Origin of the sequence: Streptomyces sp. NPDC057271, from assembly GCF_042668715.1 — a bacterium.
In the GTDB taxonomy this organism is placed as follows: domain Bacteria; phylum Actinomycetota; class Actinomycetes; order Streptomycetales; family Streptomycetaceae; genus Streptomyces.
Map to the genome: position 1 here is coordinate 1 of NZ_JBHUYJ010000002.1, position 53,481 is coordinate 53,481.

The 53,481-nt window shown below is 71.1% G+C and carries 64 protein-coding genes, 2 pseudogenes and 1 riboswitch; of the genes and pseudogenes, 19 read left to right on the plus strand and 47 right to left on the minus strand.

Features of this window, described 5'->3' with window-relative positions:
* The 19 genes from ACFUJR_RS00910 to ACFUJR_RS01000 form a co-directional block, all read right to left on the minus strand.
* Positions 1 to 180, minus strand: a 180-nt coding sequence (locus ACFUJR_RS00910) for a hypothetical protein (protein ID WP_383167319.1), incomplete at its 3' end; no start/stop codon positions are given.
* Between the two features lie 14 nt (positions 181 to 194).
* On the minus strand, positions 195 to 389 hold the full coding sequence (locus ACFUJR_RS00915; RefSeq protein ID WP_383167322.1) for a hypothetical protein: 195 nt from the start codon (positions 387 to 389) through the stop codon (positions 195 to 197).
* A complete protein-coding gene (locus ACFUJR_RS00920; RefSeq protein ID WP_383167325.1) occupies positions 386 to 577 on the minus strand; it encodes a hypothetical protein in 192 nt (63 codons plus the stop codon). Before ACFUJR_RS00920 ends, ACFUJR_RS00915 begins: the two co-directional genes overlap by 4 nt.
* Complete coding sequence (locus ACFUJR_RS00925) at positions 574 to 759, minus strand: hypothetical protein (protein ID WP_383167328.1); 186 nt, start codon at positions 757 to 759, stop codon at positions 574 to 576. Before ACFUJR_RS00925 ends, ACFUJR_RS00920 begins: the two co-directional genes overlap by 4 nt.
* On the minus strand, positions 756 to 1,556 hold the full coding sequence (locus ACFUJR_RS00930; RefSeq protein ID WP_383167331.1) for a hypothetical protein: 801 nt from the start codon (positions 1,554 to 1,556) through the stop codon (positions 756 to 758). The genes ACFUJR_RS00925 and ACFUJR_RS00930 overlap by 4 nt, the downstream gene beginning before the upstream one ends.
* A 35-nt stretch (positions 1,557 to 1,591) precedes the next feature.
* Complete coding sequence (locus ACFUJR_RS00935) at positions 1,592 to 1,795, minus strand: hypothetical protein (protein WP_383167333.1); 204 nt, start codon at positions 1,793 to 1,795, stop codon at positions 1,592 to 1,594.
* Positions 1,792 to 2,403 carry a WhiB family transcriptional regulator gene (locus tag ACFUJR_RS00940; RefSeq protein ID WP_383167336.1) on the minus strand — a complete coding sequence of 204 codons (612 nt, stop codon included), beginning with the start codon at positions 2,401 to 2,403 and terminating at the stop codon, positions 1,792 to 1,794. The genes ACFUJR_RS00935 and ACFUJR_RS00940 overlap by 4 nt, the downstream gene beginning before the upstream one ends.
* Positions 2,400 to 3,026: a hypothetical protein gene (locus tag ACFUJR_RS00945; RefSeq protein WP_383167339.1), complete on the minus strand. Its 627-nt coding sequence runs from the start codon at positions 3,024 to 3,026 to the stop codon at positions 2,400 to 2,402. The genes ACFUJR_RS00940 and ACFUJR_RS00945 overlap by 4 nt, the downstream gene beginning before the upstream one ends.
* A complete protein-coding gene (locus tag ACFUJR_RS00950) occupies positions 3,023 to 3,841 on the minus strand; it encodes a hypothetical protein (RefSeq protein ID WP_383167343.1) in 819 nt (272 codons plus the stop codon). Before ACFUJR_RS00950 ends, ACFUJR_RS00945 begins: the two co-directional genes overlap by 4 nt.
* Positions 3,838 to 4,704, minus strand: a complete 867-nt coding sequence (locus tag ACFUJR_RS00955; protein WP_383167346.1) for a PD-(D/E)XK nuclease-like domain-containing protein — start codon at positions 4,702 to 4,704, stop codon at positions 3,838 to 3,840. The genes ACFUJR_RS00950 and ACFUJR_RS00955 overlap by 4 nt, the downstream gene beginning before the upstream one ends.
* Positions 4,701 to 5,228, minus strand: a complete 528-nt coding sequence (locus ACFUJR_RS00960) for a hypothetical protein (RefSeq protein WP_383167349.1) — start codon at positions 5,226 to 5,228, stop codon at positions 4,701 to 4,703. The genes ACFUJR_RS00955 and ACFUJR_RS00960 overlap by 4 nt, the downstream gene beginning before the upstream one ends.
* A complete protein-coding gene (locus ACFUJR_RS00965) occupies positions 5,225 to 5,686 on the minus strand; it encodes a hypothetical protein (RefSeq protein ID WP_383167352.1) in 462 nt (153 codons plus the stop codon). The genes ACFUJR_RS00960 and ACFUJR_RS00965 overlap by 4 nt, the downstream gene beginning before the upstream one ends.
* Complete coding sequence (locus tag ACFUJR_RS00970; protein WP_383167354.1) at positions 5,683 to 6,063, minus strand: hypothetical protein; 381 nt, start codon at positions 6,061 to 6,063, stop codon at positions 5,683 to 5,685. Before ACFUJR_RS00970 ends, ACFUJR_RS00965 begins: the two co-directional genes overlap by 4 nt.
* A gap of 69 nt (positions 6,064 to 6,132) precedes the next feature.
* Positions 6,133 to 6,387, minus strand: a complete 255-nt coding sequence (locus ACFUJR_RS00975; RefSeq protein ID WP_383167357.1) for a hypothetical protein — start codon at positions 6,385 to 6,387, stop codon at positions 6,133 to 6,135.
* Positions 6,384 to 6,941 carry a hypothetical protein gene (locus ACFUJR_RS00980; RefSeq protein WP_383167360.1) on the minus strand — a complete coding sequence of 186 codons (558 nt, stop codon included), beginning with the start codon at positions 6,939 to 6,941 and terminating at the stop codon, positions 6,384 to 6,386. The genes ACFUJR_RS00975 and ACFUJR_RS00980 overlap by 4 nt, the downstream gene beginning before the upstream one ends.
* A complete protein-coding gene (locus ACFUJR_RS00985; RefSeq protein ID WP_383167362.1) occupies positions 6,938 to 7,222 on the minus strand; it encodes a hypothetical protein in 285 nt (94 codons plus the stop codon). The genes ACFUJR_RS00980 and ACFUJR_RS00985 overlap by 4 nt, the downstream gene beginning before the upstream one ends.
* A complete protein-coding gene (locus ACFUJR_RS00990; RefSeq protein ID WP_383167365.1) occupies positions 7,219 to 8,019 on the minus strand; it encodes a BRO family protein in 801 nt (266 codons plus the stop codon). The genes ACFUJR_RS00985 and ACFUJR_RS00990 overlap by 4 nt, the downstream gene beginning before the upstream one ends.
* Positions 8,020 to 8,103: 84 nt before the next feature.
* The gene (locus tag ACFUJR_RS00995; RefSeq protein WP_383167369.1) at positions 8,104 to 8,358 is read right to left on the minus strand and encodes a hypothetical protein; all 255 of its coding nucleotides are present in this window, start codon (positions 8,356 to 8,358) and stop codon (positions 8,104 to 8,106) included.
* A complete protein-coding gene (locus ACFUJR_RS01000) occupies positions 8,342 to 8,644 on the minus strand; it encodes a helix-turn-helix domain-containing protein (protein ID WP_383167371.1) in 303 nt (100 codons plus the stop codon). Before ACFUJR_RS01000 ends, ACFUJR_RS00995 begins: the two co-directional genes overlap by 17 nt.
* Before the next feature lie 266 nt (positions 8,645 to 8,910).
* Between ACFUJR_RS01000 and ACFUJR_RS01005 the strand changes: the two genes are divergently transcribed.
* Positions 8,911 to 9,273, plus strand: coding sequence for a helix-turn-helix domain-containing protein (locus tag ACFUJR_RS01005; protein ID WP_383167374.1), 363 nt, complete (start codon positions 8,911 to 8,913; stop codon positions 9,271 to 9,273).
* A gap of 428 nt (positions 9,274 to 9,701) precedes the next feature.
* The gene (locus ACFUJR_RS01010) at positions 9,702 to 11,015 is read left to right on the plus strand and encodes a tyrosine-type recombinase/integrase (protein WP_383167377.1); all 1,314 of its coding nucleotides are present in this window, start codon (positions 9,702 to 9,704) and stop codon (positions 11,013 to 11,015) included.
* 868 nt (positions 11,016 to 11,883) lie between these two features.
* On the opposite strand, the gene ACFUJR_RS01015 is transcribed toward ACFUJR_RS01010, so the two are convergent.
* Positions 11,884 to 12,642, minus strand: coding sequence for a GntR family transcriptional regulator (locus tag ACFUJR_RS01015; RefSeq protein WP_383167380.1), 759 nt, complete (start codon positions 12,640 to 12,642; stop codon positions 11,884 to 11,886).
* A 190-nt stretch (positions 12,643 to 12,832) separates the two neighbouring features.
* On the opposite strand from ACFUJR_RS01015, the gene ACFUJR_RS01020 reads away from it, so the two are divergent.
* Both ACFUJR_RS01020 and ACFUJR_RS01025 read left to right on the plus strand, forming a co-directional pair.
* Positions 12,833 to 13,057, plus strand: coding sequence for a hypothetical protein (locus ACFUJR_RS01020; RefSeq protein WP_383167383.1), 225 nt, complete (start codon positions 12,833 to 12,835; stop codon positions 13,055 to 13,057).
* Positions 13,058 to 13,155: 98 nt separating this feature from the next.
* A complete protein-coding gene (locus ACFUJR_RS01025; RefSeq protein ID WP_383167385.1) occupies positions 13,156 to 13,404 on the plus strand; it encodes a DUF2277 domain-containing protein in 249 nt (82 codons plus the stop codon).
* On the opposite strand, the gene ACFUJR_RS01030 is transcribed toward ACFUJR_RS01025, so the two are convergent.
* The 4 genes and pseudogenes from ACFUJR_RS01030 to ACFUJR_RS01045 all read right to left on the minus strand — a co-directional run bounded on the left by ACFUJR_RS01030 (position 13,364) and on the right by ACFUJR_RS01045 (position 17,341).
* Positions 13,364 to 13,975 (minus strand): DedA family protein, encoded by a 612-nt coding sequence (locus tag ACFUJR_RS01030; protein WP_383167498.1) that lies wholly within the window; start codon positions 13,973 to 13,975, stop codon positions 13,364 to 13,366. The two genes, ACFUJR_RS01025 and ACFUJR_RS01030, sit on opposite strands and share 41 nt — an antisense overlap.
* Positions 13,976 to 14,226: 251 nt before the next feature.
* Positions 14,227 to 14,676 (minus strand): annotated as a pseudogene (locus tag ACFUJR_RS01035) (DoxX family protein); the annotation flags it as partial.
* A gap of 185 nt (positions 14,677 to 14,861) precedes the next feature.
* Positions 14,862 to 16,592 carry an alkaline phosphatase D family protein gene (locus ACFUJR_RS01040; protein WP_383167388.1) on the minus strand — a complete coding sequence of 577 codons (1,731 nt, stop codon included), beginning with the start codon at positions 16,590 to 16,592 and terminating at the stop codon, positions 14,862 to 14,864.
* Positions 16,593 to 16,678: 86 nt separating this feature from the next.
* Positions 16,679 to 17,341, minus strand: coding sequence for an HNH endonuclease family protein (locus tag ACFUJR_RS01045; RefSeq protein ID WP_383167391.1), 663 nt, complete (start codon positions 17,339 to 17,341; stop codon positions 16,679 to 16,681).
* Between the two features lie 254 nt (positions 17,342 to 17,595).
* Between ACFUJR_RS01045 and ACFUJR_RS01050 the strand changes: the two genes are divergently transcribed.
* A complete protein-coding gene (locus ACFUJR_RS01050) occupies positions 17,596 to 18,336 on the plus strand; it encodes an ABC transporter permease (RefSeq protein ID WP_383167394.1) in 741 nt (246 codons plus the stop codon).
* A gap of 117 nt (positions 18,337 to 18,453) precedes the next feature.
* Here the strand turns inward: ACFUJR_RS01050 and ACFUJR_RS01055 are convergent, their stop codons facing one another.
* A complete protein-coding gene (locus ACFUJR_RS01055) occupies positions 18,454 to 19,104 on the minus strand; it encodes an HAD-IA family hydrolase (protein WP_383167397.1) in 651 nt (216 codons plus the stop codon).
* 363 nt (positions 19,105 to 19,467) lie between these two features.
* On the minus strand, positions 19,468 to 20,169 hold the full coding sequence (locus tag ACFUJR_RS01060; RefSeq protein WP_383167400.1) for a peptidoglycan-binding protein: 702 nt from the start codon (positions 20,167 to 20,169) through the stop codon (positions 19,468 to 19,470).
* Between the two features lie 507 nt (positions 20,170 to 20,676).
* Between ACFUJR_RS01060 and ACFUJR_RS01065 the strand changes: the two genes are divergently transcribed.
* Complete coding sequence (locus ACFUJR_RS01065) at positions 20,677 to 22,731, plus strand: DHA2 family efflux MFS transporter permease subunit (RefSeq protein WP_383167403.1); 2,055 nt, start codon at positions 20,677 to 20,679, stop codon at positions 22,729 to 22,731.
* 3 nt (positions 22,732 to 22,734) lie between these two features.
* On the opposite strand, the gene ACFUJR_RS01070 is transcribed toward ACFUJR_RS01065, so the two are convergent.
* Together ACFUJR_RS01070 and ACFUJR_RS01075 are read right to left on the minus strand one after the other, a co-directional pair.
* Positions 22,735 to 23,235, minus strand: a complete 501-nt coding sequence (locus ACFUJR_RS01070) for a GNAT family N-acetyltransferase (protein WP_383167406.1) — start codon at positions 23,233 to 23,235, stop codon at positions 22,735 to 22,737.
* On the minus strand, positions 23,232 to 23,552 hold the full coding sequence (locus ACFUJR_RS01075; protein ID WP_383167408.1) for an antibiotic biosynthesis monooxygenase family protein: 321 nt from the start codon (positions 23,550 to 23,552) through the stop codon (positions 23,232 to 23,234). Before ACFUJR_RS01075 ends, ACFUJR_RS01070 begins: the two co-directional genes overlap by 4 nt.
* Between ACFUJR_RS01075 and ACFUJR_RS01080 the strand changes: the two are divergent.
* The 3 genes and pseudogenes from ACFUJR_RS01080 to ACFUJR_RS01090 all read left to right on the plus strand — a co-directional run.
* Positions 23,553 to 24,323: pseudogene (locus ACFUJR_RS01080) on the plus strand (recombinase family protein); the annotation flags it as partial.
* An 86-nt stretch (positions 24,324 to 24,409) separates the two neighbouring features.
* A complete protein-coding gene (locus ACFUJR_RS01085) occupies positions 24,410 to 24,793 on the plus strand; it encodes a hypothetical protein (protein ID WP_383167501.1) in 384 nt (127 codons plus the stop codon).
* A gap of 620 nt (positions 24,794 to 25,413) precedes the next feature.
* Positions 25,414 to 25,758 (plus strand): HNH endonuclease, encoded by a 345-nt coding sequence (locus ACFUJR_RS01090; RefSeq protein ID WP_383167411.1) that lies wholly within the window; start codon positions 25,414 to 25,416, stop codon positions 25,756 to 25,758.
* Positions 25,759 to 25,918: 160 nt separating this feature from the next.
* Here ACFUJR_RS01090 and ACFUJR_RS01095 read toward each other — a convergent pair whose 3' ends face one another.
* On the minus strand, positions 25,919 to 26,185 hold the full coding sequence (locus ACFUJR_RS01095) for a hypothetical protein (protein WP_383167414.1): 267 nt from the start codon (positions 26,183 to 26,185) through the stop codon (positions 25,919 to 25,921).
* A gap of 614 nt (positions 26,186 to 26,799) precedes the next feature.
* Here ACFUJR_RS01095 and ACFUJR_RS01100 point away from each other — a divergent pair.
* Entirely contained in the window at positions 26,800 to 27,735 is a 936-nt protein-coding gene (locus tag ACFUJR_RS01100) for a major capsid protein (protein WP_383167417.1), read from the plus strand.
* Positions 27,736 to 27,817: 82 nt separating this feature from the next.
* On the opposite strand, the gene ACFUJR_RS01105 is transcribed toward ACFUJR_RS01100, so the two are convergent.
* From ACFUJR_RS01105 to ACFUJR_RS01115, 3 genes are read right to left on the minus strand one after another with little or no spacing between them, the layout of a single operon-like run.
* Complete coding sequence (locus ACFUJR_RS01105; RefSeq protein ID WP_383167420.1) at positions 27,818 to 28,666, minus strand: helix-turn-helix domain-containing protein; 849 nt, start codon at positions 28,664 to 28,666, stop codon at positions 27,818 to 27,820.
* 14 nt (positions 28,667 to 28,680) lie between these two features.
* Entirely contained in the window at positions 28,681 to 29,196 is a 516-nt protein-coding gene (locus ACFUJR_RS01110) for a DUF6879 family protein (RefSeq protein ID WP_073917628.1), read from the minus strand.
* On the minus strand, positions 29,168 to 29,422 hold the full coding sequence (locus tag ACFUJR_RS01115) for a hypothetical protein (protein ID WP_359522139.1): 255 nt from the start codon (positions 29,420 to 29,422) through the stop codon (positions 29,168 to 29,170). Before ACFUJR_RS01115 ends, ACFUJR_RS01110 begins: the two co-directional genes overlap by 29 nt.
* A 186-nt stretch (positions 29,423 to 29,608) precedes the next feature.
* On the opposite strand from ACFUJR_RS01115, the gene ACFUJR_RS01120 reads away from it, so the two are divergent.
* Positions 29,609 to 29,800, plus strand: a complete 192-nt coding sequence (locus tag ACFUJR_RS01120; protein WP_383167423.1) for a hypothetical protein — start codon at positions 29,609 to 29,611, stop codon at positions 29,798 to 29,800.
* Entirely contained in the window at positions 29,788 to 29,994 is a 207-nt protein-coding gene (locus tag ACFUJR_RS01125; protein ID WP_383167426.1) for a hypothetical protein, read from the plus strand. Before ACFUJR_RS01120 ends, ACFUJR_RS01125 begins: the two co-directional genes overlap by 13 nt.
* A gap of 182 nt (positions 29,995 to 30,176) precedes the next feature.
* On the opposite strand, the gene ACFUJR_RS01130 is transcribed toward ACFUJR_RS01125, so the two are convergent.
* The 3 genes from ACFUJR_RS01130 to ACFUJR_RS01140 form a co-directional block, all read right to left on the minus strand.
* Entirely contained in the window at positions 30,177 to 30,845 is a 669-nt protein-coding gene (locus ACFUJR_RS01130; RefSeq protein WP_383167429.1) for an O-methyltransferase, read from the minus strand.
* Positions 30,842 to 31,906 (minus strand): DUF2330 domain-containing protein, encoded by a 1,065-nt coding sequence (locus ACFUJR_RS01135; protein ID WP_383167432.1) that lies wholly within the window; start codon positions 31,904 to 31,906, stop codon positions 30,842 to 30,844. The genes ACFUJR_RS01130 and ACFUJR_RS01135 overlap by 4 nt, the downstream gene beginning before the upstream one ends.
* A gap of 224 nt (positions 31,907 to 32,130) precedes the next feature.
* A complete protein-coding gene (locus ACFUJR_RS01140) occupies positions 32,131 to 33,378 on the minus strand; it encodes a cytochrome P450 (RefSeq protein WP_383167436.1) in 1,248 nt (415 codons plus the stop codon).
* Positions 33,379 to 33,712: 334 nt separating this feature from the next.
* Between ACFUJR_RS01140 and ACFUJR_RS01145 the strand changes: the two genes are divergently transcribed.
* Positions 33,713 to 34,891, plus strand: coding sequence for a steroid 3-ketoacyl-CoA thiolase (locus ACFUJR_RS01145; protein WP_383167439.1), 1,179 nt, complete (start codon positions 33,713 to 33,715; stop codon positions 34,889 to 34,891).
* 157 nt (positions 34,892 to 35,048) lie between these two features.
* Here ACFUJR_RS01145 and ACFUJR_RS01150 read toward each other — a convergent pair whose 3' ends face one another.
* From ACFUJR_RS01150 to ACFUJR_RS01180, 7 genes are all read right to left on the minus strand, one after another.
* Positions 35,049 to 35,456: a transglycosylase SLT domain-containing protein gene (locus ACFUJR_RS01150; RefSeq protein ID WP_383450169.1), complete on the minus strand. Its 408-nt coding sequence runs from the start codon at positions 35,454 to 35,456 to the stop codon at positions 35,049 to 35,051.
* Between the two features lie 285 nt (positions 35,457 to 35,741).
* Positions 35,742 to 36,605: an ECF transporter S component gene (locus tag ACFUJR_RS01155; RefSeq protein ID WP_383167445.1), complete on the minus strand. Its 864-nt coding sequence runs from the start codon at positions 36,603 to 36,605 to the stop codon at positions 35,742 to 35,744.
* A complete protein-coding gene (locus tag ACFUJR_RS01160) occupies positions 36,602 to 38,311 on the minus strand; it encodes an ABC transporter ATP-binding protein (RefSeq protein ID WP_383167448.1) in 1,710 nt (569 codons plus the stop codon). Before ACFUJR_RS01160 ends, ACFUJR_RS01155 begins: the two co-directional genes overlap by 4 nt.
* Positions 38,308 to 39,531, minus strand: a complete 1,224-nt coding sequence (locus ACFUJR_RS01165; protein WP_383167451.1) for an energy-coupling factor transporter transmembrane component T — start codon at positions 39,529 to 39,531, stop codon at positions 38,308 to 38,310. The genes ACFUJR_RS01160 and ACFUJR_RS01165 overlap by 4 nt, the downstream gene beginning before the upstream one ends.
* A complete protein-coding gene (locus tag ACFUJR_RS01170) occupies positions 39,528 to 40,217 on the minus strand; it encodes an SCO2322 family protein (RefSeq protein WP_383167454.1) in 690 nt (229 codons plus the stop codon). Before ACFUJR_RS01170 ends, ACFUJR_RS01165 begins: the two co-directional genes overlap by 4 nt.
* Positions 40,214 to 41,464: a prenyltransferase/squalene oxidase repeat-containing protein gene (locus ACFUJR_RS01175; protein ID WP_383167457.1), complete on the minus strand. Its 1,251-nt coding sequence runs from the start codon at positions 41,462 to 41,464 to the stop codon at positions 40,214 to 40,216. The genes ACFUJR_RS01170 and ACFUJR_RS01175 overlap by 4 nt, the downstream gene beginning before the upstream one ends.
* Before the next feature lie 98 nt (positions 41,465 to 41,562).
* Positions 41,563 to 41,640: riboswitch (cobalamin riboswitch) on the minus strand.
* A 115-nt stretch (positions 41,641 to 41,755) separates the two neighbouring features.
* Positions 41,756 to 42,787, minus strand: coding sequence for an MBL fold metallo-hydrolase (locus ACFUJR_RS01180; protein WP_383167460.1), 1,032 nt, complete (start codon positions 42,785 to 42,787; stop codon positions 41,756 to 41,758).
* 119 nt (positions 42,788 to 42,906) lie between these two features.
* On the opposite strand from ACFUJR_RS01180, the gene ACFUJR_RS01185 reads away from it, so the two are divergent.
* From ACFUJR_RS01185 to ACFUJR_RS01195, 3 genes are all read left to right on the plus strand, one after another.
* The gene (locus ACFUJR_RS01185) at positions 42,907 to 44,376 is read left to right on the plus strand and encodes an aldehyde dehydrogenase (RefSeq protein ID WP_383167463.1); all 1,470 of its coding nucleotides are present in this window, start codon (positions 42,907 to 42,909) and stop codon (positions 44,374 to 44,376) included.
* Complete coding sequence (locus tag ACFUJR_RS01190) at positions 44,376 to 44,609, plus strand: ferredoxin (protein WP_383167466.1); 234 nt, start codon at positions 44,376 to 44,378, stop codon at positions 44,607 to 44,609. Before ACFUJR_RS01185 ends, ACFUJR_RS01190 begins: the two co-directional genes overlap by 1 nt.
* 84 nt (positions 44,610 to 44,693) lie before the next feature.
* Positions 44,694 to 45,233 (plus strand): hypothetical protein, encoded by a 540-nt coding sequence (locus tag ACFUJR_RS01195; RefSeq protein ID WP_383167469.1) that lies wholly within the window; start codon positions 44,694 to 44,696, stop codon positions 45,231 to 45,233.
* 17 nt (positions 45,234 to 45,250) lie between these two features.
* Here ACFUJR_RS01195 and ACFUJR_RS01200 read toward each other — a convergent pair whose 3' ends face one another.
* Positions 45,251 to 45,931 carry a TetR family transcriptional regulator gene (locus ACFUJR_RS01200; protein ID WP_383167472.1) on the minus strand — a complete coding sequence of 227 codons (681 nt, stop codon included), beginning with the start codon at positions 45,929 to 45,931 and terminating at the stop codon, positions 45,251 to 45,253.
* Between the two features lie 218 nt (positions 45,932 to 46,149).
* Here ACFUJR_RS01200 and ACFUJR_RS01205 point away from each other — a divergent pair, with 218 nt between their 5' ends.
* From ACFUJR_RS01205 to ACFUJR_RS01215, 3 genes are all read left to right on the plus strand, one after another.
* Positions 46,150 to 47,505, plus strand: coding sequence for a glycosyltransferase family 4 protein (locus tag ACFUJR_RS01205; protein ID WP_383167476.1), 1,356 nt, complete (start codon positions 46,150 to 46,152; stop codon positions 47,503 to 47,505).
* Positions 47,506 to 47,617: 112 nt separating this feature from the next.
* Positions 47,618 to 48,352, plus strand: coding sequence for a class I SAM-dependent methyltransferase (locus tag ACFUJR_RS01210; protein WP_383167479.1), 735 nt, complete (start codon positions 47,618 to 47,620; stop codon positions 48,350 to 48,352).
* Entirely contained in the window at positions 48,349 to 49,428 is a 1,080-nt protein-coding gene (locus ACFUJR_RS01215) for a prenyltransferase (protein ID WP_383167482.1), read from the plus strand. Before ACFUJR_RS01210 ends, ACFUJR_RS01215 begins: the two co-directional genes overlap by 4 nt.
* A gap of 168 nt (positions 49,429 to 49,596) precedes the next feature.
* On the opposite strand, the gene ACFUJR_RS01220 is transcribed toward ACFUJR_RS01215, so the two are convergent.
* From ACFUJR_RS01220 to ACFUJR_RS01235, 4 genes are all read right to left on the minus strand, one after another.
* The gene (locus ACFUJR_RS01220; protein ID WP_383167485.1) at positions 49,597 to 49,884 is read right to left on the minus strand and encodes a hypothetical protein; all 288 of its coding nucleotides are present in this window, start codon (positions 49,882 to 49,884) and stop codon (positions 49,597 to 49,599) included.
* Positions 49,885 to 50,107: 223 nt separating this feature from the next.
* On the minus strand, positions 50,108 to 51,118 hold the full coding sequence (locus ACFUJR_RS01225; RefSeq protein ID WP_383167487.1) for an LLM class F420-dependent oxidoreductase: 1,011 nt from the start codon (positions 51,116 to 51,118) through the stop codon (positions 50,108 to 50,110).
* 115 nt (positions 51,119 to 51,233) lie between these two features.
* Complete coding sequence (locus tag ACFUJR_RS01230) at positions 51,234 to 52,079, minus strand: DUF5336 domain-containing protein (RefSeq protein ID WP_383167490.1); 846 nt, start codon at positions 52,077 to 52,079, stop codon at positions 51,234 to 51,236.
* A gap of 92 nt (positions 52,080 to 52,171) precedes the next feature.
* On the minus strand, positions 52,172 to 53,053 hold the full coding sequence (locus ACFUJR_RS01235) for an N-acetylmuramoyl-L-alanine amidase (protein ID WP_383167493.1): 882 nt from the start codon (positions 53,051 to 53,053) through the stop codon (positions 52,172 to 52,174).
* Between the last annotated feature and the right edge of the window lie 428 nt (positions 53,054 to 53,481).

Here is a 53,481-nt window from a genome sequence, read left to right on the forward strand (position 1 = left end):
GGTGTTCTCCTCGCGCTGCTTCTCGGTGCTCCAGCAGCGGGTGCAGAGGAGGGGCTGCTTGTCGCGGGTGCACCATTCGCAGGTGATGCCGGTGATGTGGAAGTCGTGGTCGGGTTCGTAGAGGAAGAGGGGCCGGGTCTGCTTGCAGTGGTCGCAGCGGGCCTCAAGGGGCTCGGGCATGTGGGTCTCCTGGGTCAGGCGGCGGGGGTGATGGTCCAGCCGTGGGTTGCGAGGTAGGTGGCGGTGTAGTGGGCGGCGTCGTGGGGGGTCTGTTGGTGGTCGGGTGTGGTGAGGCGGTAGTCGTCGAGGGCGGCTGCGATGACGGCTACGGAGGCGGCGGGGGTTGTGCCGGTGCGGCGGTGGGTGAGGCGGCGCCACAGGGTTTTCATCGGGTCTCCTCGCTGAGCGGGCCGTGGTCGGCGACGAGGGTGCGCCAGCGGATCCAGTGGTTGCCGTTGGTGGTCCAGCGGGTGGTGTGGCGGGTCCAGATGCGGCCGGTGCGGTCGCGGACGGCGGTGACGCCTTCGGGGGATCGGAACCATCCAGGGCTGTCGGCGTGCCAGCGGCGGGCGCTCATGCGGCGGTGATGGCGCTGAGGTGGGGTATGCCGAGGGCTTCGGCGAGTTCGCGGTAGTGGGCGGCTTGCTCTTCGCGCGTCCAGGGGCGTGGGAGGCGCTGTGAGCGGCTGTGGGCGGGTCTGGCGTCCCCGAAGGTGCCGGTGGGGATTTCCTCGGCGTAGAGGCGCTCCTGGGGTGTCATGAGGCGGTCCTCTCGGTGCAGTGGCTGTGGGTGGTGCGTTCGGGCCGGCGGGGGTCGGGGATGAGGCGCTCGTGGCAGCGGGAGCAGCGGAGGAAGCCGACCGGCCGTGCGGTGTCGTGGTCTTGGTGTTGGGCGGAGTCGATCTTTTGAGGACCGGACGCCCCAACTACCTGAGGCTTGAAGACCACCTCAGCCCCGTCTTGGGAGATCTCTTGGGTACTACCTGGGTTGTTCGGGTCGCGGGGGCCCGAACCGATCGGGTCGCGGGGACCCGAACTCATACGGGTCGCGGGGACCCGAACTTCCTCGCCGGATTCCTCGGAAAGTTCGGGTCGCGGGGGCCCGAACTGGTTCGGGTCGCGGAGGCCCGAACTTTCTCCGCCGTCCTGCCACGGCGCGGGGTCCTTGGCAGGGGGCCGGCGGGTGCTCTTCAGCGAGTTCTCGGCTGCTCCCCAGTCGGGCATGGGACACAGGACGAGGGTGTAGAGAGTCGCTTTGCCGCGCTTCTGCTCGCCCTTCACCGCGACCACTCCGGCGGCGATGCCGGCGTTCAGGTACCGGCGCGTGTCCTTCTCGTTCGAGCCGGCCGCCTTGGCGATGTCCTGGATGCGGATCGGGCCGTCGGGGAAGCGGAGTTCGCCGTTGGCGTTGGCCATGGCGCGGAGGGCGTAGAGCAGGGTGAGGAAGCCGCGGCGCAGGGCCGTGGGCATCTCACGGGACCAGCGCCAGGCGAGGGCGTTGCCGTAGGCGTTAGGCACGCTGCCGCTGGCGCGGGTGGCCTGCTCGTCAGTGCTCAACTGGGGCTCTCCGGGTGCTGGTGCGGGTGTGGCGGTCAGCCGAGGCGTTCGGCGTCGTACGCCTCGGTGGCCTCGGCGGCCTGTTGGGCGAGGGCCTGCTCGGCGCAGGTCTTGTGTGCGGGAGACCGCTTCGAGTCGCGGGTGTACGCGTCCTTGCCGCAGTACCGGCAGGGCTTCGGCGTCCTGGACCAGTGGGAGGAGTCCCGCCAGTCCAGGAGCGGAGCCTCGTCGGTGGTCACGCGGCGTCCCGGGCGACGACTCCGAACGGATCCCGGCTTGTTCGGATCTCCTCGTCGGTCAGGTGCTCCGCAGCGACGCAGCCCTTCCGGCCGCAGTCGTTGCGGACGATGCCGACCGGACGCCGCTTGCGGCCGACCACGAATGCGAGCTGATTCGGCGTGTAGACCCGGCCTTCGATCTGGAAGTTGCTCGTGGTTCTTCCGGTCCAGCGGACGTGTCCGTTGTCCTCCTGCTCCGTGCGCGAGAGGTAGGTGTCGATGAGCGGGCCGCTGGTGTCCCTGGCCCACACCGCGTGGACGAGTTCGCCGACATGGTCCGGGTCGTTGAGCTGGTTGGCGTTGTTGGTCCGGAAGATGTGGCGGCGCTGGAGTTCGTCAACGCCGCCCCACACGCCGTCGTCGATCCGACGGTCGATGGCCCAGCGGGCACAGGACATGGCGACGGGGCAGCTACGGCAGAACCGCTTGGCCTCGGCGGCCTGCGCCATCGGGACGGCGGACGTGCCGACGGGGAAGAAGCCTTCGGGGTCGAGCCCGAGGCGTTGGCAGTCGGCGTCGTCACGCCAGTCGTACGCACGGGGCTGGCCGATTCCGCGGGTCTCGCTCATCGGGCCACCGCCGGAATCTGCTCGGGCCACGCGACGCCGTCCAGGGCGCGCCGGTGGGTGTCAGGCAGGACGGCCAGCGGGTAGCCGAGCCAGTGCATCCCCATCGCGGCGAGGATCACGGCGTCGGCCTGGTCGTACCGGCCGCGCCCTTCGCACGGCACGCCGTACCGCGCGATGACGGCGTCGCGGACCATGCCCTTTGCCGCAGTCTTCCGCTGGGCGGCGGGAAGGTGCTTGGCAGGGTTCGCGGCGCCGGTGGCGTAGATGATGCGGTGCTGCGGGTAGCAGACCGCGAGCGGGATCCGGCGGCGCCACAGGTCGTGCTTGACCAGACCACGCAGATAGGTCATCTCCTCGACGCCGGGCCGGTAGCCCAGAGACATGGCCGGCCCCTCCATGACGACGAGGCTGGTCTCCTCCGGGATCCGCTCGTGGACGCTGCGGCGGTGGAATTCGAGCCGGTCGTGTCCGGTGAGGTGCTGCGGGATGAGGGCCTCGGCGGCGGTGCCGTTGCTGATGCCGGTCGAGGTGAGCGACAGGTCGAGGCCGTACACGGTGGGCCAGTTGGTGCCCGCGCCCGGGAGGGTGGTCATCCCGGGCGCGGGGGTCTGGGTGAGGGTCACGGCGCCACCTCGGAGGGCTGCTGGCCGTTGAGCTCGGAGAGGGTGACGAGCGAAGGGAACTCGTCCTCGGCAGTGACTTCGCCCTGCTGAATGGAGCGGAAGGCGATCTGGAGCTGCGCCACGTCGTGCTCAGTCCACTGACTCGCCTTTCGGCCGAACTTGCCCTCGATGCGGTCCGTCGTGACGCCGATACCCTCGAACGCCCGGATCGCGTCGGCGACCCGCTGCGGCAGCGACTTGCCGCCGCCGTCCTGGAGGGTCTTGGCGCACAGCTCCTTCGCCTCCTCGACGAACCACGGCGGGAGGATCGCGAAGATCGCCTCACGGACGCGGCGGGCGCCGTTGTTGGCATTGTTCTCGTAGATGTCCCGCATGTCGGTGAGCTGCTTCGGTCCACCCTTCTGGTCACGCTTGTGCGGGACGATGAACGTCGACGAGGTGCGGGTGTTCTTCTCGACATCCCACGCGTACGCCTTCATCTCCGACTCGCCGTACTCGTCGTCGCGGCGCATCTCGACGAGGCCGTAGTCGACGTTCCCCCAGCACGAGGCCAGCGCCCGGGCCAGATGAATCGAAGGGCCGGTGATCGTGCCGCTGCCGCGGGAGTAGCGGAAGAACGCCCGCTCGGCGAGGTACGGCTGAGCGCACACCTGCCGCATCTCAGCAATGGCGGTGGCGATGTTCCGCGGGCACTGCTGCGCGACAACGATTGCGGCCTGGACCTCGGCGACCGCGCGGGACTGCTCCACGGCGGTGCCCTGCCCGACCCTCGCGGGGGCGGCGGCCGGCGTCATGCGCTCGATGGGCTGGTTCACAGGTACTCCTCGGTCAGGCGGTTCATGGCCCACGCGGGCAGGGAAAGGAGGTGCGGCCGGTCGTCGGGCACGTAGCCGGGCCAGCGGCCGGACGCCATGCACTCGGCGTAGGCGTTCAGGGCCTTGCGGTTCATCGCGGCGCCGAGCCGAAGATCCGTGAGCGGCAGCTGCACGACCGTGATCAGGTACGGGGCGGTCTTCTCCTGGAACACCAGGAGGAACACGGCGGACTCGTCGCCGAGTTCGAGGGCCCGGACGCCGTCCAGGTACCAGGCGGCCTGTTGGTGGTAGCCGTACGTCAGAATCGTGCGCTCCAGCGCATCCGGCGCGGCACAGACGGTCGTCTTGTAGTCGGTGACGACCAGCCGTCCGTCACGCGGATGCGGCAGCCAGTCGAGCCGAGCCCGCCGCATCACCCCGGTCGGGGCGTCCTTCCAGAACAGGGACTGCTCGGGGCGCCCGGCGTCGGGTGCGAACAGCGCCGAAGCGATCGGGTGGCGGCGCAGCGTGTCGGCCATCGCCTGCACCCGGTCGTAGTCGGCGGCCAGCAGTGCGACTCCGCCCGCGGCCTCGACGTCGTCCCGCTCGGCGCGGGCCGCCTTCGTACGCCAGTCGTCCGCCTCGACAGCGACCAGCTCCGGGCCGTCGCCGAGGACGAGCCTGTGGGCGGCCGTGCCGAAGTCGAACACCGCTCGGCGCGGCTGCGGGTGGTCCTGCTCGTACCGGAACAGCGCCGGCGCCTTCAGGATCGTGCGGGCACCGGTCGACGACAGCGAGTCGCGGTGGGCGTGGTACTCCTCGGCGGGGATGTCGTAGACGCCGGGCTCGGCGATGAGGCCGGCGGCCTGTGTGGCGGTGGTCATCGGTCCTCTCCATCCCGGTAGGTGTAGAAGCGGCGGGGAGTGTCGTCGCCGTGGCGGTCGAGGTAGCCGTCGCGGTGTAGATCGGCGAGGTAGCGGCGAACGCTCATGCGCAGGACATGCGTGCCGATGTGCTGGCGCCACGTTCGCCGGACGCGGCCGGTCGTCCACTCGCCGCTTTCCGTCTGGATCGTCTCCAGGACCAACTTCCGGACACCGCGCACCGGGTGAGCGGGATTCGGGTCGCTGCCGAGTGTGTAGAAGCGGGTCCCGTGGTGCTCGGCGGGAACGAGGTACGCGCGTCGGGCGAGGTCACGCAGGTCGCGGCGCGCGGTGTTCCTGCCGACCGTGGCCCACTCGCCCGACTGGGCGTAGATGTTCAGTGCCAGCTTGGTTGTGACCGGTCCGCCGCCGAGGTTCCGGAGGGTGGCGAGCAGATAGGTACGGCGGATGGTGGATTTGCCGGTCGCCTTACGGAGGCGGCCGGCGGCCGGGGCCTGTGCCCCGGCCTGCGCGGTGTTCGTCATCGAGCGCCACCTCGCATCTGCTGCGCGGAGGTGACGGCCATGTCGTAGAGGGCGCGGATGCCCTCGGCGAGGTTCCGTGCGTCCTCGTCCGTCTCCTTGCCGAGCAGGGCGTTGAAGAGGGCGTAGGCGGTCTGCTGCTGGCCGTTGGCCCATGCCGCGGTGAACTGGGCGGCGAACCGCGGGCCGGGCGGCATGGCGCTGATGTCGGTCGGTACGTCACCGTGGAAGGCGAGGAGACCGAAGGTGCCTCGGGCGCCAGGGTTCTGCTTCTCGAAGGCGACGACGGCCACACTGGCGAGCGCGGCGCACATCGAGACCGTCGTGGTGGGACCGCCCTTGACGAACGGGCCGAGCAGGTTCATCCCGAGCAGCGGGTTGCCGGTCATGCCGTGCGCGACGGCGGCCATGATCGTGTCGGTCGGGTCGTCGCACGGGGTGGTGGGAATGTTGCGCGTCACGCGGCAGCACCTCCCTGGCGCTGGCCGGGGACGGCCTTCGGCGTGCCGATCGCGTTCAGCCGCGCGGCGAGGCGGAACACCTGCAAGCCGTACACCGGCACCTTGCCTTCGTCGGCGACCTCGGCCAGCAGGTCGGCGACCCGCTCGTCCCGCTCGTGTGCGGCGTGGGAGTCCGGGCCTTGGTGTGCGGCCTGCCGGGCGCACTCGGCGATGTGGACCAGCTCGGAGAGGAGTCCTTCGCCGTCCTCCTCGGCCGCAGCGGCGAGGTTCAGCAGGACGGTCGAGAGGTAGTGCGTCATGTCGAGGGTGGCGCCGGTCGGCAGCGGCTCGACGTGAATGCGGAACGGTCCATCCACGGGCGTGCGGTCAGCGGGCATCGGTGCCTCCGAGGGCGAGTTCGAGGAGCCAGAACGCGAGGACGACGAACGAGAACGCGAGGAGCCAGATCACGAGGCACCGCCTTCGGGGAGAGCGGCCTGTGTCTGCACGGGGTACGGACGGAGGGACAGCCAGTCGCAGCCGCCGTGCAGGTGCAGCGACCCGTCTTCGTCCTCGCGGGCGCCATCGAGGCCGAACGGCATCCGCTGGGCCGCCTCGACGAACGCGCCCTTCGCGGTGTCCCGGGTGGCGAAGACGCCCTTGATTTCGCCGCCTTCGTAGTCCTCGCCCGCTTCCAGGACCCACACCACGGAGGCGTTCACGGCGTCACCTCGGGCAGGTCGCGGCCCAGCTCGAACCGCTGGCGCAGCGGCCCGTCGTGCGGGTCCTCCGTCTGCGGGGCGAGGAGCTGGCGGAGTTTCGTCACCGGCTCGGACACCGGGACCTCGTCCATGGGGCCGAAGTCCCGACGTACGGACTCCGCCTCCTCGAACCAGCCGTTCTCATGCGGTACCTGGGCAGAGACGAGCTGGACGTTCTGGAGGTACTCGCCATCGACGCGCTCTTCCCAGGTGTCCCCGTGCCGGTCGCGGTACTGCGGGCGGACAAGGGCGGCAGCGGCGGTCTCCAACTCGGCGATCCGGTCCCGCTGCGCACGCAGCTGCTCGGCCGCGTCGGTCACCCACTCGTTCGTCGAGTGCCGCTCCGCCTCCAACTCCGCCACCCGGGCCCGAAGCGCGAACACCTCGGCCGCCGACTCCGGCGACTGAAGCAGGCACGCCGACTCCAACGCGGCAGCGATCCCCGCCGCCGTCTGCCGGGTCTGCATCGCGGCATGGACCACGCCAGCCGCCGCGTTCACACGCCGCGCGTTCACGCCGCACGCTCCGCGTCCAGCGACGCCACCAGCATCCGCAGCGTCGTCTGCAAGTCCGACGCGGCCTGAAGCATCGCGCCGTGGTCGTGAATGCTCGCGTCCTCGTTCCGGGCCAGCGCCGAACGAGCGCACTCGATTGCCGTGTCCACCGACACGACCAGCGTCGAACCGTCACGGTCCGCGTCGTACAGCGGATCCACCGTGCGGTACACGGACGGGGTGGCCACGGCGACCGTGTACCGGTCCCCGGTGGGGAAGTTGATGGGAGAGGTGATCGTCATCGGGCACCGCCCTCGATCGCGGCGTTCATCTCCGCGCGGCGCTTCTCAATCCGCATCTGCACGAACGACAGCCCGCGAGGCGTCAGGTGCAGCGTGTAGTGCGCACACGAACCCCACGTGTGCTCCACCATCCGCTCGACCGCGTTGAAGCAGTCCGCGTGCGCCGCGTAGAAGTCGTACTGAGCACTCCCGCACGTCGCCTGACGGCGGTAGATCAGCTTCTCGTCGAGGAGGAAGTGACGGAGCTGCTTCTCCTGCCACCCCAGCGTCTTTGCCGCCTGCCGCACCAGCATGTCGCCGTCCTGCGCAGCCATCAGCGTGTCGTGAGCTAGGGCCTTCGGCTCCATCTCCTTCAGCTTCGCGTCCGCCTCGACCAGCTGCTCGGCCACACGAACGAACTGCTGCGTCAGCGCCAACACCCCGTGCGGCGTCGACAGATCCGGCAGCGCCGGAGCGGGAGGAGCGACCGAATACGAACCCGTACGACGGATCGACGGCAGGACCTCCTCGGCGAGCCAGTCCTGGAACCGCTCGGCGGCCGGAAGGTTGCTCCGCATGATCAGCCGGTACACGCCCGATTCGGAGACGATCGCCCGGTTCGGGTTGCCCGGGGTTCCGTCGGAAATCGCGACGGAACTCTTCATCCGTTCGGGCAGACGGCCCAGGGCGTCCCGGCCGTTGCCGTAGCCGAGCACTGCGGTCACGTCGGAGCCGACGAACCAGGGCTCGTTGTTGATGGTGACGACCCGGACTGGGGTGCCGGTCTCCGGGAACGTGTACGGCATGATGGAAGACACGTGTCTCCCCTTTCCTGTAGGTGGGGCGGTGCGAGGGGTCGCATTCGGACCAGGCCCGGTCCGGGCGGCCCCGTTTTCATGCGGTCACGCGGAGGCGGCGACCAGCTGCGGCGCCTCGTCGGCCTGAAACGCCGGGTCGTTCTCGGCCATCCACGCCTTGACCTTCGCGAGGTCGAACCTGCGCTGACGGCCGGCGAACGGCTCGACGGGCATTCCCTGCTTGATCCACTGGGTGATCTGCCAGTCGGAGACGTCGTAGTACGTCTCGATCCCGCGCTGGCTCAGCAGGGGCACGAGGCCGACGGGGAGCACGGTGAGGCGGTCACTCTTCTTCGGCATCAGACCTTGACCTTTCGACAGTCAGAGTTGAATGTGTGGGCATGAGGAAGTACCGCTGGATCGGGCGGTCGAGCACGTCGGTGATGAGCCACGCGGTGCCGAGTTCGCAGCGGTCCCTGGCGGAGCGGCCCTTGGTGGTAAGTCGGCCGATCGTTGCCGGGCTGACTCCGCGACCCTCGGGGTCGACCCGGCGGGTCTTCTCGGAGAGCTCTTCGAGGGTCAGTCCCTGCCGCTTCATTTCGTCGCGGAGTGGCTGGCCTTCGCCCTTGCGGAGCAGCTTTGTCATGGGTACCTCGTGCTGGGTGAGGCGGGTGAGTCCCTCGTTCTGAGGTGCTGTGACAGTTTTACAGTCAGAGTTGGAGTCATGTCAACGAGGTTCGCCGAGAAGTTCCGAGATTCGGCGAATCAACTGTGATCTTCGAATGGGCGTTCTATGGTGGCGGCGTATGCCGGTGCATCAGCGCGCGACGGGGAGGTTACGCACAGCACTGGAACGCGCCATGCTTCTACTTTTACTTGCGAAAAGTAGAAGCGGCGGGGCAATCTTGGCGTGTGGATAACGACCAGGAGGCGCCCGGCGAGGACTTCGCCCAGCTTCTCGACCGACTCAAGGACAGCTACGGCGGCCTCAGCGACAGCGAGGTAGCGCGCCGACTCGGCCTGTCCAACGCGACGGTCAACCTGTGGGTCCACCGCAAGCGCATCCCCAGCGCGAAGAACCTCGAAGCGATCGCAGCCGCGTTCCCGGCATTCACCCGCGACGAGCTGTTCGCCTCCACCCAGCGCAAGGTCCCCGGCAAACTCGGCCCCGACCGCGCCGAGCGCATCATGCGGCTCATTGAAGGGCTCACCGCCGAGCAGCAGGAGTTCACCGAGGCCCAGCTCCGCGGCCTGAACGAGGCCAACAGAAAGTAGCTTCCGGCCGCACAACCCTCTGCCGTCTTCACGAGTCCAACAGAAATGGACTTCGCCACTCCCTGTGAAACGGGAGGGACTTGGCGTACGCAGAGTGGTCGCATATTCACCTAGTAGGGGGTACGGTCGAACAACGGCCACGTCCTCCCCCGCGGCCGACGTCCCAAGTCGTCCGCACCAAGGGGGCCGCATGTGCATCCGCGTCCAGCTCGCCGAATCCGTCGCCTCTGCGGACCTCTGGGATCCCACACGGCGACTGGTCAGCCTCCCTGCCAGCCTACCCCGCAGCGCCACGCTCACCGTCCTCCGGGGGATCCTCGAAGAACTGGCCGTACCGCAACCGCGAGTTGGTGCACGCTGCTTCTGCGGGGCCCCTCTCACCATCCTGCCCCGCGTACCTCAGCAGCGTAGGAGCGAGCAGGTGAGCCATGGCGCGTAGAGCGACCAACAACCCCCGGCAGAAGCGCAGCAAGACGTGCGGCTGCGCCCCGTGCGTGGAGGCGTACCCCCCGGAGCAGTACGGCGAGCGGAAGAAGCGCCGCGACTGCCTCGGCTCGTGGCAGGCCCGGTACCGGGATGCCGACGGCAGCCAGAAGGCGAAGCACTTCCCGAAGAAGAGCGAGGCCGACGCCTTCCTCGACAGCATCCGCACCTCAGTCCGCCAGGGCACCTACCTCGACCCGAAGCGCGGCGAGGTCACTGTGGCCGACTGGTTCGAGCAGTGGTGGCCGGCGCACAAGCAGGGCCGCACCACCACCCGGAACCGCAAGCTGGCCTCGTGGAAGCACATCGAGAGCAAGTGGGGCAAGCGCAAGCTCAACAGCCTCACCCACATGGAACTCCAGGGCTGGATCACGGCCGAGGTGAAGGGGCACGCCACCCAGAAGAAGGTGTTGGAGCTCCTCAACATGATGCTCCGCGACGCCGTCCGGGATCAGCGCCTGCCGTTCAACCCGGGGGAGCACGTGAAGGTGACCGCGTCCCCTCCGGCGCGCCACCCCGACGACTTGAAGCCCCCCACCCGGGAGCAGTACGCGGCCGTGCGGAGCCACCTGCCCGAGTACTATCAGCCCCTGGCCGTGTTCCTGGAGGAGACCGGAATGCGGTGGGGCGAGGCGACCGCGCTGCGCCGTTGTCACGTTGACCTGGGCGCCGACATCGTCAAAGTCAGGGAAGTGGTCGTCGACGACCGCGGAGTCCTCATGAGGCAGGCCGCGCCCAAGACACAGGCCGGATTCCGGATCGTTCCCCTCACCCCGGCCGCCGTTGCCGCTGTCGAGACGATGATCGAGAAGTGGGGCCCGGCCGACACCGAGTCGCCGATCGAGTCCGGGATGCATCCCGAGGAGCTCATCTTCCGCAGCCCGAACGCGGGCGGCCGGCGCCGGGTACGGAACGCGGCGGGCGAGCTCGTCGAGGTCACCATCGAAGGCGTCCTGAACAGGAACAACTTCAAGCGCGTCTGGCTGCCAGCTATCAAGGCGGCGGGAATCGCCCGGCAGGTGAAGAACGCGGAGACGGGCCGGAACGAGTGGTGGCCGCGGGTCCACGACTACCGGCATGCCCTTGCGACCCGTCTCCACGCCGAGGGGGTCTCGGAGAAGGACGTGCAGTTGGTCCTCGGGCAGAAGCGCGGCGGCCGGGTCACGTGGCTTTACACCCACGGCAGTGATGAGGCTCTGTCGACGGTGCTGGCCGCCATGCAGGGGCAGAAGCAGCGGCACCTCACGGCAGTCTCGTGAGACCGCGCGGGGTGGGGTCCACAACGAGTCCACAATCCCGGCTCGGAGCGTCTCGGAGATTCTCGGAGAGTCTCGTCAAGCTCCGCAAGATCCCCATAGAGAGGCTCTCGGAGGGTCTCGGAAACTCTCGGAAATCCTCGCGGGGCGCTTCCCGTGTTCTTACAAAGCAGATGTCGGCGGTTCGAAACCGTCCGCGCCCACCAGCACGAAGGCCCCCAGCCGATCACGGCTGGGGGCCTTTGACGGTGGGCGCTGACTGCAGTCGCTCACTCGGGCCGGTGTGGGCGCAGCAGCCGGTTCATGCGACCTGTCGCTCGCCTCCGGTGATCGTCGGAGGTATGGGTTCATCGTGACGGCGATCTGAGAGTGACCGAGCTCTCCGTTCGGCAGAGGCGCCGCTGCCACGGCCCCAGCGTGAACACCTGGCATTCCCCTTCCACCGGCACCGTGCGGCGGGCGAGGGGGACGGGACGGCGTCGGCGCTCTCGAACGCGGTGGGTCCCTCCCGGCGGGGCGGGTCTCCGAGGTGTCCGCTCCAGGGCGCGCCGCCGCGCACCTCGTCGGACGCCCTGATCGTCGGTCGACGCCGGTCGGGCCGGGGCTCCCGCACGGTTCCGTCACCCACGCCGTGATCCACCGCGCACCCCGCCCCGTGGCCGTCGTGCCGCACTCCTGACCGGACGTCACATGGCGTCCGCCGCGACCTCGTCACGTCGGGGGCACACCGCCACGCCCCACCCCTGGCCCCGCCGCGATCGGCCCCCTCGCCCTGGGGTCGAAGGCTCCTTCCCCGGCGAGGAGTTGTTCGACAGGCGTGAGGTCCGCGTCGGCGGGCTCCGTCCGGCCTTCCGGGGCGTCCCGCACGGCGTCACGCGTCGAAGTCGTACTCCAGGACGTACGACGCCGAGTCCAGCGTCATCTCGTTGAGTTCGACCGCGACTCCCTTCGCCGTGAAGGCCGTACGGCCGATCAGGATCACCGGTGTCCCGAACTCCAGGGAGAGCCGGGTGGCTTCGTCGGCCGTGGGCATGCGGCAGCGGATCTCCTCACGGAAGTGCACCGGCTGGTGGCCGAGCTCGGCCAGTCGTGCGTACGTGCCGCCCGGGCCCGTGTCCGGCGTGGCGATGGGGGTGTCCTCGGCGAGGTCGGCCGGGAGGTACGAGACCGAGAGCAGGACCGGCTTGTCGTCCAGGACGAAGCGGCGGCTGCGGACGCAGACCGGGGCGTCGGCCGGCAGGCCGAGGGCCGCGGCCACACGCGAGTCCGCCGTCGCCCGGCCGACCTCGATCCGGTCCACCACCAGCGCGCGGTCCTCGATGTCCGCCGACCAGACCGAGCGGCCCGTGCCCCAGTGGTCCTGCGCCAGTCGGGGGATGCCCCGCCGGCGCAGAGGCCTGAACGTGCGGACGAAGACCCCGGCGCCCTTGCGGGCCTCGGCCAGGCCCTCGGTGCGCAGCACGGAGAGCGCCTGGCGGGCCGTCATCCTGGCCACGTCGTACGTGGTCATCAGATCGTTCTCGCCGGGGAGCCGGTCGCCGGGGGCGAAGGCGCCTGACTGGATGGCGGTTCTCAACTCGTCGGCGATGCGCTGGTACTTGGGCCGACGACCGCTGTCCTGGTCAGTCATGGGTGGACCTCCCTTCGTCTGCGGGACACCCTACGGCGCGCTCCGACCAGGTGACGCACGCCTCTGCGTCGACCTGTGCGAGTGATCCATCCATCGGGGGACTTCTCTAGAGATACGTTGACAGAGGGGAGCCGTGGGGTTTCTCTGGGTGTATCTCTAGAGACCTGGAACTCCGGGACGGAGGGGATTCGTGCAACCACTGCCCGAGGCCGGTGACCTCGTACGCGATACCGCCACCGGTCGGGTCGGCTTCTACGTCGACAGCGTCGCCGGCCGGTTCCTGATCCGGCCCGTCAACGGCGGCCGCGAATGGGAGGCCGAACCCGGCGACGTGCAGCTCGCCACGCCCATGAGGGAGCTGCGGGCCCGCGCCGCCGAGATCAACGCACGGAGCAGACGCGGCATCGGGGGCTGAACCCGGGCGCGTGGGGCCCGGCTCCTGAGAGGTGCGCGTTCCCGGCTCAGGGGAGTCCGGGGCGGCGCGTTGTCAGTGGCGCGCGCGACACTGGACGCATGTGCCGCAGCATCAAGACTCTCCGACCGCCGGTCCTGCCCGAAGAGGCGACCGAGGACGACATCCACGCCGCCGCCCTGCAGTACGTACGCAAGGTGTCCGGGTTCCACAGACCCGCCGCGCACAACGTCGAGGTGTTCGACCGGGCCGTGGACGAGATCGCCGAGGCGACCGCCCGGCTGCTCGACGGGCTCGAGGTGCGCGGGCTCAGGAAGCCGGCGCGGGAACCGCAGCCGGACGCCGTATGACATAGGCGGCCAGTCCGCCCGCCAGGAACAGCGCGAGGACGGAGACGCCCGCGCTGAACCAGGTCGCGCCCAGCCACAGCCCGCCGAACCAGCCGAGTGCCACGCTGTAGCCGGCCCAGGCCACCCCGGCCAGCGCCGACCAGGGCAGGAAGTCCGCGATGCGGCGCCGGGCCGCGCCCGCGCCCAGGGAGACGACCGAGCGGCCGGCCGGAGCGAAGCGCGCGATCACCACGAGCGGTCCGCCACCGCGTGCGAGGGCCACGCCGAGACGTTCCTGCGCCCGGGTCAGCCGACGTGAGCGGGCGATGGCCCGGTCCAGCCGGGCCCCGCCCCTCCAGGCCAGTCGGTACGCGACGAAGTCGCCGAGTACGGAGGCGGTGGCCGCGCAGAGGAGAAGGAGGAGGACGGAGGGCACATCGGTGGAGGCCGCGGTGGCGGTCGCCGCCGCCGTCGCGGCCGCGATCACCAGGACCCCGCTCGGCAGCACCGGCAGGAAGACGTCGAGCAGTACCGACGTGGCCACCGCCGCGTAGATCCACGGGCCCGCGGTCAGCGACTGCAGTGACCCCATGCTGTCGAGCACGTTCACAGCGCTAGAGCGTACGCGGGGGCGGCCGACGGAGACCGGCAGGGGCCGGAAATCGCTGTCGCGATCTCCGGCCCCTGCCCGTTCGGCCGCAGTCCGGGCCCCTGCGGTCACGCCCCGACGGGCTCGGTCCGCCCCTCGGTCCGCGCCTCAGCACGCTCAGTACGCCCCTCGGCCCGCGCCTCAGCACGCTCAGTACGCGTCTCGGCACGCGCTTCGGTCCGCCCGTCGGCACGCGTTTCGGTCCGTGCCTCGGTCCGCTCCGGCGCCTGCTCCTCCCCGGCGCCGAAGAGACGGTCGAGAGCGGGGGCTCCGGGGCCGGTGAAGACGAGGAGCAGGAACGCCCAGCAGAAGAGCGCGGCGCTCTCGCCGCCGTTCTGGAGAGGGAAGAGCCCCTCGGGCTGGTGGACCTTGAAGTACGCGTAGGCCATCGAGCCGGAGGCGAGCAGGGCGGCGGTACGGGTGCCGAGGCCGAGGGCCACGAGAGCGCCGCCGACGAGCTGGATCACGGCCGCGTACCAGCCGGGCCAGGTGCCGGCCGGGACGGTGCCGCCGCCGACGGCACCGCCGAGCACGCCGAAGAGCGAGGCGGCGCCGTGGCAGGCGAAGAGCAGACCGATGACGAGGCGGAACAGTCCGAGCGCGTACGGCTGGGACTGCTGTACGCGGTTGGCCAGGGGATTCATGGGGGTGTGACTCCTTCGGTCGAGTCGGTCCCGGGGGAACGGAACGCGGGGGGACGGGAACCGATGAGGACGTCAGGTTAGGCACCCCTCACTAGTACTTGCAACTTCAACATTCGGTCGCGCGGCGATCTGTGGCGAGCGTCACGTGAGGTGCGGGCGCTCCGGCCGGTCTCCCCGTCGTGGGGTCAACTCCCGCTCAGGCGACGCTCGTCGACGGTGACGAGCCGGCCGTTCGCACGCGCCTGGGTGAGTGTCAGGTGGGCCGAGCGGGCGTGCAGCGTGAGGGTCATCAGCTGGTTGCCGAACCAGGGGCCGCCCGTTCTGCGCCAGCCGATCAAGGGCCTGCCCACGCGCACGTGCCGGGCCAGGACGCGGCCCAGGCCGCTGCCCGCGCGGCTCCACCCGAAGCGGAAGCCCAGGCGTACCGCGAGCGGGATCGCGTTGTGGAGCGGCGAGCAGGTCAGCTGGACCACCCGCGCCTCGGGCCGCGCACCCGGGCCCGTGGAGCCCTCGGCCGGCTCGTCGCGCCAGCGCGGCTCCGCCACGTACGCGTGGTGGACGTCCCCGGACAGCACGCACACCGTCGCCGGTGCGTCCGGACCGCTGCCCGCCTCCGCGAGCAGCCGGGTCAGGGCCTCGAACGACGAGGGGAACGCCGCCCAGTGCTCCAGGTCCGCCCGCTGCCGCAGATCCTCCGCGAACCGCGCCCAGCGCCCCGCCGGCCCGCCGCGCTCGCCACGGCACAGGGCCGCGTTCCAGGCCTCCGCGTCATGGATCAGCGGTGGCAGCAGCCAGGGCAGCGAGGTGCCGACGAGGAGATGGTCGTACGAACCCCGGTCCGACAGCGCCTGTTCGCGCACCCAGGCCGCCTCGGCCGGGTCCAGCATCGCCCGCGCGTCCTCCTTCAGAAGGCGCGCGGCCCGGGTGTCGATCATCAGCAGCCGGGTCCGGCCGAAGTCCCGGCGGTAACTCCAGCGCACACACGCCGGGTCGGCGTCCGCCTCGGCCGCGAACCGCCGCAGCCGCTCCGTGCCGTCCGGTACGGAGCGGATCGCGGCGTACATCGGGTCGGCGTCCAGCTCGGCGGGGGAGAGGTTGCCGAGGTGCTGGTACACCCAGTACGACATCAGCCCGCTGAGCACACGCTCGCCCCACCAATGTGTGGCCCGCATCCGGGCCAGCCAGGCGGCGCTGGTGTTCCAGTCGTCGATGACGTCGTGGTCGTCGAAGATCATGCAGCTGGGGACGGTGGAGAGCAGCCAGCGGACCTCGGGGTCGGCCCACGACTCGTCGTAGAGGCGGGTGTACTCCTCGTACTCCCCGACCTCCGAGCCCGGCGGGTCGCTCGGGTCCCGGCGTGCGGCGAGCCAGCGTCGGGTGGCGGTCGAGGTCTCGTCCGCGTACACCTGGTCACCCAACAGGACGAGGACGTCCGGACGGTCGGCCACCTCGGGCGGGGCGGACGCGCCCGCCGATCCCCCGTCCGGGGGCCCGTCCGCGAGCTGCCTCGCGAGGTGCGTGGCGAGCGTGTCCAGCGCGTCCGGGCCCACCGGGTCCCCGCCCTTGGCCGGTTTCGCCGCCCAGCGGCAGGAGCCGAACGCCACCCTGACCTCGTCGCCGGGGGAGGGGGTGCGGATCGTGCTCGGGGGGAAGCGGGAGTCCGCCGGCGGCCAGACCTTCCGGCCGTCGAGCCGTACCTCGTACGCCGTCGTCGTGCCGGCGGTCAGGCCCGTCACCGGGATCAGCGCGTAGTGGTGGCCCGCGATCTGGAAGGTGCGGGTGGAGCCCCCGGCGCCGGCGGCTCCACGGACCTCGGCCGTGCACGGGCGGTCGGTCTCGACCCATATCGTCGCCGAGTCGCCCGTCACCCCGTCGACGTACCGGAGTACTGGTCCGAGCCTCAGTCCGGCCGCCATCGATCTCCCCGCTCCTCCGTCGTCCCGCCCGTTCGGCAGGGAACGCCCGTACGGTACGGAACGAGGGAGGCGCGACGGAAGCGTTCTCAGCAGCCGTTCAGGACGGACTGCAGGGCGCTCTTCTCGGCGGAGTCCACGCTCAGGCCCCAGTAGTACTTGACGTGCACCCACGCGCGGACGTACGTGCAGCGGTACGAGGTGCGCGGCGGCATCCACTCCGCCGGGTCCTTGTCGCCCTTCGACTGGTTGACGTTGTCGGTCACGGCGATGAGCTGCGGGCGGGTCAGGTCGTTGGCGAACTGCTGGCGCTTGGCGGTGGTCCAGGAGTTCGCGCCGGAGCGCCAGGCCTCGGCGAGCGGCACCATGTGGTCGATGTCGACGTCGGAGGCGGCGTACCAGGTGGCACCGTCGTACTGGGAGTACCAACTGCCGCTGACGGCGGCGCAGCTGGAGTTCTGGACGACGTTCACGCCGTCGCGCTTGAGGACGACCTCGCGGGTGTTGCAGGCGCCGGACTGGGTGATCCAGTGGGGGAAGAGATCACGGCTGTAGCCGGAGGAGGAACCTTCCGCCTTGACCGTGAGGGAAGCGAGGTAGGTACGGGCGGTGGCCGCGCTGACGGGCGTGGGCATGGCCGCCTGGGCGGTCGGTGCGGTGGCGAGGAGGCCGGTGACGGAGAGGGCGGCGGTGGCGGCGAGGACGGTCGCGCGACGGGCTATTCGACGCGCGTAGACGTTGGCGGCAAGCATGCGAACTCCCTTGGGGTGGGGGGACCTTGGCCGTGCCGTTCCGAGCGGTCGCCCTGCGCGCCCCGGGCGGGTGCCCGGTGCGTGTGGGACGAAGTGCCCGGTGCGTGCCCGGGTGGGTGCCCGGCGGCCCGGTCATCGTGGCGGCGCCAGGTTGCGGTGGGGGGTGCGCCAGGTAACAGGGTGACGACATGAGCACGTCACATCAAGAGGTGTGACGGAACGGCACTTCCGTTTCTCCGCCCTAGGGTTGGCGTGTGCTTCTGGAAGTGAACATCACCTTTGGGGTGGTTCTCGCCGTTCTGCTCGCCGTGGCCGCGGGCGTCGTCGCGTTCGCCCGGCTCGGGCGCCCGCGCGACTCGCTGACCGCGGGTGGGCGCGCCGCGGTCCAACTGGTCGCGGTGTCGCTCGTGATCGGCTGGGTGATGCGGTATCTGCCGCTGCTGCTGGTCTTTCTGCTGGTGATGTACGGGGTGGCGGCGTGGACGGCGGGCCGGCGCATGGTCCCGGGGGAGGGGCGCGGGCGGTGGTGGGCCGGGGTGCCGATCGCGGCCGGCGTCGGACCGGTCGTCGGGACGCTGCTGCTCACGGGACTCGTTCCGGTGCGGGGTGTGGCGCTCATCCCGGTCACCGGCATCCTCATCGGCGGCGCGCTGACCGCGACGGTCCTGGGCGGGCGGCGGGCGCTCGACGAGCTGGCGACGCGACGGGGTGAGGTGGAGGCCGGGCTCGCGATCGGGCTGCCGGAGCGGGAGGCGCGGCTTGAGGTGGCGCGCGGGGCGGCGTCGGACGCGCTGCTGCCGGGGCTCGACCAGACGCGGACGGTGGGGCTCGTGACGCTGCCGGGGGCGTTCGTGGGGATGCTGCTGGGCGGCGCGTCGCCGTGGGAGGCGGGGGCGGTGCAGCTGTTCGTGCTGGTGGCGCTGATGGTGGTGCAGGCGGTGGCGGTGGCGGTCGTCCTGGAGCTGGTCGCCCGGGGCGTGGTGGCGCGGGGGTGAGGGTGCCCGGGGCGTGGTGGTGCGGGGGTGAGGGGTGCCTGGGGCGTGGTCGCGCGGGGGTGAGGGGTGCTCGCTCCGTCCGCTGTCGGCCCGTGCGCGCCCGGGCGGGGCGGGCCGTTACGCGAACGTCAGGCCGAGGGAGCCGTCCTGGAGGGGCGTCAGCCGTACGGTGGTGAGGTCCTGGACGTGGACGTCCGGGGCGAAGGCCACCGCCCTCGGGCCCACGCCCACCACGCGCATGCCCGCCGCCCGGCCCGCCCGGATGCCGGCCTCGGAGTCCTCGAAGACCACACAGTCGGCCGGGTCGAAGCCCAGTTCCGCCGCGCCCTTGAGGAAGCCCTCCGGGTCCGGCTTGCTCGCGCCGACGTGCTCCGCGGTCACCCGTGTCGTCGGCATCCGCAGCCCCGCCGCGCCCATCCGGGCCTGGGCGAGTCTCTCGTCCGCCGAGGTCACGAGGGCGTGTGGGAGGCCGTCGAGGGCGGCCATGAAGGCCGGGGCGCCAGGGACCGGGACGACGCCGTCGAGGTCCGCGGTCTCCTCCGCGAGCATCACCCGGTTGTCCGCGTAGTTCTGCTCCATGGACCGGTCCGGGAGAAGGGCGGCCATCGTCGCGTACCCCTGGCGGCCGTGGACGACCTTGAGCGCCTCGTCCGGGTCGAGGTCATGGCGCTCGGCCCAGCGGCGCCAGCAGCGCTCGACGACGGCGTCCGAGTTGACGAGCGTGCCGTCCATGTCGAGGAGCAGGGCGCGGGTGGTGAGCGCGGGCATGAAGGGTCTCCAGAGGGGTGGGAGGAGAGACAGAGCGGTCCCGCCCGCCGGTCAGGGAGTGCGGGCGGGGCCACTTTGTTCCTCGACGATACAAAACGAGGTGGCTCCGCGCCAATCCGTCCCGCATCACGGACCTCGCTGCCGTGGCGCCGCCCGCTCTCGGCCGCTCTCGGACCGGGCTCGAACCCGCCCCGGTAGCTCTCGGACCGGTCCCGACCGGTCCCGGCCGCTCTCGGCTGGTCCCGGACCGTGGTGCCGGCGGGTCCCCGCCCGCTCTCGGCTGGTCCCGGACCGTGGTGCCGGCGGGTCCCCGCCCGCTCTCGGCTGGTCCCGGACCGTGGTGCCGGCGGGTCCCCGCCCGCTTCAGCCCGAGGTCTCCGCCTCCAGTACGCGCCGCGTCTCCGGCCCGTACACGCCCTCCCCGTCCTCCTCGATGTCCTGGTACGACTGGTACCGCTCCACCGCGCGCCGCACCTGTCTGGAGTACTCGCCGTCGATCGGGCCGTCGTAGAACCACGCCTGTTCGAGCCGCCGCTGCAGCTCCGCGACCTCGGCACCGGTGTCCCCGTAGCGCAGGGTCGGGGCCGGTGCGACCGGCGCGACCGTGGGCGTGCGGCTCGGTGCCGAGGTGGTCCGGGTGGCCGTAGGTGACGGCGGCTTGGCCGAGGTCGTGGCGCTCACTTCCGCCGTACGGGTGGAGGGTGACGGCGACGGCGACGACGACGAGGGCGACGCGGAGCGTGAGGCCGAGGCCGTGGCGGAGGCGGACGACGAAGGCGTGGAGGCCGAGGAGGACGGGGCCTCCGACACGGCGACGTTCTCCGATGCGCTCGCGGTGAGCGTGGGCGCGGCGGCCCGGTCGTCCGGCTCGTTCCCATCGCCGAGCAGGCCTCCCGCGACCGCCGCCGTGGCGACCACCGCGACCGCGACCGCCGCCGCGAGCGCCACCAACGCGCCACGTCGGCGGGTGGCCGGGCGCTCGGGCTCGTGCGGCCCCCACTCGGGGTCGTACTCGATGTCGTAGGCCTCGGCCTCCGTCGCGATCCCGCCGAGGAACAGGGGCATCGTCTCGGCCGAGTCAGCCCCCCCGCCCGGCCCCGTCCCCGGCCCGGAGACCCCACCGGCGCCCGGTCCGGAGACCGTGTCCGGTCCGGAAACCGAACCCGCTCCAGAGACCCCACCGGCGCCCGGTCCGGAGACCGAACCCGTCCCGGAGAGCGCATCCCCGCCCGGCAACGGCCCCGGCCCCGCGACCGCTTCCGGTGGGGGCGTCGGCGCCTTCCCCGCCTCGGCGACGGCATCCAGCGTCACGTACGGACGGATCCGCAGCGGATCGAAATCCTCCGCCGCGGCTATCTCCGCCTCGACGCACGCGCAGCGCGGTCTGTGTACACCGCATTCAGGACAGATGTGTCCGACCACAGCCAGGCCCCTCCCCAGTTCGCCTGGCAGAGATTATGCAGCCCGCACATGGCACGGCCTCCGCGACCGGGGTAACGGGCGTGGCCTCCGCAGGCCATAACCGGACATTCCAATCAGGATGGGGTGGGGAACGGACCCGAGGAGATGCCCATGGCCCAGGAAGTACGCGCGGCAGACCCCAGCGGTGGCCCGGCGCCCGAGGACGGGCGGAGCCGGCGCAGTGTGATGGTCGCGATCGGAGCACTGCTCCTCGGCATGCTGCTCGCCGCACTCGACCAGACCATCGTCTCCACGGCCCTGCCGACCATCGTCAGCGAGCTCGGCGGTATGGAGCACCTGTCGTGGGTCGTCACCGCGTACATCCTGGCGTCGACCGCGGGCACACCCCTGTGGGGCAAGCTCGGCGACCAGTACGGCCGCAAGAAGCTCTTCCAGGGCGCCATCGTCATCTTCCTCGTCGGCTCCGCCCTCTGCGGCGTCGCGCAGAACATGCCCCAGCTCATCGGCTTCCGCGCGCTCCAGGGCCTTGGCGGCGGCGGTCTCATGGTCCTGTCGATGGCCATCGTCGGCGACCTCGTGTCTCCCCGGGAACGCGGCAGGTACCAGGGGCTCTTCGGCGCCGTCTTCGGAGCGAGCAGCGTCCTCGGCCCCCTGCTCGGGGGGCTCTTCACCCAGCACCTCTCCTGGCGCTGGGTCTTCTACATCAACCTGCCCATCGGCATCGTCGCCCTCTTCGTGATCGCCGCCGTGCTGCACATCCCCGCCCGCGGCACCCGCCACACCATCGACTACCTCGGTACGTTCCTCATCGCCTCGGTCGCCACCTGCCTCGTCCTCGTCGCCTCCCTCGGCGGCAACACCTGGGCCTGGGACTCCCCGCAGATCATCGGACTCACCGCCCTCGGAGCCGTACTCCTGGTGTGGTTCGTGTACGTCGAGAGGCGCGCCGCCGAGCCCGTGCTGCCGCTGAAGCTCTTCCGGATCCGGACCTTCACCCTCGTCTCGGTCATCAGCTTCGTCGTGGGCTTCGCGATGTTCGGCGCGCTGACCTATCTGCCGACCTTCCTCCAGGTCGTGCAGGGCGTCACTCCCACCGAGTCCGGCGTCCACATGCTGCCCATGGTCCTCGGCATGTTCATCACCTCGACCGTCTCCGGCCAGATCGTCTCGCGCACGGGCCGTTGGAAGGTCTTCCCCATCGCGGGCACGGGTATCACAGCGCTCGGGCTGCTGCTGCTCCACGAGCTGACGGAGAACAGCTCGACCTGGGAGACGAGCGCCTGCTTCTTCGTCTTCGGGGTCGGCCTCGGCCTCGTCATGCAGGTCCTCGTCCTGGTCGTGCAGAACGCCGTCTCGTACCAGGACCTCGGGGTCGCCACCGCCGGCGCCACCTTCTTCCGCTCCATCGGAGCCTCGTTCGGCGTCGCCATCTTCGGCACGATCTTCACCCACCGGCTCAACATCAAACTCGACGCCGCCCTCGCCGGGCAGCCGCTCCCACCCGGCACCGGACCGGACCAGATCGCCGCCGACCCGCGCGCCCTCTCCGACCTTCCGGCCGAGCTGCAGCCGTCGGTCCTGCACGCCTACGCGACCTCCATCACCGACGTCCTCCTCTACGCCGCGCCGGTCGTCCTCATCGCCTTCGTCGTCGCCTGGTTCCTCAAGGAGGACAAGCTGCGCGGCTCGGTCACCGCACCCGACGCCAGCCAGACCCTCGCTTCCAACCCTGTGGAGCGCTCCTCGTACGACGAGTGCGCGCGGGCCCTGTCCGTGCTCGGCTCGCGGGAGGGGCGCAAGGCGGTCTACGAGAAGATCACCGCGAAGGCCGGGCTCGATCTGCTGCCGGCCGCGAGCTGGCTCCTGCTGCGGATCCGCCGCCACGGGACCGTGGAACCGGCCCGGCTCGCCGACACCACCCCCGTACCCCTACGGGCCATCACCGAGGCGTCCCGTCAGATCGAGGAGCGCCGCTTGGCACGCCGGGAGGGGCTGCAGCTCGTTCTGACGGAAGAGGGGCTCGCCGCCGCGACGCGTCTGGCGAAGGCGCGAGAGGAGTCGCTCGCCGAGCTGCTCGGCGACTGGTGGGGGCCGGAGCGGCCCACGGACCTCGTCCAGCTGGTGGAGGAGCTGACGGCCGAGCTGAGCGGCTCGGACGCGGAGCGGCCCCACTCGCCCGAGCCGCCCCGCGACCATCACGCCTGAGGATCAGGGCCGGAGGTCCTTGCCGTACCAGACGTCCATGTACGGGCCCTCGCAGTACGCCGGGATCTCCAGGTAGCCGTGGCGCGCGTACACGCTGCGGGCCTCGATCAGGTCCAGGCGGGTGTTGAGGACCATCCGCCGCGCGCCCAGGTCACGCGCCGCGTCCTCCAGCCGCGCCAGCAGCGCCCCGGCACCGCCCTTGCCCCGGAAGGCGTGGCGGAGGAACACCCGGGTCAGCTCGGCGCGTTCCTCGTCGAGGAGCAGCACGCCGCCGCACGCGGCCGGCTTCCCCTCGTACCGGCCCACGAGGAACTGACCGCTCGGCGGGGCCAGCAGCTCCACACCGTCGTTCGTCAGCCCCTCGTCGATCTCCGCCACGGTGGCCGGCCGCTTCCAGTAGCGGCTCGCCACGTCGTCGTAGTAGTCGCGGCGCAGGGCGGTGGCGTCGGCGGTGTGGACGTCCTCGGGAACGAAGGACCAGCCGACGGTGGTGGATTCGCTCACTTCGGGGACGCCTGCTGGACGACCTCGAACGACCAGAGTGTCGAACCGGTGGCGGCCGGCTTGGGCCGCTCCCCGGCGCCACCGCCCTCGTGCGCGGTCTTCATGGAACCGGACATCCAGTTCTGGAAGTCCTCCTCGCTGCGCCAACGGGTGTACACGAGGTACTGGTCGGTGCCCTCCACGGGCCGCAGCAGCTCGAACCACTCGAACCCGTCGGACCCCTCCACGGCCCCGGCCCGCGAGGCGAACCGCTGCTCCAGCACCTCGCGCTGCTCGGCCGGGACGGTCAGTACGTTGATCTTTACCACACTAGGCACATGACACCTCTCAGGAAGCACAGGCCGGGCGCTGCGCCGAGCCTTGATCACGTACGTGCAGTCTCGTACATCCGCCAGTCAAAGCGGCGTGAGGACGACTCGCAGGCGTCGCCCGTGGCGCAGCGCGAACGGTGCGCCTCGCTGATCGCGTCGAAGGGGTGGAGCGACGCGGGCCACTTCGAGGACGTGGGCAAGTCGGGGTGGGACCCGAGCATGCACCGCCCGGGGTTCGAAGAGATGATGACGGCGGTGCGCGGCGGGCACGTGGACGCCGTGGTCGTCTTCTCGCTGTCGCGTCTCACGCGCCGTGGCGCACTGGAAGCCATGCGAATCATCGAGGAGCTGGAGGCGCACGGAGTCCGGCTGGTGAGCGTCGAGGAGCCGTATCTCGACACGTCGACCCCGGTCGGTGTCGGCATCCTCGCCATCATCGCGGGTCTGGCGCAGCAGGAGTCCGACATGAAGTCGGCGTACGTCTCCGCCACCAAGGACATGCTGCGGCGGGCTGGTAGCCATGTCTCCGGCGTCGCTCCGTACGGCTTCACGGCGGAGAGGGCGACCAGCGGCAAGCTGTCCGTCGTCCGACTCGTCCCGGACCCGGTGGAAGCCCCGCACGTCCGGGACATGGCCAAGTGGGCGGCGGAAGGCATGTCCGCCTCGCAGATCGCCAAGCGACTGAACGAGGACGGCGTGCCCACGAAGGCGGTATCCCTGGGGGAGTCGGGAGCCAAGCGCCTTGCCTCACGCCGTGCGCGCGGGACCCTGACGACCCGGAAGACCTCGAATGGCTGGCCGAGGCGTCACGGCGCTTCGCCCGCCAACAGGACACGTCCCAGCGAGACGCGGAACGCGCGGCGGTGCGAGCCGAGTTGGAGCACGTACGGGAGTCCCGCCGCATCCTCCACGTGGACCGGCTGGCCGGCGTCTACGCCGACGAGACGGGTGCGCAGATGTTCAGGGAGTCCATGGCGCGGTTGGCAGCCCATGAGGAGCGGACGGCCGAACGGCTGGCGGAACTGGAGGCGACCGGCAGTCGAAGCATCCAGATCCCCGACGAGTGGACGAGCGTGGACGGAGATCCCATCGGGGAGGGTTCGACATGGGCGGCGTGGGACCTGGAGAAGAAGCGGGAGTTCCTGGCGCTCTTCATTGACTCCGTGAGGATCGCCAAGTCCGTCGGCAGGGGCCGGAACGCGAACACAAGGGGCCGAGTGATCGTGCGATGGGCTGAGGCGCCCTGATCCTGCGGGAGCCTGAGCCGCCTGAGAGCTGCTGTACGGCCCGCCGCTAGGAATCCGGCGGCGGGCCGTGTGGCCTTCCTGAGCCTCGCCGGTTTACGGGTCGCCCTAGCCGAGCCCCGGTAGTCCCTCACGGACCGCCGGGGCTTTGCTGTGCCCGCAGCGGGGCCGACCGGCGGGCGGAGCCATGACGGTTCAGACTGCTTTTTCGGTATGCACAAGAAAAAATAAGGAGAAAACCAAACCGTCCGTCGAAACACCATCCCGTCATGCTCGGCCCTCGGGAATCCTGTGGTCCCCACACCACAGTGCACCGCCCATGAGTAACCGCCCCTTGACCGGGGGGCGCCGAAAGGGGTCGTAAGCGCGTGCGGTCCCCACCCTGTCCGGACCGGTCCCGCCGGCGAGGACGACCAAGCTCACTGACCCAACGGCAGAGGTGCGCGGTACCGGTCCGGCTCGTCCGGGACATCGGCCGCAGAGGTCCCCGGTTCGAGTCCGGGGGTGGGCACGCAGAGAACGACGACCAGGCCGACAACGAGTGACCTGATGAGCAACACGACGGGGCCCACGGGCCCAGTGCCTATGGGCATCAGGACGCCCGACGACATCGAGGGGGCGCTATGCGCTGTATCGACTGCACGGAGCCGGCGACACACCGCCGACGCTGCGAGCGGCACCACACCGAGTACGAGCGGCGCCCGAGCGTCCGAAACCGTCGTGCTCGGAGCCGACGACGAGCGGAGCGGAACAACGCTGCTGCACGGCTCCGTCGGATCATCGAGCGGAAGACCCGAGCGTGGTGCGACTGGTGCCGAGAGGATTTCGCGGTGGTGGACGTGGACGTGGACGTGGACCACGTGCGGCCCCTCGCCCTCGGCGGCGAAGACGTGGACAGCAACGTTCAGGTCTTGTGCCACGGCTGCCATGCGCTCAAGACCCGGACCGAGTTCGGGGCCGCTGCGTGACGGACACGGACGGGAACGTTCAGCCGCTCTGCCGCCCGTGTCACAAATCCAAGACCCGCGAGGACTTCAGGGTTCAGGCTCCGCCGTTCTGACGCTGCCTTGGCACGGGCCCTCAGAGGTTCTGCCCGCCGAGTTGCTTCGCTTAGCTGCTGGTCAGGCGCTATTCCATGGCAATGTACACGGATTCCCCAACGCGACCCGACATCCTTGCCGGAGCAGACACCGAACCGGCCGTGTAGGCAGCAACGGCCTTCCCGTCCCCATCCACAACCGCCAGTGTCGCCGGAACGACCGCCCCGCCGCTGACAACAAGCTGGGCCACGCCGTCGACGTACCGCAGGCTCAGCGTGCCCACATCCTCGGGCTTGACCTCTTCCGCAGTGATGACGAACTCCGTTACCTCGGCCGTTACTTCGTTCTCAGACATGGTCGTCCCCCCTCACCGGTCGACAATCTGCCGACCGTTCGTGATCTTCCCATGATGAAGCGTCACACCATCATCCCGCCCTGATGGTTGGAGGCACCCCCAAGCCGCGTAAGCCCCGCCCCCCGTGTTCTGCCCCCGGGTGCCCCGAGCTGACCACTGGTGGGCGCTGTGCCAAGCATCGGCGCGAGGCCGAGCAACAGCGCGGTACGTCCAACGAACGTGGCTACACCACACGGTGGCAGCGCATCCGTAAGGCGTACCTGTACCGGAATCCGTGGTGTCTGCTGTGCGGTCGCGTGGCCGTGGTTGCTGACCATTTCCCTTTGCCCCGACGTGAGTTGGTAGCGCAAGGGGTTGCCGATCCTGACGCGTTCTCTCGTCTGCGTCCGCTGTGCACGCAGTGTCACAACCGCGAGACCGCGAAGCGTCAACCGGGTGGTTGGGCTGCTGCGAATGCGAAGCCAATTCGGACATAGGGCGCAGCCCGACCAGGGGGGTACTCCCCTCTCCTCCCGCTCCAGATCGGCAGGGAGGCAAAAAACTCGCATGGCTCATTTGAGCGCTTCTGTGGAGAGCCGTGCGCTGATCAATTAACCAACTATGGAAGAATTTCCTTGACTCTCACTCTCGCCGAATCGGCAAAGGTCACCCTCGACCAGCTTCAGCGCGGGGTAATCGAGACGTTCGTTCAGGAGTCGCCGATTCTCGACCGGCTTCCCCTTGTTCAGGTGGAGGGAAGCGCGTTCAAGTACAACGAGGAGTCCAGCCTTCCCGGCGTGGCCTTCCGTGCGATCAACGAGGCGTACCCGGAGAGCACCGGCACGCTGAACCAGCGCGTCGAGACTCTGGCCATCCTGGGAGGTGACGCCGACGTGGACAAGTTCATTGTCCAGACGCGGGGGAACCTCAACGATCAGCGTGCGATTCAGACCCATATGAAGGTCAAGGCCGCCTCGATTCACTTCGCCGACCAGTTCTTCAACGGTGATATCGAGGTCAACCCGAAGGGGTTCGACGGTCTTCGCAAGCGGCTGGTCGGACGCCAGGTCATCGACGCCGGAGGGAAGGGCGCCGTTGTCCACGGCCATGACTTCTTCGATCTGCTCGACACCCTGACGAACCAGGTGCGGGGCATCAACGGCACGAACGGCGCGCTCTACATGAACGCCGCGCTGCGCGCCAAGATCGCATCCGGATTCCGTCGGCTCGGTGGCAGTGAGCTGCTGAGCACGGACATCGCCGGAAAGCCCACGGTCATGTGGAACGGCATCCCGCTGCTGGATGCCGGCCAGCGTCTCGACTGTACGGATGTGCTGCCGCTGACGACTGGGACCGGTGGTGTGGAGACCGGTGACATCTACGCCGTTCGCTTCGGGGCGACCGAGGCGGACGCTGGTGTCTCCGGACTGACCAACGGTGGTGTTCAGGTCACCGACCTGGGCGAGTCGCACGACAAGCCTGTCTACCGCACCCGTATCGACTTCTACTGCGGCATCGCTCTCTTCGGCGGTAAGGCAGCCGCACGCCTCACCGGCGTACTGAACGGCTGATGCCGCCGTATGGCCCCTGTGCCCTCTCCATCGCCGGAGAGGGCACAGGGGCCTTTTTGCGTTTCCGCAGTAAGCCGGACGGTCAGCCGAGCGACGACAAGGCGGATGTCACGAGCGAGCGTGCGGCGGCTCCCCGTGCCGACCCTTGCGACAGCCGGTCAAAGGCTCGTGCGTAGAGCTCGACTTGGCTTGGTTGCGTCAGTGTGGACGCGGCGTCCAAGGTGTCCGCGTGCACCCTCGTGTCGTCGAAGATGGTGAAGGTCGGCATGGGCCAGACGGTTCGTTGCGACGAGAACGGGACGACGCCCACGGCCACGTTCTGGAGGTCCATGACCGCCAGGAGGTGACCGAGCTGCGCCGCCATCGCCTCGACGGTGCACAACCGGTAGCGCAGGACCGATTCCTCCAGGACGAACGAGAACCGGTGCGCCGCGTTGTTCAGTACCGCGTTTCGTCTCATGCGGACCTTGACTGCCTCTGTCACGTCGTCCGGTGTTCCCCGGAAGTCCGCGATGGACGACAGGAGCGCGGTCGCGTATCCGGGTGTCTGGAGGAAGCCGGGGATCACGTCGGAGACGTAGACGCGGAAGAGGTGCGTGCGCCGGTACAGGCTCTCCGTGGATTCCTGCACGTGCCGCAGGCCGCCTCGCTGGAGGCGTTTCCATTGGATGTGGGCGTCCGCGGATTGTCTGTTCGCCGCGATGAGGTCCGGCGCCTGGTCGTCGGCTCCGCACGCCCGGCACCACGCTCGGATGTCCGCGTCGGACGGGGGCGTCTTGGCGTTGCCGATGCGCGACACCTTCGAGTCCGACCAGCGGAGCCTGACGGCCAGCTCCCGCCCGCTGATTCCGGCGTCCCTGCGTAGCTCGCGCAGTCGGCCCGCGAGTGCTTCACGGGCTTGCTGGACGCTCGATGAGGGGTGTGGGGGCATGGAGCTGGCTGTCCTCAGATCGCGTACAGGTGGTGCGGGACGGCCCGGTCCCAGACGGCCTCGAAGGCCGACGCGCAGAGTTTCACCGTCGCCGGGTCGTCCGTGATCTCGTCTTCGACCACCGCCCCGTCGCCGGAGAAGTGGTGCACGCGCAGGAGTTCGCCGTCGAAGAGCCAGAAGTCATTGCCGGGGAGGGCGATGTCCGTGGCTCGGCGGCGCGGCAGCCATCGGACGTCCTCGCCGGCCGTGACGTTGGCGTGGGTGACGTAGTGCTCCCACCGGATGTACTCCGTCACGGGTTCGGAGACGATCCGGGCGCGACGGATCGACACCCCTCGCGCCACGGTGTCCGCAATCAACTGGTCATACGGGTGCCACCAGGACGCGCGGTCGTCCCAGTCGATGCGCTCGCCCCGCTTCCACGCTTCGAATCTGTCGGTGGACGCGTACGAGTCACGCATCTCCAGGTGTACGGCGGACCGCTCGCACCGGCCCAACAGCTCAGCGAAGCTGGGCACGCTCGATGGCATCGCACGCCTCCCGGATCATCGGAATCATGCGGGCCGGAATCCTGACGATGGCCTCGTTGTCGGGAACCGGCCCGTTCGCGGGGCTGCTCGCCTCGCACTGGGCCTGAGTCTCGCTGTCCGGCTTCCAGCCTTGCAACAAGATCTCCTGAGCTTCCGCGTCCGCCCACACCGTCGGGCAGTGATCGCGGTCGGTGTTCGGGTCGATGCCTACGAACTCTACGGCCATGGCTGACTCCCTGGTCCAGGTGATTGCGTGGACTTGCATGAACCATGTCGACCTGTGCTCAGAGCGTCAACATGCTAATGAGACACGTGATTTGGCGTGCAAACCCATGCAATTTCGTGGAGCTTCCGTCGGGTGTCTTCCTAGCGTCCTCGGCAAGGAACGCAGACGGACCGAGGGGACGACGACATGCCCGGCAAGGCTCAGGAGCGTGAAACGGACGCACGACAGTGGGAGTACACGACCTACGCCCCTTCGGGCGAGGTGTGTCCCGCCTGCGGCAAGCCGATCGCCTCACTCGAACGCTGTCGCCGGGGAACGCTGCGCGAACCGTCCCAGCCCGACAGGGCCGTCTACCAGCACGTGAAGTGCCCCAAGTGATCGGCCCGGACGACATCGGCCGGCGCGTTGAGGACGGCGCGGGAAGGGTCGGCATCCTGCGTGACCTGATCCGTGACTACGAGGATCCCGCCGAGTTGCCCCGCCAGCGCCGGAAGCGAGCCATGGCGTTCCTGCGGCCCGAGCGCGGCGGGCGGGAGTGGTTGGTCCCGCCCGACCATGTGCGGCGAGCGTAAGGGGGCATGGGCCGACAGCGGGGGCCGGCGGCTTCTAGGCTGGCCGACCCACGGCGGCACTCGCGGTGTGAAGCTCTATGTGAGCAGCTTGACCTATTCATTGATCTTCACGATGCTCATGAAGGGCAGGATATGACCGGCCCCGCCCCGGCCCGGCCGCGTACGCGGGAGCGGGGCGTCCGTCAGGCCACGACCCGGGCGAGCAGGAGGCCGTCGTAGTCCTTCACGCCGACCGTCTGGAACGCCGTCGCGTCCAACCGCGGTTCGCGGGAGACCAGTTCGAACATCGCGCGCGTGCCGGTGACCGCCGGGTCGTCCGTCTCCGCTTCGAGGATCGCGCCCCCGCGCACGACGTTGTCGACGACGATGACCGTGCCGGGGCGGGAGAGCTTCAGCGCCCACGCCACGTAGTTCGGGTTGTTCACCTTGTCGGCGTCGATGAAGACGAAGTCGAACGGGCCCGCGCCCTCCGTCTGCAGCTCGGGCAGGGTGTCCAGGGCCGCGCCGGTCCGCACCTCGACGACCTTCTCGAGGCCGGCGCGGGCGATGTTGGCGCGCGCCACGTCCGCGTGGGCCGGGTTGTACTCCAGTGAGATCATCCGGCCGTCGGCGGGCAGCGCCCGGGCCATCCAGATCGTGCTGTAGCCGCCGAGCGTGCCGATCTCCAGTACCGAGCGCGCCCCGCACATCGAGACGAGCAGGTTCAGGAGCTTGCCCTGGTTGGGTGCGACGGCGATCTCGGGGAGTCCGGCGGCCGTGGAGTCGGCGAGCGTGGCGGCGAGCGCCTCGTCGGCCGGGGCGAGCAGTTCGGTGAAGTAGCGGTCGACTGCGGTCCATTGATCCTGGTTCATGCCGCCGAACGTACCTCAGGGCGCCGACGCCGTACGCGGATCGCCACGACCGTCCCGCCCGCCGCGAGCAGCACGCCGGCGACCGTCAGGAGCCGGACCGGGATCCCGTCGCCGACCGTGAGCAGCCGGTCGGTGTAGATAACCTCCCGGTACGGCGTGTCCGTCACCGTGCGCAGTTCGTGGTCGCCGTCGATCCGCGAAGGTACGGGAAACGACTGGTCCAGGGCAGTCAGAAAGAACGGGCCGCCGCCGGTGAGCGCGGCGAGCGAGTCGCGGCTCGTCTCCTCGATCCGGCCGGCGAACGTCACCTCCGGCACGTCGCCGCCGATGTCGTCGCGCGGCTCCATGCGGTGGTCGGCGAGGATGTACAGGCCGAGGGACTGCGGGGTCTTCGCCAGTCGGGAGAGACGCATCGGGTAGACGAGCCGGTCGCTGGCGAAGCTGATCCGGAGCGGGGTCAGCTCGCCCTGGAGTGCCGTACCGGTGGTGTCGGGGGCGAGCCGTACCGCGACGTACTCCCACTTCTGCTCGACGTACGGCGTCAGTTCGGCGGCCAGCCGCTCGGGGAGTTCGAAGCCGTTCGTCTTCAGCCAGCCGCTCAGCGCCTCGGGGTCGGTGGCGGTCAGCCTCGCCACGTCGAAGGGGCCGAGCCGCTCGCGGCCGACGACACCGACGTCCGGGCTGCCGCTCCCGGGAAGGGCGGCCGCGGCGCCGTCCGACGAGCCGAGGTCGAAGGGCCAGTCGTCGCCGCGCGGCCAGAAGTAGTACCGGTCCTCGCGCGCGGGCCGGGTGAGGTCCTCCAGCGCGTCGAAGAGCGACGGGTCGCCGAGCGTCACCTCCGCCCGCCCGGGTAGGGGCATGATCCAGGCCGCCCGCTCGGCGTCCCCGCGCACCGTGAAGCGCATGACGATCTGTTCCGTACGGCCGTCCCAGCGCACCGCCGAGGTCTCCCGGTCGACGCCGATCCGTTGGTCGCGGTCCGGGATCATCGCGCCGCAGCCGCAGGCGTACGCCGGTGCGATCAGCGAGCCGAGCTGGAGCGCGAGCAGCGCGACGACCATGGCCAGAATTCTGTGTGTCCCCCGCATGTGCGGTCAGACGCGGCGGGGGAGGTTCCGGTTCCGGGCGTGAAGGAGGCCGGATTCGAGGTGAGAGGAAGGGCGGGAGGCGGGAGGCGGGGGCCTGGGCGCAGGGGGATGGAGCCCCCGCCTTCCGGTCTGTCGGGAGCGTCTGTCGGGAGCGTCTGTCAGGGGCGTCTGACAGGGGCGTCCGTCAGGGGCGTCCGTCAGGAGCCGACCCGCACCCGCAACTCCTTGATCCCGTTCAGCCAGGCCGCGCGCAGCCGCCGGGGTTCGCCCGCGAGGGTCAGGTCGGGCAGGACGTCCGCGAGCGCGTTGAAGATCAGGTCGATCTCGTTGATGGCGAGCGACTTTCCGAGACAGAAGTGCGGCCCGCCGCCGCCGAATCCGAGATGCGGGTTCGGGTCGCGCGTGATGTCGAAGGTCTCGGGGTTCTCGAAGACCTCGGGGTCGTTGTTGGCGGAGGAGTAGAAGAGTCCGACCCGGTCGCCCCGGCGGATCTTCTGGCCCCCGATCTCGGTGTCCTGGGTGGCGGTCCGCTGGAACGAGACGACCGGGGTCGCCCAGCGCACGATCTCCTCGGCGGCGGTCGCCGGCCGCTCCCGCTTGTACAGCTCCCACTCCTCGGGGTGGGTGAGGAAGGCGTGCATGCCGTGGCTGATGGCGTTACGGGTGGTCTCGTTGCCGGCCACCGCGAGCAGCAGCACGAAGAAGCCGAACTCGTCGGAGGAGAGGTTGCCCTGGCCCTCGGCGGCGACGAGCTGGGTCACGATGTCCTTGGCCGGGCACTCCTTGCGCTCGGCGGCCAGGTTCATCGAGTAGCCGATGAGCTCCATGGCGGCCTCGGCGCCGATCTCCTCGGTGATGGCGTACTCGGGATCGTCGTACGCGACCATCTTGTTGGACCAGTCGAAGATCCGGGCGCGGTCCTCCTGCGGTACGCCGATGAGTTCGGCGATCGCCTGCAGCGGCAGCTCGACGGCGACCTGGGTGACGAAGTCGAAGGAGCCGTCGGTTCCGGCATTCCGCTTCGCCTCGTCGACGATCTTCCGGGCGCGCTCGCGCAGGGCGTTCTCCAGGGTCCGGATCGCGCGGGGGGTGAAGCCGCGCTGGACGATCTGGCGCACGCGGGTGTGCTCGGGCGGGTCCATGTTGAGCATGATCAGCTTCTGGACCTCGATCTGGTCCCTGGTGATGTGCTCGTTGAAGCGGATGACGGCCGTGTTCTCGGTGGAGGAGAACAACTCCGGGTGCGTGGAGACGTACTTGACGTCGGCGTGGCGGGTGACGGCCCAGTAGCCCTCGTCGTCGAAGCCCGTGACGCCGCGCGGCTGGGGGCACCACCAGACAGGTGCCGTCTGCCGCAGCGACGCGAACTCCGGGAAGGGTATGCGGCTCTGGAGCAGATCGGGATCGGTGGCGTCGAACCCTTCGGGGAGGTGGGGGCAGGGCATCGGCAACACACTCCATGTCTGGGACACGCCTGCCGGACGGCGTGCCTGGCGGCGCACGGCCGGTGGCATGTCCGGCGGCATGCCTGATGGGACGGCTGAATTCTGACGATCCATCAGAAGCTGCCCGCAAGGTAGTAACGGGTTCTACAAGTCGCAAGGCATGCGACGGGAACTGTTGCCGGTGATCGGTGCACGCGGGTGCGTGCACAACCCTTGCGTACCGGCGGTAGCAGTCATAAGACTTCACTCAGAACTAGAACGCGTACCAGTTCCCCGTACCGCCCCCGTCGCGGAGTGCCGGGACACCCCGCCCGGGCGAGGAGAGGACGAGCTCATGGCCGCGGAACCCGTCATCGTCGAAGCAGTACGCACCCCCATCGGCAAGCGTGGAGGCGCGCTCGCCAATCTCCATCCCGCCTACCTCCTGGGCGAGACCTACCGTGAACTCCTCGGCCGCACCGGCATCCACGCCGACTGCGTCGAGCAGATCGTCGGCGGCACGGTCACCCACGCCGGCGAGCAGTCCATGAACCCCGCGCGCAACGCCTGGCTCACCATGGGCCTTCCCTACGAGACCGCCGCCACCACCGTCGACTGTCAGTGCGGTTCCTCGCAGCAGGCGAGCCACATGGTCGCCAACATGATCGCCTCGGGCGTCATCGACATCGGCATCAGCTGCGGTGTCGAGGCCATGTCGCGCGTCCCGCTCGGCTCGGGGTCCAAGCACGGACCCGGAAAGCCCTGGCCCGACGAGTGGAACGTCGACCTGCCCAACCAGTTCGAGGCCGCCGAGCGCATCGCCCGGCGCCGCGGCCTGACCCGCGAACGGGTCGACGCCCTCGGTCTGCTCTCCCAGGAACGGGCCGCGATCGCCTGGTCCGAGGAGCGGTTCAAGCGCGAGACCTTCGCCGTCCAGGTCCCGACCACCGAGGAGGAGCAGGCCGCGGGTCAGGGCATGTGGCGGCTCGTCGACCGTGACGAGGGGCTCCGCGACACCAGCATGGAGGCGCTCGCCCGGCTCAAGCCCGTCATGCCGACCGCCGTCCACACCGCCGGGAACTCCTCCCAGATCTCCGACGGGGCGTGCGCGCTGTTGTGGGCGTCCAGGCGGATGGCCCGCGCGCTCAAGCTCAGGCCCCGCGCCCGGATCGTCGCCCAGGCCCTCGTCGGCTCCGACCCGCACTTCCACCTCGACGGGCCGATCGACGCGACGCGCGCCGTGCTCGGCAAGGCCGGGATGTCGCTGAAGGACATCGACGTCGTCGAGATCAACGAGGCCTTCGCCTCGGTCGTCCTGAGCTGGGCCCAGGAATTCGACCGGGACCTGGACGGGCTCGACAAGGTCAACGTCAACGGCGGCGGCATCGCGCTCGGGCATCCGGTGGGTGCGACCGGGGCGCGGCTGATCACCACGGCCCTGCACGAGCTGGAGCGTAGGGACAAGGAATTCGCGCTGATCACGATGTGCGCCGGCGGGGCGCTGGCGACCGGCACGATCATCCAGAGGCTGTAGCGCGCCGGGCGGGCGGCTCCGGGGGCGGCTTGGTCGCTGGGGCCGCCCGGGGCCCGGTCACGCGCGCCGGGCGCGAAACGCCGCAGGCCCCGCGCCTCCGTGAGGAGGGCGGGGCCTTGCGGGTGCCTGCGCGGCTGGGTGTGGCTGAGGGTGACTCTTAGTACCAGCCGTTGGCCTGCCAGAACGCCCAGGCGCCGTTCGGGCTGCCGTAGCGGTCGTTCATGTAGTCCAGACCCCACTTGATCTGGGTGGCCGGGTTGGTCTTCCAGTCGGAGCCGGCCGAGGACATCTTCGAGGCCGGCAGGGCCTGGACCAGGCCGTAGGCGCCGCTGGACGAGTTGGTGGCGGTGGGGTTCCAGCCGGACTCGTGCTCCACGATCTTGCGGAACGACGCGAACGGCGAAGCCGGAACGATCTGCTTGGCGATCGCCTTGGCGTCGCGGGGAGCGGCCGAGGCCGAGGCCGTCGTGCCCAGTACCGCACCCGAGGCGCCCAGCAGCACGGCTGCCGAGACGGCGAGGGTCTTCTTGCGGGAGTTGGCACGGGTGGCGATGGAGCGGAACAAAACGCGACCTAACGTCGGGGACATGGGGCGCGCCGGGCGTTTTCGGCAAGCCGGAACCAGAGCCCGGGGAACCCGGAACCTGAGGGAATCGGCCTGTCCGAGGCGCTGCGCTGAACGCTGCTTGCCTGGCGACGTCCACCAGAGAAGCAGGCCTGGGAGGCCGCCGCAACGACCCCCGGTACGAAGCGGAGTCGGACCCGCGCCGAACGGCCCGGGACGAGCGGCCGGGCGTTATCGCAGGTCAAGGTGGCGTATGGGGGGATTTGAGGGGGTCTGGACCCTCTCCTATTCCACGTCGTACGTGACCTGGGTCCTGTGGGGCGCCTCACCCCGGAGCGGCATCTCAGGGCCCTCGAACGTGACCTGGGTCTCGAAGTTCGCGCGCCGCGTGGCCCGCCGCAGCGCCTTCAGCAGCGTGCCGCCGACGGTCGTCGTGAGGACGACGGTGAGGGTCGCCCGGCCGAGGTCCCAGCCGAGCGAGGTGGCGATGACGTACGCGAGGAAGCGGACCAGGTTCTCGTGCGCCGGCTCCCCGGGCTGGAACGAGATCCCGGTCCCCAGGCCGCCCACCGTGACCCAGCCGTAGAGGTTGGTGACGGTGCCGTACGCGAACGCCGCCACGAACCCGTACGCCGACAGCATCAGCAGCTCGCCCCGGCCCCGAAGTCCCGACGCACCCGGCAGCAGCCCCGCGCCCATCGTGAACCAGCCCATGGCCAGCATCTGCACCGGCATCCACGGGCCGACACCGCCCGTGAGCAGGGCGGACGCGAACATCGTCACCGCGCCCAGCACGAAGCCGAAACCCGGCCCGAGGACCCGGCCGCTCAGCATCATCAGGAAGAACATCGGCTCCAGGCCCGCCGTCCCCGCCCCCAGCGGACGCAGCGCCGCCCCCACGGCGGCGAGGACGCCCAGCATCGCCACCGCCTTCGCGTCCATCCCGCAGTCGGCGATCGTCGCGACCACCACCGCGATCAGCAGCGGCAGCAGCGCCGCGAAGAACCACGGGGCGTCGGCCGCGTGATCGGTGACCGCCGCACCCCTGTCCGCGAAGAGCGGCCAGGCGACGGCCATCGCTCCGACGAGGGAGACGAGGACGAGCGCCGCGATCGAGCGGGTCCCGAGCCGTACGGGTCCTCTGCTCACCACGCCTCCCTCACCTGCTCGACCGTGAGCCAGGGCTGCGGGGCGAGGATCTTGGCCACCTGCGGGGAGAAGGCCGGGGAGGAGACGACGACCTCGGCCGTCGGTCCGTCCGCGACGACCTCGCCGCCCGCCAGGATGACCACCCGGTGCGCCAGCTCGGCGGCCAGCTCCACGTCGTGGGTGGCGAGCACGATGGCGTGACCCGCGCCGGCGAGCTCGCGCAGATGGGCGACGAGGCGGGCCTTGGCCGCGTAGTCGAGACCGCGGGTCGGCTCGTCGAGGAGCAGGAGCGGGGGCCGGCCGGTCATGACCACGGCGAGCGCGAGCGCCAGGCGCTGGCCCTCGGACAGGTCACGGGGGTGGGTGCCGTCCGCCACACCGGGCAGCAGCTCGGACACCAGCGCCCGGCAGGTCCCGGGGGCCGCGCCCGTGTCGGCGTCGGCGGCCGAGCACTCGGCGCCGACGGTGTCCGCGTACAGCAGGTCGCGGGGCTCCTGCGGTACGAGACCGACGTGACGGATCATCTCGCGGGGGTCGGTGTGGTGCGGCGGGCGGCCCGCGACGAGGGCGGTACCGGAGGTGGGCGGGACGATCCCGACGAGCGCGTTGAGCAGCGTGGACTTGCCGGCGCCGTTGCGGCCCATGAGCGCGACGGTCTCGCCCGCCGTGACCTGGAGGTCCACGCGCCGCAGCGCCTCGACCCGGCCGCGGCGGACACCGAGGGACCGGACGTCGACGAGACGGTGGGCTTCGACGGTGGGTACGGAGGGCCGGGGGCGCCGGCGGAACAGCGAGATTCCCCCGCCCCTCCCCGGGGCCCGGCCGGCCGGGGCGTCCGGCGCCTTCGGCGCCATCGCCGTGTGGGAGACGGGGGATCCGGGGCGGAGGCCCGCGGTCGGGACACGCGCCTCCAGACGGTCCCGGACCGGGCCCGCCGCGCGACGGGCGTCCCGGACCGTCAGGGGGAGCGGGCTCCAGCCCGCCAGGCGGCCGAGCGCCACCACCGGGGGGTGGACCGGGGAGACCGACATGATCTCGGCGGGCGGGCCCATGACTCCCTCCGGCAGCAGCAGGACCTGGTCCGCGTACTGCACCACCCGCTCCAGGCGGTGCTCCGCCATCAGGACCGTCGTGCCGAGGTCGTGGACCAGGCGCTGCAGGACCGCCAGGACGTCCTCCGCCGCCGCCGGGTCCAGCGCGGACGTCGGCTCGTCGAGGACGAGGACCTCGGGGTGCGGCGTCAGCACCGAACCGATCGCCACCCGCTGCTGCTGTCCGCCCGAGAGCGTCGCGATCGGACGGTCGCGCAGCTCCGCGAGCCCGAGCAGGTCCAGGGTCTCCTCGACCCGCCGCCGCATCACCGCCGGAGCCAGCCCCAGGGACTCCATCCCGTACGCCAGCTCGTCCTCGACCGTGTCCGTGACGAAGTGCGCCAGCGGGTCCTGGCCGACCGTGCCGACCACGTCCGCCAGCTCGCGCGGCATGTGCGTACGGGTGTCCCGGCCCGCCACCGTCACACGGCCCTTCAGCGTGCCGCCCGTGAAGTGTGGTACGAGTCCCGAGACCGCGCCGAGCAGCGTCGACTTGCCCACGCCCGACGGGCCCACCAGCAGGACCAGTTCGCCCTCCGGGACCGTCAGGTCCAGGTCCCGCAGCGTGGGCTCGCCCGCGCCGTACGTCACCGAGACGTTCTCGAAGCGGATCACGAGGACTCCTTGGAGGCGGAGGGGGGAACGGGACGGGTTGTGGAAGGGGGAACGGCGCGGGAGGCGGGATCGGGGACGGGGGCGGAGGCCGTGGGGGAGGCGGGATCGGGGACGGGGACGGGGACGGGGGCCGAGGGGGAGGCGGGGACGGGGGCCACGAACGCGGGCACCAGACCCACCAGGATCGACAGCGCGGGCCACACCGGAAGCTCCGGCGCGACCAGGGGGACGACGCCCGGGTGCAGCGCCTCGTAGGCGTACGTGTTCGCCCCGATCATCAGCGCCGCCACCGCGACGCCCGAGCCGGCGACCAGCCAGGCCCGTACCCCCCAGGTGTCGGGCCGGTACCGGGTGCGGGCCGCCCGGTGCCCGCCCAGCCGGAGCCCGGCCAGCGCCGCGCACAACCCCGCGACGAGCAGCGGCAGCCCGTACCCCGCGCCTTCGGCCGCCAGCAGACCGTACGAGCCCGCACACACCCCGAGCAGCCCGCCCAGCGTCAGCACGTTCGTCGTCCGCCGCACGGCCGGATCCACCTGCGCCGTGCGTCCGTAGCCGCGCGCGTCCATCGAGGCCGCCACGGAGATCGACCGCTCCAGCGCGCCCTCCAGCACCGGCAGCCCGACCTGGAGCACCGCACGTACCCCGCCCGTCGGCCGCCCCCGCAGCCGACGGGCCGTCCGCAGCCGCATCACGTCGGCCACCATGTTCGGCGCGAAGGTCATCGCCACGACGACGGCGACCCCCACCTCGTACAGCGCGCCCGGCAGCGACTTGAGCAGCCGCGCCGGGTTGGCGAGCGCGTTCGCCGCGCCCACGCAGATCAGCAGGGTCGCCAGCTTGGCGCCGTCGTACACGGCGAAGACCACCTGCTCCGCCGTCACCCGGCCCCCGATCCGCACCCCCTGCGCCCAGTCGGGAACCGGCACTTCGGGCAGCGTGAACAGCTCGTACGTCCCCGGGATCGCCGAACCGAGCACGACCGAGAACACCACCCGCAGCGCCACCACGAAAAGGCCCAGCTTCACGAACGCCCCGTACGAGCGTGCCCAGGGTGCGTCCGTGCGGCGGGCCGCGACGACATAGCCCGCGACCGCGACGATCAGGCCGAGGAGCAGCGGGTTGGTGGTGCGGGAGGCGGCGACGGCGAGGCCGAGCGCCCAGAGCCACCAGGCACCCGCGTGCAGGGCGTTGGAACGGCTCGCCTCGGGGGCACGGATCATGCGCGTCGGCGGGCCTTCCAGACCGCGGCGCCGCCGAGTACGAGCACCGCGGCTCCGCCCACCACGATCCCGACAGCGGGTCCGTCGTCGCCCTCGCCGTCCGGCGTCTGGGCGGCCGTCACGGTGGGGTCGCCCTCGGGCATGTTCCCGTCGGCCGGGGACTTGGTCTCCGCCACCTGCTCGCCGCAGCCCTTCGCCGGGTAGCCGGCGATCCCGCACAGCAGCGCCGCGCTGTCGTACCGCAGCGGCTTCGCCACCGCGGCCAGCGCGTCCGCGCTCGTCGCGTCCTCGCGGACCTGGGCGCAGCCGGTCTTCACCTGCGGCCTGGGCGGAGCCTCTCCTGCCGGGGCGTCCTGCGGGGTTCCGAAGTCCACGACGACCGCCACCCGCTTGGTGCCGGCCTTCTCCTCCGTACCGCCGCAGACGCCCGCGAAGTCGGGGGCCGCGGTGGGCCGGGCGGCGTCACCGCTGTCCTCGCTGACCGCGAAGCGGAAGCCGACGGCGTCGCCGTCGGAGGGCCGGGCGGTCGCCGGGCCCTGCGTCGCGTACTGCCATGCGCGGCCGCCGTCGCTCTCCCAGGACGACCAGTAGCGGTAGCCGACGGCCTCGGCGGGAGCGGCGGCGGCCAGGATCAGGGCGGCGCCGGCCGTGGCGCCGAGCAGTCCGGCCCTCAGCCCGGCCCTCACTTCCTGCGCCCGCTCACCAGGAAGCCGATGCCGACGCCGACGACCATGCCGATACCGATGATCCACCACACGTCGAACGAGCCGGAGTCGTCGTCGCTCGCCTCGGGCGCGGCGGACGGCGAGGCCTGCGGCGCGGGGCCGGTGGCGGCCAGCTCCTTGAGAAGGTCGGTCGAGCCGAAGGCGCGCGGGTCGACGTGCATCGCCTTCGCGGCGAGGATCAGCTGCGCGTACGCGGCCGGACCGCTCTCCTTCGCCCAGGTGGCGGAGTTCTCCTTGAGCCAGGTCAGCGCGGCGGACGCCTCCTTCGTGGCACCGGTCGCGGCGAGCGCGACGACGGCGTCGGCGGTGTTGCCGTGGTCGGGCAGCTCGGTCGGGTCGGTGGCGCCGGGCATGGGCGGGGTGTTCAGGTGCCCGGTCTTCGCCAGCGCGGCGGCCAGGTAGGAGGCGCCGTTGAGCGCGGCCCGGTCCATCGTGGGCGTGGCCAGGTCCGTGCAGACCGGGCTCTGCTGGGGCTCCACGCCCCGCGCGGTGATGCCCTTGCCGAGACCGGCGAGCGTCGCGGCGGCCGTGGCGTCGGCGTTCGCGAGGAGCTTGCCGTCCTTGTCGGGCTGGTACGCGAAGGCACCCGCCCCCTCCTCGGCCGAGCAGGGAAGGGCGAGTCCGAGCAGGGCGTCGTACGGGGTCATGCCCTCGGTGGACTTCACCTGGCCGGGCTTCTCGCCGAGCCCGGTGAGCGCGCTGATGACGATGGAGGTGGAGTTGGCGTCGCTGGGGCCGCCGGGGTTGTACCCCCAGCCGCCGTCCTTGTTCTGTACGCCCTTCAGCCAGGCCGCGCCGGCCTCGGCCGCCTTGGCCAGGGGCTCGGGGGCGGTGCTCTTGCGCTTGGCGCCGGTGAGCGCCTGGACGGCGACGGCCGTGGCGTTGGTGTCCAGCATGGTGGACGCGTCGCAGGGCTTGGCCGGGTCCGGCCGGTACGACGCGAAGGCACCGGTGGCGCACTGCTGCTTCAGCAGCCAGGACACGGCCTCGTCGGCGGGCTGCACACCGCTGGTGGTCTGGGCGATGAAGGCGAGCGACTGGCGCCACACGCCGTCGTACGTCGGGTCCTTCGTGCCGTACAGCCCGGCGGGGATCACGGGCGCGGGGGTCGCGGAGGGCGACGGGGCGGCGGATGCGACGGGGGCGACGCCGGTGCAGAGCACCGCTGCGGCGGCGAACGCGGCGGCGCCGCGGCGGACGGTGATCATGCGAGCTGTGGCCTCTCCTGCGGCCGGGCACCGGCACGCTTGAGGCACCAGGCTCGGCTCCGTATTCCTCGACGGTGCCGGCGGTCACGTCCCGGGCGGGGCATTCCGACTTCCGTCCACGACGGGCGTGGGCGGTCACGGTTGCGGGTCAGTGCCGGATTTGCACCGGCTTCCCCCCGTACGGGTGTGATGACGACTCGCACACTCTACCGGCCCGTACACCGCCCGACCGGCGGGTGCGAGACGCCTCACACACGGGCCGCCGCCAAGGCCTGAGCCCGCGCGGAGGCGTCACACCGCCACGTACGCCACGGAGTCGGTGCCCGGTGCGGCCTCCGCGCGGCCCAGCTTCACCAGGCGGCGCAGGTGCGCCTCCGCCTCGCTGACCGCGATGGTCCGGGAGCCGTACGGGATCTGCCCCCACGGGCGGTTCCACTCCATGCGCTCGGCGAGCTGCCAGGGGGTGAGCGGGGTCGTGAGGAGGCGCAGGAGGCCGGTCAGGCGCTCCTCGTGGTGGTCGAGCAGCTCCCGTACCCGGCCGGCTGCGTCGGCGAAGGCGTACTGGTGGGCGGGGAGCACCTCCGCGACGCCGAGCCGTCCGATCCGCTCCAGTGAGTCCAGGTAGTCGCCCAGGGGATCGGTGGCGGCGGTGGAGTCGTCCGGGTCCTCGTAGAGGCCGATGTGGGGGGAGATCCCGGGGAGCAGATGGTCGCCGGAGAAGAGCCGGCCGTGACCGGGGAGCCCGGCGGGGTGCTCCTCCTCCAGATGGAGGCAGACGTGACCCGGGGTGTGGCCGGGCGTCCAGATCGCGCGCAGCCGGCGGCCCGCGAGGTCGAGCAGCTCGCCGGGGACGATCTCGCGGTCGGGCAGGGCCGAGCGCAGTCCGGGCAGGGTGCTCGCCCGGCGGGAGGTGCGGAGCGGGGCGGTGTGCTCCTCGGGGGCACCGACGGCGGCCAGCTTGCGGGCGAGGTAGTCGAGCCAGGTGCCGGGTTCGGACGCGCGGGTGCGGCGGACGACGGCGGTGTCGGCGGCGTGCATCGCGATCCACGCGCCGGACGCCTCGCGGACCTGGCCCGAGAGTCCGTGGTGGTCGGGGTGGTGGTGCGTGATGACGACTCCGTGCACGTCCCGTACGGAGGTCCCCAACGCGGCCAGCCCGTCGGACAGTTCGTGCCAGGACGCCGGATCGTCCCAGCCGGTGTCGACCAGAACGGGTCCGCGGTCGGTGTCGAGGACGTGGACGAGGGTGTGCCCGAGGGGGTTGTCCGGAATCGGCACCCGGAGCGACCAGACGCCTCCGCCGTGCTCGGTCACCTGGCTCATGGGCCCTCATCTCTCCGCGACGGCAAGGCGCTTGCTCGACCATTGCCCACTATAACTAGAACTGATATCAGTTCTGATACACAGTCAGAAACAGTGTGGGTTCCGGGAGGCAGTCGGCCATGACCGAGCTTGTGGAGCACGGAAAGCTGTACATCGGCGGGGAGTTGACCGACCCGGCCGGCGGTGACGTCATCGAGGTGATCTCGCCGCACACCGAGGAGGTCATCGGCCGCGTGCCGCACGCCTCCCGGGCCGATGTCGACCGGGCCGTCGCCGCAGCCCGCGAGGCCTTCGACCGCGGGCCCTGGCCGCGTATGTCGGTCGAGGAGCGGATCGCGGTCGTCGGCCGGATCAAGGACGCCATCGCCGTACGCCACGAGGAGATCGCCCGCTCGATCAGCTCCCAGAACGGTTCCCCGTACTCCTGGAGCGTCCTCGCCCAGGCACTCGGCGCCATGATGGTCTGGGACGCGGCGATCACCATCGCCCGCGACTTCCCGTACGAGGGGCGGCGCGCCGGTGTACTCGGGCCGATCCTGGTGCGGCGCGAGCCGGTCGGTGTCGTCGCGGCGGTCGTGCCGTGGAACGTTCCCCAGTTCACCGCCGCCGCCAAGCTCGGGCCCGCGCTCCTCGCCGGCTGCACGGTGGTCCTCAAGCCCTCGCCCGAGTCCCCCCTCGACTCGTACATCCTGGCCGAGATCGCCACCGAGGCGGGGCTCCCCGAAGGCGTCCTGTCCATCCTGCCCGCCGACCGCGAGGTCAGCGAGTACCTGGTCGGTCACCCGGGCGTCGACAAGGTCTCGTTCACCGGATCGGTCGCGGCCGGAAAGCGCGTGATGGAGGTGGCCTCCCGCAACCTGACGCGCGTCACCCTCGAACTCGGGGGCAAGTCCGCCGCCGTCATCCTGCCCGACGCCGACGTGTCCACCGCCGTCGCCGGCATCGTCCCCGCGGCCTGGATGAACAACGGCCAGGCGTGCGTCGCCCAGACCCGCATCCTCGCCCCGCGCAGCCGGTACGACGAGATCGCCGAGGCGTTCGCAGCCGCCGCGGGCGCCCTGGTGGTCGGCGACCCGCTCGACCCGGCCACGCAGGTCGGCCCGCTCGTCGCCCAGCGGCAGCGGCAGCGTTCCCTCGACTACATCAGGATCGGACAGGACGAGGGCGCCAAGATCCTCAGCGGCGGCGGCCGGCCCGCCGGGCTCGACCGCGGCTGGTATGTCGAGCCGACCCTGTTCGGAGCCGTCGACAACTCGATGCGGATCGCCCGCGAGGAGATCTTCGGGCCGGTCATCTGCCTCCTTCCGTACGGGGAGGAGAGCGAGGCGCTGCGGATCGCCGACGACTCCGACTTCGGGCTCAGCGGCAGCGTCTGGACCGGGGACGTCGAGCACGGCATCGACTTCGCCCGCCAGGTCCGCACGGGCACCTTCAACGTCAACACCTTCAGCCTCGACATGCTCGGCCCCTTCGGCGGCTACAAGAACTCCGGCCTGGGACGGGAGTTCGGCCCTGAGGGGTTCGGCGAGTACCTGGAGCACAAGATGATCCACCTGCCGGCCGGGTACGAGGGGCCGGGTGCTGTCTGATGGGCGACCGCTGGCACGTGGAGGTCGACCGGGGGGTGTGCATCGGCTCCGGCATGTGCGTCAGCCACGCCCCGGACGGCTTCCGGCTCGACACGGCCCGTCAGTCCCACCCGTGCGAACCGGAGTCGGACGCGAACGAAGCGGTTCTGGCCGCGGCCGAGGGCTGTCCGGTGGAGGCCATCACGATCACTCTGCTCGACGGCGGGGAGCCGGTCTTCCCGCCGGAGGAGTAGCCACGAGCACTCGTTCACGCGTGCAAAAATCTTCCTCTGATCACGGGGGCGACAGGCCCACGTGCACCCAGGATCGGGAGAGTTGTGCGCAAGGCGATGATGGTGGCCGCGGCCGCCGGTGCGGTGCTGCTGGTGGCGGGTTGCGGCAGCGACGGCGGCGGCTCGGGCAAGAACGAGGGCGGCTCGTCCTCCTCCTCCGCGGGCTCCACGACCGGCGGTTCGGAGACGGGCGGCGGCGACAGCCCCGACGCGGCCACGGTGGAGAAGGAGATCGGGACCGCGGCCACGGCGGCCGGTTTCACCGAGGACCCCTCCGGCGACGCGGTCCCGGCCGGGCTCAAGAGCTGCATGGTGTCCTGGACGGCCGACGCCGAGAAGGTGGCGGACCCGAAGAAGTCCTACGACGCCACGGTGACGGCGCTGACCGGCGGCGGCTGGAAGGAAGGCCAGACCACGGAGCAGTCCGGATCCACCGTCAAGACGCTGAACAGGGGCACCTGGTCGGTCAAGGCCAGCAACCACGGCGCCGCCGGACTCGCCATCGTCATGTTCATCGGCACGGACAACACCCCGCAGTGCGAGGCCCTGTTCAAGGCCGACCTGGAGAAGAACACGAAGTCGTAAGGGTTCTCGAGGTCCCGTCAGACCGCCCTGCGGCCCTCGCCGGCCGCGGGCGCGGCCTGGCCGCCCGGTCCGCCCCGCGCGGACTCGCCGACGGGTCCGCCCGGCGCGGTCAGGTCGATCAGCCGGCAGACCGTCTCGATGTCGATCTTCACCTGGGCGATCGAGGCCCGCCCCGACAGCCAGGTGATCAGCGCCGAGTGCCAGGTGTGCTCGATCACCCGTACCGCCGACAGCTGCTGCGGCGTCGGGTGTTCGAGCCCCATCGAGTCCAGGATGATCGCCGTCGTCAGCCGGGAGACCGTGTCCACCTCGGGGCTCACGCTCCGGTCCGCGAACGTCAGCGCCCGCACCATCGCGTCCGCGAGCTGTGGCTCGCGCTGGAGCGCACGGAACGCCCTCATCAGGGTCTCCGCGACCCGCTCGGCCGAGGTGTCGCCCGCCGGCGGCCGCTTCCGCAGTGTCGTGTGCATGTGCTGGAGCTGGTCCTGCATCGTCGCGACCAGCAGATGGATCTTGGAGGGGAAGTAGCGGTACAGCGTGCCCAGGGCCACCCCGGCCGCGTCGGCGACCTCACGCATCTGTACGGCGTCGAAGCCGCCCCGCCCGGCGAGCTGCGCGCTGGCGTGCAGGATGCGGCGGCGTCGCGCCTCCTGGCGCTCTGTCAGGGGCGGCGAGGCCGGTCTTTCTTCCGCGGTCATGAAGTCCCGTTCCGTGCGGTGGGGGAGCGACAGTACGGCCGGAGTATGGCGGGGCTTCCGCCGTGGCGCGAATCACCTGATCCGGCTCTTACGACGGGGCTACCTGCCGGTAGATTCTGTGCTCCTTGAACGATCAAGAACGATCAAGTCTGAAACTTGTTCTAGATTAGCGCGAGCGGTTACGCTCCCGCGAAACGCAAGCTCGAAGGGGGCCGCGAGTGACCGCTGAGGCCGTAGAGGCAGGCCCCCGCCAGGGCGTCACGGAGGGTGATCACCCTCACGCTCTCGGCTCCGTTCGAGGAGGGGAGTCCCCCATGTTGCGGATCGCTCTCCTCACGTACAAGGGAAATCCCTTCTGTGGCGGTCAGGGTGTCTATGTCCGCCACCTCTCCCGCGAGCTCGCCCGCCTCGGTCACCACGTCGAGGTCATCGGCTCCCAGCCGTATCCGACGCTCGACGAGGGCGTCCCGCTCACCGAGATCGCCAGCCTCGACCTCTACCGCTCGCCCGACCCCTTCCGCACGCCGAAGCGGGACGAGTACCGCGACTGGATCGACGCGGTCGAGGTCGCCACCATGTGGACCGGCGGCTTCCCCGAGCCGCTCACCTTCTCCCTGCGGGCCCGGCGCATGCTCGCCGCCCGTCGCGGCGACTTCGACGTCGTCCACGACAACCAGACGCTCGGCTACGGACTCCTCGGCGGCACCCGGGCGCTCGGCGCCCCGCTCGTCACCACGATCCACCACCCCATCACCGTCGACCGGCAGCTGGAGCTCGACGCCGCCACCGACTGGAAGCGCCGCGCCTCCGTCCGCCGCTGGTACGCCTTCACCCGGATGCAGAAGCGCGTCGCCCGCCGGCTGCCGTCCGTCCTCACGGTCTCCGGCACCTCACGCCAGGAGATCGTCGAGCACCTCGGCGTACGCGACGACCGCATCCGGGTCGTCCACATCGGCGCCGACACCGACCTCTGGTCCCCGGATCCCTCGGTCGCCGAGGTCCCCGGCCGGATCGTCACCACCTCCAGCGCCGACGTCCCGCTCAAGGGCCTGATCCACCTCGTCGAGGCCCTCGCCAAGCTCCGTACCGAGAACCCGGCCGCCCACCTCGTCGTCGTCGGCAGGCGCGCCGAGGACGGACCCGTCGCGCAGGCCATCGAGCGGTACGGGCTCGAGGGCGCCGTCCGGTTCGTCAAGGGCATCTCCGACGCCGAGCTGGTCGACCTCGTGCGGTCGGCGCAGGTGGCCTGCGTGCCGTCGCTGTACGAGGGGTTCTCGCTGCCGGCCGCGGAGGCCATGGCGACGGGGACGGCGCTGGTCGCGACGACCGGTGGGGCGATTCCGGAGGTCGCCGGCCCCGACGGAGAGACCTGTCTGGCCGTGCCCCCGGGCGACGCGGGGGCGCTCGCCGCGGGGCTCGGGCGGGTGCTGGACGACGCGGAGCTGCGGAGCCGCCTCGGCGCGGCCGGGCGCGCGCGGGTGCTCGAGCGGTTCACGTGGGCGAGGGCCGCCCAGGGCACCGCCGAGCTGTATCGCGAGGCGATCGCCCGGCGAGGCGCCGGAGTCCGTCGGTGACGCCCCGCCTCCTCGCCCGGGTGCGGCCCGGTGGTCCGGTTGTGCCCACAGGTTCCGCCCCGACGGAACGACTGCCCGCAACCTCCCTCACCAGTGAAAGCAGGACGACCCCGTGCTGACCGTCGACTTCACCCGCTTCCCGCTCGCCCCCGGCGACCGCGTGCTCGACCTGGGCTGCGGTGCGGGCCGGCACGCCTTCGAGTGCTACCGGCGCGGCGCACAGGTCGTGGCCCTCGACCAGAACGGCGAGGAGATCCGCGAGGTCGCCAAGTGGTTCGCGGCGATGAAGGAGGCCGGCGAGGCCCCGGCCGGGGCGAGCGCCACCGCGATGGAGGGCGACGCGCTCAACCTGCCCTTCCCCGACGAGTCCTTCGACGTCGTGATCATCTCCGAGGTCATGGAGCACATCCCGGACGACAAGGGTGTCCTCGCCGAGATGGTCCGGGTGCTCAGGCCCGGCGGCCGGATCGCCGTGACCGTGCCGCGCTACGGCCCCGAGAAGGTCTGCTGGGCACTCTCCGACGCCTACCACGAGGTCGAGGGCGGCCACATCCGTATCTACAGGGCGGACGAGTTGCTCGCCAAGATCCGCCAGGCGGGCCTCAAGCCGTACGGCACCCACCACGCGCACGCGCTGCACTCCCCGTACTGGTGGCTCAAGTGCGCCTTCGGCGTGGACAACGACAAGGCCCTGCCGGTGCGGGCGTACCACAAGCTCCTGGTCTGGGACATCATGAAGAAGCCCGCACTGACCCGGGTCGCCGAGCAGCTGCTCAACCCGGTGGTCGGCAAGAGCTTCGTGGCGTACGCGACCAAGCCCCACCTGCCCGCGGAAGCCGCGAAGTGACCTCTCCCGAGCAGATCGCGGAGCACCTGCTCCTGCCCGGCGTCCTCACCGCCGAGCAGGCCGCCGAGACCGTCGCCGGAGTCCTCGCCGCACAGCGCGAGGACGGGGCGATCCCGTGGTTCCGCGGCCACCACCTGGACCCGTGGGACCACACCGAGGCCGCCATGGCCCTGGACACCGCCGGCGAGCACACGGCGGCGGCCCGCGCGTACGAGTGGCTGGCCCGGCACCAGAACGCGGACGGCTCCTGGTACGCGGCCTACCACGACGGCGACCCGGACGACGTCACCGACCGGGGCCGGGAGTCCAACTTCGTCGCGTACGTCGCCGTCGGCGTCTGGCACCACTACCTCGCGACCGGCGACGACGCCTTCCTCGACCGGATGTGGCCGGTCGTCTACGCCGCCGTCGAGTTCGTCCTCGCTCTCCAGCAGCCCGGCGGGCAGATCGGCTGGAAGCGGGAGGCGGACGGCACGGCCGTCGGCGACGCGCTGCTCACCGGAAGCTCCTCCGTCTACCAGGCGCTGCGCTGCGCGCTCGCCATCGCCGAGGCGCGCGAAGAGCCGCAGCCCGACTGGGAGCTGGCGGCGGGCGCGCTCGGCCACGCGATCCGCAGCCACCCCGAGCGCTTCCTCGACAAGTCCCGCTACTCGATGGACTGGTACTACCCGGTCCTCGGCGGAGCCGTCAGGGGCCCCGCGGCCACGGCCCGGATCGACGCCCACTGGGACGACTTCGTCGTCACCGGGCTCGGCGTGCGGTGCGTCCTGCCCAACCCGTGGGTGACCGGCGGCGAGAGCTGCGAACTCGCCCTCGCTCTGTGGGCGATGGGCGAGTCCGACCGCGCCCTGGAGATCCTCCAGGCCATCCAGCACCTGCGCGCCGAGGGCGGCATGTACTGGACGGGGTACGTCTTCGAGGGCGACAAGGCCGTCTGGCCCGAGGAGCTCACGACCTGGACGGCCGGCTCGCTGCTCCTGGCCGTGGCCGCGCTCGGCGGAGACGAGGCGACGGTGGCGGTCTTCGGCGGGGAGAGGCTGCCGGCGGGACTGGAGCCGGACTGCTGCGGGCCGTGACCGCGTGCCGGGCGTCAGCGGTCGGGACTGGAGCGGGACTGCTGCGGGGCCTGACCGCGGGGTGTCAGCGGTCGGGACTGGAGCCGGACTGCTGCGGGCCGTGACCGCGTGCCGGGCGTCAGCGGTCGGGACTGGAGCGGGACTGCTGCGGGGCCTGACCGCGGGGTGTCAGCGGCGGCGCAGGCTCCCCGCGACCGCGTGGCCGACGGCGAGGTACACGACGGCGGCGAGGCCGTAGCCCGTCACGACGCGCGCCCATGCCTCGTCGAAGGTGAACAGGTCGTAGGACCACGCTGCCAGCCAGCGGGCGGCGTCCTGGACGAAGCCGACCAGGGCGTTGGCCCGGTTGGCCTCCAGCAGGTACATGATGATCCAGAGGATGATCAGGCCGGCCATGATGTCGGCGACCACGGCGATGACTCTCGCCGTCTGCGTCGTGCCGCTGCGTGAAGTCATGGCGTTCGGTTTGCCGCGATCCGGTGGCCGAAACCCGTTCGGATCGCCCGGTGGCGCAGCCCGGGGGCAGGGCGCCAAGCCCCGCAGGGGCGAGGCGGGCGAGGCGGACGTCGGGGCGCTGGAGGACGTCGTCACCGACGTGAAGGACGCGGGCAGGAGCGCGCACGGTGGTGACCGGCAAGGTCCCCCGCACCTCGCGACGGGGCGGATGAGGCGGACGACCTTATCCGTTGAGCTCCGCGAGGAGCCGTAGCGTGGCCGGGTCCGGCGCCGTGACCAGCAGGTCGGTGACCGGGCCCTTGCGCCACCGGTCGAGCCGTTCGGCGATCCGCTCCCTCGGCCCGACGAGCGAGATCTCGTCGGCGAAGGCGTCGGGCACGGCGAGTACGGCCTCCTCGCGGCGGCCGGCGGCGAACAGCTCCTGGATGTGCCGGGCCTCGGACTCGTACCCCATGCGCCCCATCAGGTCGGCGTGGAAGTTCCGGGCGGCGTGCCCCATGCCGCCGATGTAGAAGCCGAGCATCGCCTTGACGGGCAGCAGCCCCTCGGCCGGGTCGTCGCAGAGCCGCGCCCGGACCATGGGGGCCACCCGGAAGCCCTCGGGCAGCCGGTCGGGGAGGGCGTAGACCTCGGCGTACCGCGAGGGCGACCAGTAGAGCGGCAGCCAGCCGTCGGCGATCCGCATGGTCTGCGCGATGTTCTTGGGGCCCTCCGCCCCGAGCAGCACCGGCAGATCGGCCCGCAGGGGGTGGGTGATCGGCTTGAGCGCCTTCCCGAGCCCGGTGCCGTCGTCCCCGGAGTACGGGTGGGAGTGGAACCGCCCGTCGAGCGCGACGGGCCCCTCGCGGCGCAGGACCTGCCGGACCACGTCGACGTACTCGCGGGTCGCCGTCAGCGGGGAGCGGGGGAAGGGCCGGCCGTACCAGCCCTCGACGACCTGCGGCCCGGACAGCCCGAGCCCGAGCATCATCCGCCCGCCGGAGAGATGGTCGAGCGTGAGGGCGTGCATGGCGGTGGCGGTCGGCGTCCGCGCGGCCATCTGCGCGACGGCGGTCCCGAGTCCGATACGGGACGTGTGCGCCGCGATCCAGGTCAGCGCGGTGAACGCGTCGGAGCCCCAGGCCTCGGCGGTCCACACCGAGTCGTACCCGAGCCGCTCCGCCTCGCGGGCGAGTTCCAGGTGGGCGGGGGAGGGGCCGCGCCCCCAGTAACCGAGAGCGAGTCCGAGACGCATGACGTCCAGCCTTCCTGACGGTCCGTCAGATCACTTCCCCGGGACTCTACGACAACGGCCCCTCGCCCGGAAGGGATTCCGGGCGAGGGGCCGTGAGGTCTGGGCGCGTGTGCGCTCAGCCGCGCTGGATGCCGGTGGTGTCCTGGAGGACACCGCGACGCCCGTCCTGGGTCTGGGCGATCAGACCCGGGCCGCGCTGCTCGACCGCCAGGTACCAGGTACCGGGGGCAAGTTCGGCGATCGGGGTGGGCGAGCCGTCCTCCGCGTACAGCGGACGCGCGACCGGGACCGCGAACCAGAACGGCGCGAAGTCGCCGGACTGGCCCTGCCCCTGTGCCGGGCCCGGCTGGGCGGCGGTGGGCTGAGGGGCGTGCTGGGCCTGCGCGTCGGGCTGCGGCTGGCCCGGGTAGGGCTGGGGCTGACCGCCGTAGGGCGGCTGCTGGGCGCCCGGGTAGCCGTAGCCGCCGGGGACGCCCTGCTGGCCGGGCTGGCCGGGCTGCATGCCGTACGGCTGCGGGGTCTGCGGCGTCGGCGCGCTCAGCAGCGGGCCCTTGAGGGCCGGGATCATCGGGGCGGCGATGGCCGTGCCGGCCAGGATCAGGGAGGCGATCAGGCCGAGGATGAGGCCGGCGCCGGCGTTGTTCGACTCGAAGATCCACATCAGCACGTTCCAGGCCGAGGCCACGGTGAACGCGACGCCGACCTGACCCAGCTCCAGACCCACGACCTTGCGGGGCTGCGGAAGCGCGCGCGAGACGACGACCAGGGCGGCACCCGCGATACCGAGGAGGAAGGCGCCCCAGCCGAGGGGCGAGATCTCCCAGGAGTTCGGCGTGTCGATGGAGTCGCAGATGGAGTCGCTGGCGTCACAGCCGCTGATGCCGAGGAACGAGGCGATGAACAGCACCACCGCTGCACCGATCAGAACGCCATCGCCTCGAGTGAGGGAGCGGATATTCACGTAAGAGTCCTTCGTCGGGTCGTCTCGTCGGGGTGGCGCGAAAGCACGGGGGCGGCCCCCATCGTACGGAGGGAATCTATCGCCCGTCGGTACTACCCCTTGAGGTAGGTCCCGATGCCGTCCGCGATCCCCTGCGCCGCTTTCTGACGCCATGCCGCGTTCGTGAGGAGTGCGGCGTCCTTCGGATCACGCATATTGCCGCATTCGACGAACACCTTGGGCACGGTCGAGAGATTGAGTCCCCCGAGATCGTCCCGGACGTCCAACCCCGTTCCGGCACTCAGGTAGTTGGCGGGCGCGGTGCCGGTCGCGCGGGCGAAGTGCCGGGCGATGTCCTCGCCGAGGTCGCGGGAGGGGCCGACGATCCTCGTGGTGTCGGCCGCGCCGGAGCTGACCTGGGCGGGCACGATCACATGGAATCCGCGGTTCCCGGTGCCGGATCCGTCGGCGTGCACGGAGACGGCGGCGTCGGCACGCGCGGAGTTGCCGATCCGGGCGCGCTCGTCGATGCAGGGACCGAAGGGGCGGTCGGCGTCGTGGGTGAGGACCACCTTCGCGCCCTGGGCCTTGAGGAGATCCCGCAGACGGTGTGAAACATCGAGGGTGAATGCGGCTTCGGTGTAATCGGTGGAGGTCGAGGTACCGGTGGTGTCACATTCCTTGCGATGCGTGCCGACATCGACCTTCTGGTTGATTTCCCGGGAATGCTGGAAATTTCCTGGATTGTGTCCGGGGTCGACGACGATCGTGCGCCCGGCGAGCGGGAGGGCCGAGGCGGGGGGCGGCGTGGTCGACGAGGCGCCCGGGGGAGCCGGGGTCGAGGCCGGTGACTGGGTCGTCTTGGCGTCCGGTGTCCCCGGGGCGGCGGCCTGCGAGCCGGCGCCGCAGCCCGTGAGGGCCGTGAGGACGGTCAGAGCCGCGCAGGCGACGAGGGCTCCGGTGCGGGCGCGGGTCTTTCGGTGGTCGTACGGCACCTTGCGACTCTAGTGGGAGCTTCCGGCGCGTGTTCGGGCGGCGCGACGGGACTGTGGAGAGCGTGTGGTGGAGAGCGTGTGGTGTGCAGAGACCACGCGCGGACCGCGTACGGACCACGCGCGGACCGCGGTGGGAAGTGTGGCGCCGACGCGGACGGGGTGCCGGCCGGGCGTCCTGGCCGGGGACGGAGTGCTCCTCCTGGCCGCGGCCGCCGACGGCGCCCGGCGCACCCCGCTGGTCCTGGGCGCCTGGGCCGCCCCGGACCGGGAGCGCGGTGGCTCGCGCTCCCGCCGGCCCTCGGGCTCGTCCTCCTCGCGGTGCGGTCTGTACGTGACCTCGGGCTTCGGCCTCTGGGCCCTGTCGTCGAAGTCTCGCCTGGCCCGCGACGCCCGGCACCGCACCTCGCCGCGTTGTCGGAGCGCCCGAG

Coding starts and splice junctions, on each gene's coding strand:
- ACFUJR_RS01190 (WP_383167466.1), top strand. CDS start 44,376: ATGGGCGACCGCTGGCACGTGGAGGTCGACCGGGGGGTGTGCATCGGC.
- ACFUJR_RS01105 (WP_383167420.1), bottom strand. CDS start 28,666: ATGCCCCCACACCCCTCATCGAGCGTCCAGCAAGCCCGTGAAGCACTC.
- ACFUJR_RS01060 (WP_383167400.1), bottom strand. CDS start 20,169: ATGCCCCTGTTCCTCGGCGGGATCGCGACGGAGGCCGAGGCCTACGAC.
- ACFUJR_RS01095 (WP_383167414.1), bottom strand. CDS start 26,185: ATGTCTGAGAACGAAGTAACGGCCGAGGTAACGGAGTTCGTCATCACT.
- ACFUJR_RS01220 (WP_383167485.1), bottom strand. CDS start 49,884: ATGACTTCACGCAGCGGCACGACGCAGACGGCGAGAGTCATCGCCGTG.
- ACFUJR_RS01185 (WP_383167463.1), top strand. CDS start 42,907: ATGACCGAGCTTGTGGAGCACGGAAAGCTGTACATCGGCGGGGAGTTG.
- ACFUJR_RS01175 (WP_383167457.1), bottom strand. CDS start 41,464: ATGATCACCGTCCGCCGCGGCGCCGCCGCGTTCGCCGCCGCAGCGGTG.
- ACFUJR_RS01135 (WP_383167432.1), bottom strand. CDS start 31,906: ATGGTCGTCGCGCTGCTCGCGCTCCAGCTCGGCTCGCTGATCGCACCG.
- ACFUJR_RS00920 (WP_383167325.1), bottom strand. CDS start 577: ATGAGCGCCCGCCGCTGGCACGCCGACAGCCCTGGATGGTTCCGATCC.
- ACFUJR_RS01130 (WP_383167429.1), bottom strand. CDS start 30,845: ATGAACCAGGATCAATGGACCGCAGTCGACCGCTACTTCACCGAACTG.
- ACFUJR_RS01045 (WP_383167391.1), bottom strand. CDS start 17,341: ATGCTTGCCGCCAACGTCTACGCGCGTCGAATAGCCCGTCGCGCGACC.
- ACFUJR_RS00915 (WP_383167322.1), bottom strand. CDS start 389: ATGAAAACCCTGTGGCGCCGCCTCACCCACCGCCGCACCGGCACAACC.
- ACFUJR_RS01000 (WP_383167371.1), bottom strand. CDS start 8,644: ATGACAAAGCTGCTCCGCAAGGGCGAAGGCCAGCCACTCCGCGACGAA.
- ACFUJR_RS01115 (WP_359522139.1), bottom strand. CDS start 29,422: ATGGCCGTAGAGTTCGTAGGCATCGACCCGAACACCGACCGCGATCAC.
- ACFUJR_RS01025 (WP_383167385.1), top strand. CDS start 13,156: ATGTGCCGCAGCATCAAGACTCTCCGACCGCCGGTCCTGCCCGAAGAG.
- ACFUJR_RS00940 (WP_383167336.1), bottom strand. CDS start 2,403: ATGAGCGAGACCCGCGGAATCGGCCAGCCCCGTGCGTACGACTGGCGT.
- ACFUJR_RS00960 (WP_383167349.1), bottom strand. CDS start 5,228: ATGACGAACACCGCGCAGGCCGGGGCACAGGCCCCGGCCGCCGGCCGC.
- ACFUJR_RS00925 (WP_383167328.1), bottom strand. CDS start 759: ATGACACCCCAGGAGCGCCTCTACGCCGAGGAAATCCCCACCGGCACC.
- ACFUJR_RS01030 (WP_383167498.1), bottom strand. CDS start 13,975: ATGGGGTCACTGCAGTCGCTGACCGCGGGCCCGTGGATCTACGCGGCG.
- ACFUJR_RS01015 (WP_383167380.1), bottom strand. CDS start 12,642: ATGACTGACCAGGACAGCGGTCGTCGGCCCAAGTACCAGCGCATCGCC.
- ACFUJR_RS00955 (WP_383167346.1), bottom strand. CDS start 4,704: ATGACCACCGCCACACAGGCCGCCGGCCTCATCGCCGAGCCCGGCGTC.
- ACFUJR_RS01010 (WP_383167377.1), top strand. CDS start 9,702: ATGGCGCGTAGAGCGACCAACAACCCCCGGCAGAAGCGCAGCAAGACG.
- ACFUJR_RS01065 (WP_383167403.1), top strand. CDS start 20,677: ATGGCCCAGGAAGTACGCGCGGCAGACCCCAGCGGTGGCCCGGCGCCC.
- ACFUJR_RS01090 (WP_383167411.1), top strand. CDS start 25,414: ATGCGCTGTATCGACTGCACGGAGCCGGCGACACACCGCCGACGCTGC.
- ACFUJR_RS01040 (WP_383167388.1), bottom strand. CDS start 16,592: ATGGCGGCCGGACTGAGGCTCGGACCAGTACTCCGGTACGTCGACGGG.
- ACFUJR_RS01140 (WP_383167436.1), bottom strand. CDS start 33,378: ATGCCCTGCCCCCACCTCCCCGAAGGGTTCGACGCCACCGATCCCGAT.
- ACFUJR_RS01120 (WP_383167423.1), top strand. CDS start 29,609: ATGCCCGGCAAGGCTCAGGAGCGTGAAACGGACGCACGACAGTGGGAG.
- ACFUJR_RS01200 (WP_383167472.1), bottom strand. CDS start 45,931: ATGACCGCGGAAGAAAGACCGGCCTCGCCGCCCCTGACAGAGCGCCAG.
- ACFUJR_RS01110 (WP_073917628.1), bottom strand. CDS start 29,196: ATGCCATCGAGCGTGCCCAGCTTCGCTGAGCTGTTGGGCCGGTGCGAG.
- ACFUJR_RS01055 (WP_383167397.1), bottom strand. CDS start 19,104: ATGCCCGCGCTCACCACCCGCGCCCTGCTCCTCGACATGGACGGCACG.
- ACFUJR_RS01180 (WP_383167460.1), bottom strand. CDS start 42,787: ATGAGCCAGGTGACCGAGCACGGCGGAGGCGTCTGGTCGCTCCGGGTG.
- ACFUJR_RS00985 (WP_383167362.1), bottom strand. CDS start 7,222: ATGACGATCACCTCTCCCATCAACTTCCCCACCGGGGACCGGTACACG.
- ACFUJR_RS01225 (WP_383167487.1), bottom strand. CDS start 51,118: ATGCGTCTCGGACTCGCTCTCGGTTACTGGGGGCGCGGCCCCTCCCCC.
- ACFUJR_RS01145 (WP_383167439.1), top strand. CDS start 33,713: ATGGCCGCGGAACCCGTCATCGTCGAAGCAGTACGCACCCCCATCGGC.
- ACFUJR_RS01165 (WP_383167451.1), bottom strand. CDS start 39,531: ATGATCCGTGCCCCCGAGGCGAGCCGTTCCAACGCCCTGCACGCGGGT.
- ACFUJR_RS00970 (WP_383167354.1), bottom strand. CDS start 6,063: ATGCCCGCTGACCGCACGCCCGTGGATGGACCGTTCCGCATTCACGTC.
- ACFUJR_RS00995 (WP_383167369.1), bottom strand. CDS start 8,358: ATGCCGAAGAAGAGTGACCGCCTCACCGTGCTCCCCGTCGGCCTCGTG.